Origin of the sequence: Variovorax sp. V35, assembly GCF_041154465.1 — a bacterium.
GTDB classification, from domain to species: Bacteria; Pseudomonadota; Gammaproteobacteria; order Burkholderiales; family Burkholderiaceae_C; genus Variovorax; species Variovorax boronicumulans.
In genome coordinates, this window is sequence record NZ_AP028666.1 from 2,048,126 (window position 1) to 2,104,042 (window position 55,917).

Sequence of the window (55,917 nt, forward strand, 5' to 3'; positions counted from 1 at the left end):
ACTTGCGAACTCGTCGACGCTTGAACCTCAAAAATATGCCAACAGCGAGGACGATCAAGACGGCCCCTAGGACGACCTGCCCAATGATCGCCGCCAAGGCAGCTCCTGAAAGGAGGCCAAGCCCAAGAATGCCGTCGATGAAGCCGAGTGCGAGATCGAGCTTCGTGCTGGGGGAATACTTTCCCTTCATATATCCGGCCGCGTTTTCGAATTTTGAGTCGAGTTGCGAGCGACTGGACGTGGCCAGGAGCAAGCTATGACTGCTGACCAGCTCCAACGCGGTCAACGACGATCGAAGGTCGGTAAGCACGCACCAGTATCGCGACAGCGATGCCAGAAGCCCAAGCTACCGAGAACCAAATGGCGTCAGACGAAGTGTCGAGCGACAAACGTCCGGTCGCCGCCAATGCGATGACGCTGATTACGTCATAGGCCAACAGAACAGCACCGATGATCACTGCCACCTTCAATCGCTGGTCAAAGAGCCGGGCTGAGCCTGCAAGAACTCCACTGCAAGAAGAAATTCCATTTGTTCCCAGGCAAAGGAGGAGCAGCTTTATCGTCGGATCGTCCGGATAGAGGTTGCGAATTGACGCAAGCCCGACAACGAAAAGCATCAACAGGTAAACGACAAAAGCGACAAAAAAGGCAAGCAAGATTCGCTTCAGCAATGACCAGCCAGGAATCGCGCTCATCTTCCCCTCCTCTTCATAGTTCGAAATCATGCGGTCTCACTTTCACCCACTACATCTCAGATTGAAGAGCCGTAGTGAACGACTGGTTGTGGCCGCGATGGGACCTTCAAGGAACCAACTCACTGACTACGCCGATTCCGACAATCCTTGCACCTTCTAAGATCTGAAATTGTGATCCAACGACCAGATCCCCGTAGTCGACATTGGGTGCATAGATGAACGCGACCTCAGCATCTGTACAAATTCCGGGCTGAATCGGCTCGCTGGATTCATCGCCCGAAAAGACCATCCCCAAGTACTCTCCACTACCGACGCGAAAATGAGGTCTGTACTTTCGGGTCAAGTACGCGGGCATCGTTCGACCGCTAACTTCCGCGGCAACGAACTGAACTATCACCTTCGCACCGGGCATATATTGGGCTTGATCGTATGACTGCTGGGGAACGAACTGGAGCCGGATTGTGAGCGTCGGGTTCTGGCCGCGACGCGTCATGCTTCGCGGCACTCTGAAATCTAGTCCATATGGATGGCGATGGTCTTCGAATCGAGCGCAATTTTTTGCAGCGTGCGATAGAAATTGCCGTCCTGCCAACGGCGCAGGACGTCGGTGTTCACAAAGCGGAGCACGCACTCCCCAGGCCAACCTGGTCCCCCCGCGCTCAGTGCATCCCAGAGCGCGTCGAAATTGCGGCCAAAGAGTTGTGCACCCTCCGGTTGTGTCGTCGACAGGTAGGCTGCCCAAAAATCTGCTTCGTCGTTGAACTCACTGCAGTCGATGATGAATTCACGCATTACTCATGACGTTCGAAATTGAGGGGACGAGGTGGAAGTCTGCTATTGGCCGACTGGAGCCAGCAGCATGCTACCTTCCGAACCGATACGGCTCGTTGGAATCACAGATGGACGTACATCAGCCTCGCCGCCCGCACCGACCCGGTTGGCTGCCCGTTGTCGACGCCGCGCGTTGCACGGGCTGCGGCTGGTGCGTCGCCGCGTGCGACCTTCACCTTCTCAGTCTCGAAGTCGAGCAATGGAAGAAGTTGTCGACGCTTCAGGACGCGGATCGGTGCACGGGCTGCAGCGATTGCGCAGTGACTTGCCCTTTTCATGCGATCACCATGCGAAAGGGCTGAAACGCCCCCGGCGTCCGGCTCGCCGCCCAGGCAATCCGCAGACCCGGGCGCGTGAGCCGGACGGTCGCGGGTGCCACGCCCCGTTCGACCATCCCGAAGAAGTATCTTCCCGAGGCCTCTACCCCGGCTCAGCTTTGGGGCTTTGCGAATTCCTCTGCGCTCATCATCTCCAGGCCGACGAACGGAGCGTTGCCTTCGACCCATGCGTCGTGGCCCGGCGGAATGGTGTACGACATGCCTTCCTCGATGACGGTCTGCGAGCCGTCATTCATTTGCACGGTGATCCGGCCGGACACCGCATACCCGACGTGAGCCACCTGGCAACTGTCCGTGCCCACGACCGGCTTGATGCACTTCGACCAGCGCCACCCGGGCTCGAACTTGAAGCGTCCGAGCGTGTAGCCCTCGAGGCGGACCACTTCGACCCGGGTCTTCTCGGGCTCCCGAACCTCATCCGGTTCGTCATGGGATTTCGTCTGAAGCTTGTTGACGTTCATCGGGCTTGCCATCGCGACTCTCCTTGCGACACGAGTGAGCAAACAGTCCGCGGCAGTCTCGTGCCGAACCGCACGTGAACGATGGAATGGTAGTCCTGGGCCACGCGTGCAGTGATCTATTTCTTGCACGGAAGTGCCGGTCTTTCGAAGAGCGTCATGTGGCAGTTTGCGTAAGCCGGGTTACAGAAAATCTTCGTCCACCACCAGCGACAGCACGGACCAGCGCAGTCGCTGGGCCCAGTTCGATTCGGGCTCCCGGTTAAGCACCCAGCGACGTCCGTCGCGCAGGAAGCTCCATTGCAAGCCGCCTCGCAGAGGTACCTCGCTCACGGTGAAGCTCGCGGGCATGCGCACGCGCTGGATCAGGTCGGCCAGCTCGCCGGCCAGCGCGGGGCTGTCGACGATCAGGCCCAGTTCGGTGTTGCAGTGCGCCGAGCGCCGGTCCATGTTCATCGAGCCCACGTAGAACCATCGCCGGTCGACCACCGCGAGCTTGGCGTGCAGGCGCCCAAGCGAGCCGCGGCTGCTTTCGGTGTCGCTCCAGGCGGGATGCGCTTCGCTGGCCGGCATCAGCTCATACAGCATGGCGCCCATCTGCAAGAGCGCGCTGCGGTAGCGCGCGTAGCCATAGTGCACCAGCGGTTCGTCGGTGGTGGCGAGCGAATTGGTCATCAGCGACACGCGCGCGCCCTCGCGGCTCGCATGGCTCAGGGCCTCGATCATGCGGGGCATGGGCACGAAGTAGGGCGAAACGACAAGCACCTCCGAGCGCGCGGTCCGGAAGAGGTCAAGGTTCGCGGCCATGACCGCGCCCTCGCGGCCTTGGGGCGCTGCGGCTTCTTCGACGTTGCCGCCGGCATCATCAGCGAAACGGCCTGGCACCGCCGCGTCCGCAACCACGCGCACCTGCGCAGGCACCAGCGCGACGCGCCCCTGCGCCAGCTGCACACCGACCGGGCCGCGTCCCAGCGCATCGGGTTCGTCGGCAGCAGGCATGAAGCGCGCGAGGTCGCGCACCAGCGCGGCGAAGCGTTCGCGCGCAGGAGCCGCTGCCGGGGCGCTTTCGGCCGCGATGGCTTCGAAGGGATAGGACAACGGTCCGTTCCAGAAGGCGTCGAAGCTCGCCGACAGCGCGCGCACCGCCGGCCCAGCCACCAGCGCGTCCATGTCGATGAAGTTCGCCGGCTTGCTGCGTCCGAAGTACTCGTCGGCGATGTTGCGTCCGCCGGTGATGGCGAAGCTGTTGTCGGCAATGAAGAGCTTGTTGTGCATGCGCCGGTTCACGCGGCCGATCTCGTGCAGCGACAGCAGCACGCGCGTGCGCAGGCCACCGCTGCGCACCGGCAGCGGGTTGAAGACGCGCACTTCCACGTTGGCGTGCGCGGCCAGCCCGGCCAGCATCTCGTCGTCTCCGCCCGTGTACAGGTCGTCGACCAGCAGGCGCACGCGCACGCCGCGCTGCGCCGCGTCGCGCAGCTCGCGCAGGAACTGCCGCCCCGCGCTGTCTGGGGCCACCACGTAGTACTGCGCGTCGACGGTGTGCCGTGCGGCCTGCGCGAGTGCGATGCGTGCGTCGAAGGCCTGATCGCCGCCGGGCAGCAGGCGCACGCCGGATACATCGGGCATCGCGGACATCGCGCTGTCCGCAGCCGGCAGCGACGCGGCGGCGATGCGCGCCAGGGGGCTGTCCCCGAGGTCGGTGCGCGCGTGCGACGCGACACGGGGTACCTCGCCGGGCAATGCGGCGCAGCCCGCCAGCAGCGAGACGGCGAGCATGGCCGTGGCGCAGAGCCAGCGGGCGAGCGCCGCATGCTGCAGCGCCAGGATGCACAAGCGGCACGCAAGGGGCTCCCATGCGGCACGCAGCGCGGCAAGAGATTGGGGGGTGTTCATGGCGGACCTCGGTGCATCGGATGCGAAGTGGCGATCGATGCAGCCAGTTTTCCGCGCGGCGCCCGCCGCAACCATTGCGCGCAGCGCCTAGTCCCCGGCGTGGCCATTCGACTAGGCCTTTGGTGTAGGTGCGCACGCTCGCTTCTTGGGGGGCTTTGCGCTAATCTGCATTCAGGACGGGGAGGGTCACCGTAGACGAGAGGCCTGTATGAAGGTTCTGCTGGTCGATGACCACGAGATCGTCTGGAACGGCACGCGCCTGCTGCTGGAGCGCATGGCCGCCGAGATCGAACCCGGCCGCCCCTTCCATTTCGACGCCGTGCGCGACGCCGAACAGGCCTGCCAGCGCGACCCCGCCGGCATCGACCTGCTGCTGCTCGACTACCACCTGCCCCAGCTCTCCGGGCTGGCGGCGCTCAAGGCCGTGAAGGCGCATTTCGAGGCCACGCCCGTGTGCATGCAGTCGGCGGAAAGCTCGCCGCAGCGCGTGCGCGAGGTCATCGAGGCCGGCGCGGCCGGCTTCATTCCCAAGTCGTACCGGCTCGAGGACATGGAGGCCGCCCTGCGCGTGGTGCTGCGCCACAAGATCTACCTGCCGGCCGAGTTCGTGCTGGCCGACGACGTGACCCGCGCGCGCGACCCCGACGAGCTGCCGCGCGAAGACCTCGCCGGCTTCCTGCGCGTCGAGCTGTCGCCGCGCCAGCGCGAGGTGCTGGCGCTGGCGATGCGGGGCATGCCGGTCAAGCTGATCGCGCGTCAGCTGCTTATTGCCGAGGGCACCGTGAAGGTGCACCTGTCGATGGTCTACCGGGCGCTGGGCGCGCGCAACCGCACCGATGCCATGTGCCGCGTCTTCGACGCGCAGGCGGCATGGGCGCTCGAGGCTGCGTGAGCATGCCGGCCGCGCTGGACGATCTGGACGAGCGGCGCCTGCAGGTGGTCGCCGAGCAGGCCGTGGGGTTGCGCTGGCAGATCCTGCTCACCGCCGTCGTCGTCGCGGCCATCGTCTGGCGCGACGTGCCGACGCCCTGGGTGCTCGGCTGGTTCGCGGCGGTGATCGCCAGCCGCGAGTGGCGCGCCGCCGCGCTCGCGCGCATGGCCGCAGACCGTGCCCGCCCCATCGCCGCGCGGCTGCGCGCCACCGTGCGTTGGAACGTGCTGATCGGCGCCTGCAACGGCTCCGCGGCGCTGTTCATGGCCCGGCTCGACCCGACGCTGGACGCGGTCCTCACGATGATCCTGGTGTCCTGGGGCGCGGGCGCCGTGTCCACCAGCGCGACCGTGATGCCCGCCTTCCTGGCTTACGCAGGGCTGCTCTTCGTGCCCACGGCCGCCATGTGGCTGGTGGCCGGCGGCTGGCTCGGCGGGGGCGTGGCCGCGCTGGTGCTGATGTTCTTCGGCGTGCAGACGCGCTTTGCCCGGCGCAACCTGCAGACCTTCGAGGAGTCGTTCGGCATCCGCGCCGAGAACCAGGCGCTGGCCACCTCGCTGGAGTTCGAGCGCGCGCAGCTGGCCATCGCGCGCGACCAGGCGGTGCGCGCCAACAACGACAAGAGCCGCTTTCTGGCCGGCGCCAGCCACGACCTGCGCCAACCCTTGCAGGCGATGGCGCTCAACGTGGGGGCGCTGCGCCACGTGGCGATGGCGCCCGATGCGCGCGCGATCGTCGAGGTGGTCGACAGCAGCCTGGAGCAACTGCGCGCCATGCTCGACGCGCTGCTCGACGTCTCGAAACTCGACGCCGGCGTGGTGGTGGCCCAGCCGCAGCGCGTGCAGATCGACCGGCTGTTGACCGCCGTGATGGCCAGCTTCGGCGCCGCGGCGGCGGCGCGCCGGGTCGCGCTGCACACCGACTGTCCGCCCGGCCTGGCGGTGCGCACCGACCCCGACCTGCTGCGCCGCATGCTGGCCAACCTCGTGGACAACGCGATCAAGTTCTCGCCCGCGGGCGGGCAGGTCGAGGTGCGGGTCCGTACGCAGGACCCATTGGACGCATCGGACGCCGGGGTCGAGCTGACCGTGCAGGACAGCGGCCCCGGCATCGCACCCGAGAACCACCGGCTCGTGTTCGAGGACCTGGTCCAGCTCCACTCGGCGGGCTCCGGCGCCACGCCTGCCGCGGGGCATGGCCTGGGCCTGGGCATCGTGCGGCGGATGGCCGAGCTGCTGGGCGTGCCGGTCGAGCTCGAGTCCCGCCTCGGCGCGGGCGCCTGCTTTCGCCTGCGGCTGCCGCGCGCCGCGCCTGTCGGTGCCGATGGCTCAGAGGGTGACGGCGCCGGCGCGACGTGGAGCCTGGCCGGGCGCTGCGTGCTGGTGCTGGAGGACGACCCGATGGTGCGCGGCGCCTACCTCAACGCGCTGGGCGCGATGGGCTGCCGCGTGCTGTCCGCCGCCACGCTCGATGAGGCCCTGGCGCAGGTCGACGAGCCCGATGCGGTGGTGCTCGACTGCCGGCTCGGCGGCGGCGTCTCGGGCTTCGATGCCGTCGGGCGCCTGCGCGCGCAGCGCTCCGCACAGCCGGCGCTGCCCATCGTCATGGTCACGGCCGACACCGACCCGGCGGTGGTCGAAGCGGCGCGGCGTCAGGCGCTGCCGCTGCTGCGCAAACCTGTCGACGACCAGACGCTCGGCCGCGCGCTGGCCGCAGCCATCGAGCATTCCTGAAACCGCGACCATCCTGCGAGGAGCCGAATATGAACGACGGTGGCCGCGACGATGACGATGTCCCCGGCGACCGCCTGCTCTCGCAGGGCGCCGAGGTGCTGGTGCGCGAGATCGCCGCGGCGCCGCCCGACGCGCTGCACTGCGATGTGCTGGTCATCGGCAGCGGCTACGGCGGCGCGGTGGCGGCGGCACGGCTGGCGGGCGCGTTGTCGCTGGATGCAGCGCCCGGCATCGCACCGGGCACCGTGCCGATCAAGGTCTACGTGCTGGAGCGCGGCAGCGAATACCTGCCGGGCGAATTTCCGGCCACCTTCGCCGAGCTGCCGGGGCATGTGCGCTTCAGCATGCAGGACGGCCGGCCCGCGCGCGGCAACGCCTCGGGGCTGTTCGATCTGCGCCTGGGCGGCGAAGTGAACGCGCTGCTCGGCAGCGGGCTGGGCGGTGGGTCGCTCATCAATGCGGCGGTGATGGAGCGCGCCACGCCCGATGCCTTCGAGGGCGGTGCCTGGCCCGGGGGCCTCGACCTTGCCGCGCTCGCGCAGGGCTACGGCAAGGCCGAGGCCATGCTGGCGCTGGAGCAGATCCCCGAGAGCGTGTCGAAGCTCGACTCCCTGCTGAAGGCCGGCGCGCGGCTGCATGCGGCGGGCGGCAAGGCCCATGTGGCCATCGCCTTCGCCGACGGCACGCGCACGCCGGCCCAGGTGGCGATGCACCGCTGCCTGCGCTGCGGTGATTGCGTGAGCGGCTGCAACCACCGCGCCAAGAAATCGCTGGACACCAACTACCTCGCGCTGGCCCATGCACGGGGCGCGCGCCTGTTCACCGGCGGCACCGCGCACCGCATCGCGGCCCTGCCGGGAGGGGACGGCTATGCGGTCGAGTTCTTCTTCACGGACCGGCGCAAGGCACGCACCGACAACGCCCGGCCCTACGTGGTGCGCGCGCGGCGGGTGGTGGTGGCCGCCGGCACGCTGGGCTCCACCGAGCTGCTGCTGCGCTCCAGAGGCCCGGGCCTGCCCGTCTCGCAGGCTGTGGGCCGCGGCTTCTCGGCCAACGGCGACATGATCGCGGTGGCGGCCGCGCAGAACGACGAAGCGCTGTCCAGCGCGCCCGAAGGCGAGGCGCCGGCACAGCGCGGCATCGGGCCGACCATCACCGGGTTGCTGCGCACCTGCGCGACGCAGGGCGAGCGCCCGCTGGTGATCGAGGAGTTCGCCATTCCCGCGCCGCTGCGCCGCCTGCTGGCCGAGGTGGTGACCACCACCGACGCGCTGCAGGCGCTCGCGCACATGGACCTCGACCTGCACACGCCGGATGAAGGGCGCGATCCGCTGGCCGTGGACGACGACATGCTGCGCCGCACGCCGGTCTACGGAATGATGGGCGACGACGGGGCGGTCGGCCAGATCGGCTTCGTCGGTCATGGCGGCGAGGGCGCCGTGCTGGCCGACGCGCAGGTGCGCGTGGCGTGGCCGAAGGTGGCCGCGCTGCCCGTGTTCGAGGCGCAGATGCGCGCCCTGCATGCGGCCCACGATGGCGCGGGCGGGCTCGGCGGGCGCGTGCTGCCCAACCCGCTGTGGAAGCCGATTCCGCCGTTCGGCAGCCTTGCCGACCTGGTCGGCCAGCTGGAGGGCGTGGGCTCGGTGCTGACCGTGCACCCGCTGGGCGGTTGCCGCATGGCCGACCGGTGCGAGCGCGGCGTGGTCGACAGCTGGGGCCGCGTCTACGACGGCGCTGCGGGTGCTTCTGCTGTGCCGTCGCTGCTGCCGGGCCTGGCGGTGCTTGATGGCTCGATCGTACCGGTGTCGCTCGGCATCAACCCCTCGCTCACCATCGCCGCGCTGGCCGAGCGCGCGGTGCCCGTGCTGGCCGAGGATTGGGGCCTGGCGCTGGCGGGTTCGCCGCAGCCACCGCCGTCGCAGCGCCCGTTGCGCCGCGACCTGACCCGTCCCCGCGCGCCCGCGCCCACGCGCGTCTCGCTGCGCGAGCGCATGACGGGCCGCGTGCACATCGACGGCCAGGCCTTCGCGCTGAGCGCCGAAGTCGAATTCGAGCCGTTCGACGTGCCGACCCTGCGCGCGACGCCGCGCGTGCTGTCCCAGCCGGTGGTGGTCCTGCGCTTCGGCAAGGGCGACGACGCGCCCGTCGCGCATTGCACCGGCACCGCATCGATGCTCGTGCGCGAGAAGAGCGACAGCATCGAACGCATCCTGCGCAGCCACGGACTGGCCCGCAAGAAGCTGCTGGCGCTGGTGCAAAGCCTGCTGGACGCGCGCGCCGCATCGGCCGGCGGAGCGATCGATGAGGACGATGCCGTCTTCGAGGGCCTCGCCATGGCCGACCTGCTGGCGCTGTGCTCGCACCTGGGGCAGGTGCGCCTCATCGAATACGACTGGACGGTGGCGCGCATCGCGCACGGCGCGCCGCTCAAGGAAGGCGACCGGCTGCGGCTCACCAAGCGCATCGCGTTCGTCGAAGGCGGCAACCCGTGGCGGCAGCTGAGCGAGGGCGACCTGCATCAGCTCGGCCCCGATGCGCCGAAGTCGCTGGGCCGGCTGGTGCTGGACCCTTCTTACTTCGTCGAGACGTTGCAACCCCTGCTGCGCGTCGAGCACCAGCAGGACATGCCCAACCAGCTGGCGGACCTGGCCGAGTTGGCGCTGTGGGTGCTGCGCATCGTGCTGCACATTCACCTGTTGCACTTCGTGCCGCCACCCGACTCGCCGCAACGCGACTGGGAACGCCTGCCGGGCGAGGTGTACGGCGTGCGGCCCGAGCCGGTCGAGCTCGTCACCGCGGCGGGCCCGGGCAGCGCGCCGCCGCGGCTGCTGTCGCGCTACCACCCGCCGGTGCGCCGCGCGGGCACGCGGCCCGTGATGCTGATCCACGGCTACGGCGCGAGCGGTTCCACCTTCGCGCACAGGAGCATCCCCGGCAACCTGGTGCACAGCCTGCTCGCGGCCGGGCGCGAGGTCTGGGTGCTCGACCTGCGCACCAGCATCGGCTTCCCGAACCGGCCTCGGCGCTACTGGTCGTTCGACGAGGTGGCCGAGACCGACATTCCGGACGCCCTGCGCACCGTGCAGGCGGCATATGCGACACCCGACGAAGCGGCGCCCGTCCAGGTCGACGTGGTGGCGCATTGCATCGGCGCCGCCATGTTCAGCGTGGCGGTGCTGCGGCTGCCGGGGCTGCATGCGTCCATCGGCGCGGTGGTGCTGTCGCAGGTGGGACCGCTGCTGCGCGCCACGGCCTTCAACCGCTTCCGGGGCTATGTGGCGGGCTACCTGCAGCAGTTCATCGGCATCGACGAGTTCGACACGCGACCCCCGCTCACGCGCATGAAGCGCCTGCTCGTCGACGGCTTGCTGGCGACCTTTCCCTACCCCGACGACGACGGGGAGGCGCAGCGCCTGCGCGAGGCGCCGGGCTTCGCGGCCGTGCGGCACCGGGCCGACGCCATCTTCGGCCAGACCATGCGGCTGCACAACATCGGCAAGGACACGCTCGATGCGCTCGATTCGATCTACGGCTTCGTGAAGGTGCGCGGCCTCGCCCAGGTCGGCAACTACGCCCGCGAAGAGGTGCTGACCGACGCCGGCGGACAGGGCCACGCGGTGGGCTTCGAGCAGGTCGGCCAGCGCTTCGGCTTTCCGGTGTTCATGCTGCACGGGCAGCGCAACGCAGTGTTCGACTGGCGCGGCTCCTACGAGAGCTTCTGGCTGCTCAAGCGCGTGTTCGGCAAGGACGAAGGCCTGCCGCGGGAACCTCCGCAGCTGCCGGAGCCGTCGGACGCTTCGAAGCCTTCCGGGGGCGACCTGTTCCTCGGCGAAGGTACCCCGCACCAGCTGCTGGTGCTCGGCGACTACGGCCATCAGGACACGCTGATCGGCGAGAAGGCCTGCACCGACGTGTTCCCGCACATCGTGCGGTTTCTCGAGGCCTTCGACCACAAGCCCGGCCGCGGCCATCCGGTGCCGCCCGACTGGCGGGCCAGCCTGCCGTGGACCGGCCCGTGGCTCGGCCTTGCGAGCCGGTCGGCGGACAACGCGGGCCGGCTGCATTGCCGGTTGGCGCTGCGTCCGCCGCCCGCGCATGTGTCGGCGCGCGCCGTGGTCTTCGTGCCTGCGTGGCGCCGCGACGGGCGCTGGTGCTTCGACTTCGAATGGATGGTGGGCCTGGAGACCACGCGCGAAAAGCTCCTGCAGGAGGCGGTGGAGATCGACCTGTTCGACGACCGGCTCGCCGACTACCAGGGCTTCGCGGTGCTGACGGCGCACGACGACCTGCCCATGGCGCGCGGCCCCCTCGAGGTGCTGGGCCGGAGGCTGTCGGCCGGGCTGTTCGCGCAGCCGCAGGACGAACCCATCGAGCCCATCCGCAACCAGGTGATGAAGACGCTGGACGCCGCCACCGACGCGCAGCGCGAGCGCGCCGTGGTGCGCCTCGACCCCGCATGGACCGGCGCCGTGCAGCGCGAGGGCGAGCCCGCGCAGGCCTCGCTGTGCTTCGTGCTCGCCAGTTGCCAGTACGTGCCGGGCCTGGTCGACCGGGTGCCCGCACAGGCGTCGTACCGGCGGCTCGCGCAGCGGCTCGAGGTGCTCGCGCCGCCGCACAAGCCGCAACTGCTGGTGCTGGCCGGCGACCAGGTGTATGTCGACCAGACCGCGGGGCTCTTCGTGCCGGCCGGCGGCGACGACGTCGGCCAGGCCTATGCGCTCACCTTCAGGCTGGAGGCGCTGCGCCAGGTGATGGCCTCGCTGCCGACCTGTCCGCTGCTCGACGACCACGAGGTGATGGACGACTGGGAGCCGGGCCCCGACCCCTGTGGAACGCCGGCCGTGCGCGCCGCGCTCGACGGCTACGTCGCGCAGCAGCACAAGCTGGTGCGGGGCATCGGCCCGCAGCGCGACCCGCGTCCCTTCGACTACCGCATGGCGCCGGCCGGCTTTCCGTTCTACATGCTCGACACGCGCAGCACGCGGCAGCGGCGGGCGCTGCGCACGGACGCGCAAGCCACGCCGCTGGACCAGGCGGCGATCCGGGCCGGGGCCGGCATGGGCGACCTGAAGAAGTGGCTCGAGGCTGCGCCCGCCGAACTGCCCAAGTTCATCGTGTCGCCGGTGGCGCTGTTCCCGATGCCGCGCGCGGCCGTCTTCGGCGACCCGGCACAACGCCTGGGGATGGACGACTGGAGCGGCTACCCGGCCTCGCAGCGCGCGCTGCTCGAACTGCTGCGCGACACCACCGCGCGCCACGTGGTGGTGCTGTCGGGCGACCGCCACATGTCGAGCGTGTCGAGCCTCTGGCTGCAGGCGGCGGGCGGACCGGTGGAGGTGATCTCGGTCGTGTCCTCGGGCCTGTATGCACCCTGGACCTTCGTCAATGCGCGGCCCGACGCGTTCTGGCTCGACGGCCAGGTCGAGCTCGGCGCCGTGCCGGGTGCCTTCGGCGCCACCATGGTCACGGCGGCCGTGGGCACCGGCAACGGCTTCGCCGTGCTGCAGGTGGAGCGCGGTGCCACCGGGCATTGGCGGCTCGGCGTCACCCTCGACCTGGACGACGGGCTCACGCAGTGCCTTCGCGACCTCGATCAGGCCGGCGGTGGCTGGACGGTGCAGGGGCCGGCGCGCTTCGCACGCAAGTAGGGCCTGTGATCCGCGACAGCCGGCAGGCGAAACGGGCGCGCGAAATCGACAGGCCGTTTACAGGCACCGTACGCACGACACAGTGCCATACAAGCCATTGCACAGTTGCCTTCACAGTGCTCTTCCGCCGTCGCCGGCGCCGTTGCCACGGAGTTTGCGTAGGCCACCCACAACGCCCTTCGGCCACCTTGCCGAGGGGCCCTCGGAGCACAAGCCGTGTTGTCGCAGAAAAAGAACGCCGCCTTCCTCGTCTCGACCTCGGGCCACCGCCTCCCGGCGTGGCCGTGGCGCGCAGGAAGAAGCAGGCCTCGTTCGCGTACGCCGGCTGGATCTGGCGCGCAGAAAAGTAGCGCTTTTTAGTTAATGCCATGTAACGCCCTCGGGCGTTACCGACAGGCCAACCAGGCGCTTGGACGCACGCGCTCGGCTGAACGCATGCCGACTGCGCGACGTCAGAGGGGCATGTCATGTTCACCCGTTACGCCATCCGCGCGCTGCTGTGCATCGCCGTCGTGCCGGCCATCTCCGAGGAGCCCGCACCCATCCATGGCCGCGTGTTCCTGAGCAAAGCCGAGGTCGAGAGCACCTTGATCGGCAAACCCATCGTCTCGAGCAATCTGTCGACCGGCATGGTCTCGCGCTGGCAGTTCTACTCGGATGGCCGCGTCGACTTTGTCAACCAGAGCGGACCGGGCAAGGCGTCGGGCAAATGGGTTCTCAACGCCGACGGCTCGATGTGCGTGACGATGATTTCTCGAACCGGGTGCCGCTACTGGTTCAGGAACGAAAAAGACGGTGCCATTGCGAATGCCAGGACCAGGGAGCCGAATGCGCCGACCGTGGCCGAGATACGGTTCGAGTGATGGTGCGGGACAGCGCCCTCAACGCCCTCAACGCGCCGGTGATGAAAGCGCACGCATCCAGCGTTCGCGCTCTTCGTCTTCCAGCGCCAGCAGGCTCTCTGGCGAACCGCCGCCGCCGACCACGCGAAGGTCCTGCAGCTGCTTGCGCACCTCGGGCGTGGCAAGCACCTGGGCCACGGCTTCCTGCAGGGTGCGATTGGACGCGGCCTCCGAATTCGCGGGCGCCCAGAGGCTGAAGTGATCGTAGGTCGTGTAGCCGGCCAAGGGCGCGCTCGAGCCCAGCGTCGGCCACGGCACGCCCTCGAAGCTTTGCGGGTGCGCCGGGTCGGCGGTGGTGCCCAGCACACGCAACTGGCCGCGCCGCACGGCGACCGCCACGCCGTTCACGGGCGCGAACAGCAGGTCCACCGCATGTTCCTTGGTGATGACGTCCGAGTCGGGGTACATGCCCTTGAAGACCACGCGCTGCACGTCGACGCCGCTCGCTGCGCGGAACTGGCCGAAGGCGAGGTGGCCCGTCCAGCCGTCGTCGCCCGTGCCGATGCGCAGGCTGCCCGGGTGGGCCCGTGCGTAGGCCAGCAGGTCGTCCGTGCTGCGGATGCCCAGCGTGTCGGCCTTCGTGCTGTCGATGGCCAGCACCAGAGGCTCCGATGCCAGCAGCGTGACGGGGCGAAGGGAATGCATCAGCGCATCGATCGGCGCGGCCTGGTGCACGCCCTCGATGCCTCCGCGCGGCAGCCGCAGTGCCGCGAGCAGGACCTTCTCGTTGCCGCCCTCCGTCATCAGCCGGCGATAGTCGGCCTCGGTGGCTGTCGGCACGTGATCGACCTGCACGCTGCGTCCCAGCAGGGTGGGCAAGTGGCTGGCCAGCATCTCGGCATAGTGGCCGCTGCGGCCACCGGGCGGAACCAGCACGGTGACGTGCAGCGCGGGCTGCGGCACGGCGGCAAGCCATTGCCCTGCATCGTTCATCAGGCCATAGCGTAATTCCCACGCGCCGCCCGTGGACGCGTTGCGCACCAGGGCGTCGACCACCCAATGGCGGCCCACGCGGTGGAACTGCCGGATGATCGGCCGTTCGTCCTGCCACCCGGGCGGCCGCCAGTCCTGGGGGAACGCGCCCGAGACGACGGCGTAGCCATGACGGAACCGGCGCGCGGATTCGAACTGCGGCGCGATCGCCCATTGGCCCCGCGCGTTCTGGTAGCCCCATCGGCCGGTGGCCGCGTCCTTGACCGGCCGCAGCGCGGCGCCGGCATTGCTGCTGCCATGCAGTCGTTGCCAGCGACACACCTGCGGCGTGCCGGCGTTGCGCTGCAGATCCAGCCCGGTGGCGGTGCACAGCTGGATGCGCCGCTGGGCTGTGGCGTCGGGCCGCTCGCCGAAGATGAACGGAATCACCATGCGTCCGCGCGCGTCGATCAGGCCCGAGCCGGTGGAGCCAGGCGTCACCATCTGCCGCTTGTAGTCCATCCACCGTGCAGTGGTGATGTCCCGCGGCGGGGCAGGGGGGCGCCACTGTCCCCGTGCATCGCGCAAGCCAGGCTGTGCGAACACCGTGTCCACCTGCAGCTCGGAAGGCACGGGCCTGGATCCTTCGGGCATCAGGTAAGAGAGGGCCGCGGGGGAGTCGGCGGAGATCGTGTCCTTGCCATCGCAGCTCACGGGCGGAACGGCCCACTGGCCTTGCGCATCGATGCGCCCGTTGGCCGTGGTGGTCCGCAGCCCGCCGCCGGGCTTTCGCTCCACCAGCCACACCCGGTGCAGCGGCTGCAGTGCGGGATTGACGGAGATGTATTCCTGCCGCACGACCTGCCAGCGGCCATCGCAGAAGCTGCGCGCCGCCGGCGAAAGGAAAAGCACGCGCCCGTCGAGGGCGTCGAACAATGCGGGGGCGCGCTCGCTGTGCTTGCCCGGATTCAGGCTCAACCAACGCGCCCGTTCGATCAGGTTGGGGGCGATGCCGATGGTGAAGGTGAAGATGTCTTCCCATGGTGGCGCTTGTGCATCCACTGGCTGCAGTTGCCAGGTCGGCTGCATCGGCAACGCGCGTTCCGGGTTGGCGTACAGCTCTTGGTAGGTCGGTGGCGCTGCGCGGGCCGGACCGAGGGCGATGCCGAGCCACAGCAGGGCGGCAAAGAGACGCAGCCGCTTCATCGGGCGAGCAAGAAACAAGGGTTCAGCCTCGGGTCGTGGCCGCAGATGGAGGCCATTCCATCGCAGGCATCGCGGTTCGCCGAGGCGCTCGCGGTTGAACGCGCGGCGGCTGTCTGCCTGCTTGAACGATTTGTGGGCCCTCGCTCAAACTTCGTATGCATAGATGCAAGTGAGCTCAGCCCCTTTCAGCGCGGATTGAAAGGGCTCAGGCGCATTCTTGAGGATGGCGCCAAAGCTGGCGTTGAGTTTGCCGGCACCCATGCTGCCTTTGTACTTGATGCTCTTGGGCTTGGCTTGAAGCTGGAGCTTGTTCGAACCGGACAGCGCAGCTTCCAACCTGAAGACGCCATGGCGGAAATCGGTGGACTCGGAGGTTTCCGCCTGGGGCGAAACCAGGCGCATGGTTTTCCCGCCATAGGAGAGCTTCAGATCGACCTCCACGATGGAGGCGGGCACATCACCCACCAAGGTGAGTGCCTGCCCCGCGTGACTTCCGGTGCAGTTCAGTCGCGCCGTGTTGGCACCGGCGAGGGCCTGACCCGAGAGGGCGGACAGCAACACGAGGGTGCAGAGAGGAAAGATTTTTCTCATAGGTTTTCCAAGGCACTGACGCGATGTGTCCCGCACGACCTGCGAGACAGGCTGGGCAGCGCGAACATGCCGGTCACGGGCTCCTCCACAAAAACGTTTCTGATCATAGGCGGAGCCATTCGCCGCGGATGCTCCGCTTCTCATCGCTTTCCGCGCCCCCACTGGTCCGCCCAGGCTGACAACGGCTTCAGCGCCTTCGAAAGCCGCCGCCCTTCGTCCGTCAGTCGATAGCCACCCTCGGCATGTTCGACCAGGTCGACTTCCCTCAGTTCGGTGAGCCGCGTGTTGAGCAACCGGGTGTTCGTCTCGCACGCGTCCTGCAGGGCCCTGAAGGTCAGCGAGCCCTCCCGAAGTTCCCAGAGCACGCGCAGCGCCGTGCGCCGGCCCAGCAGGTCCAGCGCGACCATGAGGGGGCGGCCGGTGGTGGAGCCGCGAACTGGGTGGCCGATGCGAGGTGTCGTCATGCTTTACTTTATACAGCAGCGGACCTACGATGGCGTGGCCCTTGAATCAGGAGTCTGCATGCCCGCACGCATCGAGCCAGCAACGCCACCATTCGGTGAAGACATTTCCAGGTCACTCGACAGGGTGATGAAGGGACAGCCCCCCTTGCGACTGTTCACGACCTTGGCACGCGACCCGCGTCTGTTTCAGAAGTTCTTTGCCGGCGGGTTGCTGGACAAAGGCCACTTGAGCGTCCGACAGCGCGAGATCGTGATTCACCGCACCACGGCATTGTGCAAGTCCGAATACGAATGGGGCATCCACGTCACGGTCTTCTCGAGGCTCGCCGGCCTGACGCCAGAGCAGGTTCAGGCGAGTGTCACGGCTTCGGCGAACGACGCCTGCTGGTCGGCCGAGGACCAGGTGCTTCTGCGCCTGTGCGACGCCTTGCACGCGCACGCCGACATCGACGATGGCCTGTGGGACGCGTTGCGAAGGTACTTCAGCGAAGAAGCCATCATCGAGCTGCTGATGCTGGCCGGCTTCTATCGCACCGTCAGCTACCTCACGAACGGGCTGCGCCTGCCCTTGGAAGCGTCGGGCGCGCGATTCCCCGCTTGAGGCGATCAACCAGCGTGCAACCCCAGGAGAAATCTCGATGATCAAGGTCAGTGTCATGTACCCCTACGCCGCAGGCGCGCGGTTCGATCACGCGTACTACCGCGAGAGGCACATGCCCATGATGAAACGACTGCTCGGCGCTGCGTGCCTGTACTACATGGTGGACAAGGGCATCTCGGGGCGTGGTGCGGGCACCGACCCTGCGTACATCGCCAAGTGCGACTTCGTCTGCACTTCCGTCGACGCTTACCGGGCGGCCTCTGCCCAGCACCAGGAGGAGATCCGGGGCGACATCGCCAACTACACGGACATTCAACCCGTGGTGCAGATCAGCGAGGTGGTCGTGGAGCGTTCGGAGGGTTGAGTTCCCTCCGAGCGCAGGGCGTCGGCATGGAGGACAAGCCAATGAGTACGGACAGCCGCATCATCGTGTCGCTCGACTTCCCTGCCGCCGCATTGGCGGCGGACCTCGTGAAGCAACTGGGCGCAGCGACCACGCACTACAAGGTCGGCCTGCAGCTGCTGACAGCGGCAGGACCTTCTGTCGTCCGCGAGCTCGTTGATGCCGGGAAGAGCGTTTTCCTGGATCTCAAGCTGCTGGAAATTCCCAGCTCGGTGGCGGGTGCGGTCACCGCAGCCGGACACCTGGGTGCGTCGATGGTGACGGTGCACGCCTCAGGCGGTTCCGCCGTGCTTCGCTCGGCCGTCGAGGCCGCGAGCCAATTCCCTCAATTGAAGGTGCTTGCGCTCACGGTCATCACCAGCATGAGCGACCAGGACCTGGAAGAGGTGGGCGTCGCCTCGACGGTTCCAGAGCAGGTCGCGCGGCTGGGCCGTCTGGCCGCCGCGGCCGGTTGCCATGGCGTTGTTGCGTCGCCATTGGAGGTGAGGCTGCTTCGCGAGATCCTGCCGCCCGATGCCCTGATCGTGACGCCAGGCACGCAGCTCCCAGGCGATGAAAAGAATGACCACGCGCGGGCTGCGACGCCCTCGCAGGCCATCGGGGCTGGCGCGACGCACGTGGTCATCGGCCGCCCCATATCGCGTGCCCCAGATCCTGCGGCCGTGTTCGCCGCCGTGCGCGCAGAACTGGCTACCGCCATCCAACAACACTGAAGCGGTCGGGCGGGTTGGGACTGGCACTTCGCCGCAGCGCCCGAACGGCCAGCACCACAGCCACGCTCATCGTGCGCAGGACACTGGGTGCTTCCCGCAGCGAAATCAAGGAGGAGGGCGAAGCCCGGGGGACATTCGCGCAGGGAAGTACCCGGTGGCCTGCGCACGCGCCCTGAAGAATGTCAGCGCAGCGCTTCGACCAGATCCAGGACCATGCGATCCGGCCCGAAGACCTCGACCCCGTGGGCCAGCAAAGCATCCACAGCCTGCGCAATGCCATGGCTCGAAGACGATTGCTCTGCCATGTCGTTGTAATACCCCAGGTCCTTCTTCGCATTCGCCATCGAGAACTTCAGCGAATCGGTGCTGCCTGTCAGCAGCTTGGGCTTGAGGCGTTCCAGCGCCACGCCGTTGCCGCCGCCCTTGGCGAGCACGTCCACGAACACCTCGGGCTTCACGCCGGCGCGCTGCGCGCAGGCCGCGGCCTCGCACAGCAGCGCCACGGTGCCCAGCGACACGAAGTTGTGCAGCAGCTTCATCGCATGGCCCGCGCCCACATCGCCGACGTGCGTGACGTTCTCGGCAAAACAACGCAGCAGCGGCAGGCACGAGGCCAGCACGTCGGCGTCGCCGCCCACCAGCAGGTTCAGGCGGCCTTCGGCGGCTTCCTTGGCGGTGCGGGTCATCGGCGTGTCGAGGAAGCGGCCACCCTTGGCGAGCACGGCCTGCGCCACCTTGGCGGTGGAGGCGGGCACGGCGGTGGAGCAGTCGATCACCACGGTGCCGGGGCGCAGCGTGGTCAGCGCGCCGTTGTCGCCCAGCATCACGGCTTCGACCTGCGGCGTGCCGGTGACGCACAGGATCAGCACATCGACCTGCGCGGCCAGCGTGGCCACGTCTTTGACCGACGTGGCGCCGGCCTTCAGCAGGTCGTCGATCGGCTGGTTGCCCGCATGCTCCAGCACGGTGAGCTGGTGGCCGTGCTTGACGATGTTGCTGGCGATGCCGTGGCCCATCAGGCCGACGCCGACGAGGCCGACCTTGCGCGAGGTTTGTGGTTGCTGTTCAGTGGTGGTCATGAATTCATCCGTGCTTGATGGCGATGGTCTTGAGGGTCGTGAAGCCGAGCAGGGCCTCGAAGCCCTTCTCGCGGCCGAAGCCGCTCGATTTCACGCCGCCGAAAGGCAGTTCTACACCACCCGCCGCCCCGTAATTGTTCACGAACACCTGGCCGCAATGCAGCTTGTGCGCCATGCGCAGCTGGCGCCCGCCATCGCGCGTCCACACGCCGGCCACCAGGCCGAAGTCGGTGCCGTTGGCCAGGCGCACCGCCTCGGCCTCGTCGGCGAAGGGCATCACGGCCAGCACCGGGCCGAAGACCTCGCGCTGGGCCAGGTCGCTGTCATGCGGCACGTCGCGGAACAGCACGGCCTCCTGGTAGTAGCCGGTGGACGGGGCCTGCGGCGACACCGTGCCACGCGCCGCCACCTTCATGCCGCTCGCCTCGGCGGTCGCGACCATGTCGCGCACCTGGCGGAACTGCTTCTCGTTGATGAGCGGGCCCATGTCCAGGTCTTCGGCGGGCGTGCCCGCGCGCACGGCCGTGAAGCGCTTCGCCAGGCGCTGCACGACTTCTTCATAGATCGACTGTTCCACCAGCACGCGGCTGCCCGCCGAGCAGGTCTGGCCGGCGTTCTGGATGATGGCGTTGAGCAGCACGGGCTCGGCCGCGTCGAGGTCGGCGTCGGCGAACACGATCTGCGGCGACTTGCCGCCCAGCTCCAGCGTCACCGGGCAGTGGCGCTCGGCCGCGGCCAGGCCCACGCTGCGGCCGGTCATGGTCGAGCCGGTGAACGAGATGTGGTCGATGCCCGGGTGCGCGCACAGCGCGGCGCCGGCTTCCTTGCCGTAGCCCGTGACCACGTTGAGCGCGCCGGCCGGCAAGCCCACCTCGGTCGCGATCTCGGCCAGGCGCAGCAGCGACAGGCTCGCGTCTTCCGCCGGCTTCACCACGCAGGCGTTGCCCGCGGCGAGCGAGGCGCCCACGCTGCGGCCCGCGATCTGCATCGGGTAGTTCCAGGGAATGATGTGACCCGTCACGCCGTGCGGGATGCGCACCGTGAGCACGGTGTAGCCGCGCTCGTAGGGCAGGGTGTCGCCGTGCAGCTTGTCGCAGGCGCCGGCGTAGTACTCGAAGTAGCGCGCCAGCGCGGTCGCGTCGTTGCGCGCCACGCGCAGCGCCTTGCCGGTGTCGCGCGCCTCGAGCTGGGCCAGCTCTTCGTGGTGCTGCATCACGGCGGCGCCGAGCTTGGCGAGCAGCCGACCGCGTTCGAGCGCGGTGGTGGCGCCCCAGGGGCCGTCGAAATGCTCGCCCATGGCCTGGCGCGCGGCGCGCACGGCGGCGTCGATGTCGGCGGCGGTGCCGCGTGCGATCTCGCCGAATTTCTGGCCGTCGCTCGGGTCGATCACGTCGATGGTGGCATTGCCTTCGGACGCCACGCGGCGGCCGTCGATGTAGTGGGTGGCGTTCATGGGAAGGTGTGTCTCCGTGTGGCGGGTCAGGTCGGGTCAGAAGGTGTGAATGAATCCGGCGTGGCCGAGCAGCCCGTCCAGGCGCGCCCCATCAAGGCGCAAAGCGCAGCCATAGCTTGGGCTATGGCGAGCATTTGCAACGCAGAGGGGGTGTGTCTGGGCGGGATGAGCGGGCATGGCGGGTTCGTTCACACCTTCTCTGGCCAGGGCTTCTGGGCGTCGCGAATCTGTTCGAAGGCGCGGCTGAACTGCAGCACGCCCAGGTCGTCGAAGCGGCGGCCGGCCACCTGCAGGCCGATGGGCAGGCCTTCGGCCGAGTAGCCGCAGTTGACCGACGCCGCAGGCTGCTCCGACATGTTGTAGGGCACCGTGAAGCCGATGTGTTCCAGCGGCCGCATCGGGTCGTTGGTGGGCGAGGCATGGTCCGCGGGCGCGGGCATGTTGGGCGACACCGGCGAGATCACGAAGTCGTAGGCCTTGGTGGCGGCGACCGTGGCCGCGCGCGTGGCGACGAACTGGCTGTAGCCGTCGAAGACGTGCGCACCCGAGAAGCCGGCCGCGCTCTCGGCCCATTCGCGGATGTACGGCAGGATCTTCGCGCGCTGCTCGGCGCTCATGGCCTGCATGTCCAGGCACGAGCGCATGCGCCAGAAGTGGTCCATGCCCTGCAGCATCTGCGGCGTCATGAAGGCCGGGATTTCCTCGACGTGCGCGCCGGCCGCCTCGATGCGCTTTGCGGCATCGCGCACGGCCTGTGCGATCTGCGTATCGAGCGGCAGGCCGCAGCCCGCGTCCATGTGCAGCGCCACGCGCTTGCCCTTGAGGAACGACGGATCGACCTCGAATGCGTTCCAGTCGATCACGGGCGGAGGCAGTTCCGAGTAGTCGCGGTCGTCGGGCTGCGCGACCGAGGCCATCATCAGCGCCGCATCGGCCACGGTGCGCGTCATCGGGCCGGCGCAGCGGCCCATGTAGGGCGAGCTCAGCGGAATGCGGCCGAAGCTGGGCTTGAGCGTGAAGATGCCGCACCAGCTCGCCGGCAGGCGCAGCGAGCCGCCGATGTCGGTGCCCACGTGCAGCGGGCCGTAGCCGGCAGCGGCGGCGGCGCCGGCGCCCGCGCTGGAACCGCCCGGCGTGCGCGAGGTGTCCCACGGGTTGCGCGAGAGGTCGTGAAAGCTCGACAGGCCCGACGACAGCATGCCCAGGTCGGGCATCGTGGTCTTGGCGACCATCACCGTGCCGTCGGCCTTCAGGCGCGCGGCGGGCGGCGAGTCGTACGTCACCGGCACGAGCTCGTAGGCGGCGGTGCCCAGCGGCATCGGGTCGCCCTCGGTCGCGAGGTTTTCCTTGATGGTCACGGGCACGCCGTCGAGCGCGCCGCGTGGGGTGCCGGCGCGCCAGCGGGCTTCGGAGGCGCGCGCCTGTTCGAGCGCGGCTTCGGGGCGGAACAGCCAGGTGGCGCGCAGCTGCGGCTCGCAGGCCGCGATGCGTTCGTTGACCGCGCGCGTCACCTCGACCGGCGAGAGTTCCTTGCTCGCGTAGGCCGCGTGCAGTTCCTGCACGCCCAGGGCGTAAAGAGGTTTCGTCATGGCCGCATCAACCCCACGAGATCGCAGCCAGGTCGTTCGCCACGATCGGCATGTTCGGCCACAGGCCCTTCACTTCCTTGCGCGCGACCGTGGGGAACACGGCCTGGAACAGGAAGCCGTTGACGGCATCGTTGGCGAGCATCTTCTGCGCCTCGCCGAGCAGCGCGTTGCGCTTCTTCTCGTCGGGCTCGCTCTGCACCGAGGCGTAGAGGTCGCGGAACTTCTTCGAGTCGTAGCCCCAGTAGTAGTCGGGCTCGGTGTACTTCACGAGGTCGAAGGGTTCGACGTGGGCGACGATGCTCAGGTCGAAATCGTGCCCGCCGCCGAAGGTGCCGCTGAGCCACTGGGCCCACTCGACGTTCTGGATCTTCACGTTGATGCCGATGGCCGCGAGCTGGGCCGCGATCACCTCGCCGCCCTGGCGCGCGTACGAAGGCGGCGGCAGCGTCATGCGCAGCTCCAGCGGCGTCTTCACGCCCGCGTCGGCCAGCAGCTTCTTCGCCTTGGCGATGTCGAAGGGGTTGATGCCGGTGGTGTCGACATAGCCCGGCGCGCCGATCGGGTAGTGGCTGCCGATGGCCTTGCCGAAACCGTCGGCCGCGCCCTGGATCACCACGTTGCGGTCCACCGCGGCCAGGATGGCGCGGCGCACGCGCACGTCGTCCAGCGGCTTGCGCTTGTTGTTGATGGCCAGGATCACCTTGCTGCGCGTGCCCACTTCGAGCACACGGAAGCGCGGGTTGGCGCGGAACTGGCCCACGCTGCGCGTGCCGGCGCGCGGGAAGATGTCGATGTCGCCGGCCATCAGCGCCGCGGTCTGCGCCGCCGAGTCGGACATGAACTTGAAGACGAACTTGTTGACCTTGGCCAGCGCCGGGTTGCGGTACGTCGGCGACTTCACCAGCGAACAGGCCGAGCCGCGCTGCCAGCTGTCGAGCTTGTAGGGACCGGTGCCCACGGGCTTGGTTGCGTTGGTGTCGGCGCTCTTGGGCTCGACGATGCAGGCGGTGGCCTGGCCGAGCATGAAGAGCAGGTCGGGGTTGGGCTGCGCGGTGGTGATGACCACCGTGTCGGCGTCGGGCGTCTTCAGGCTGATCTCGCTGAAGAAGCGCTTGTCCTTGTTGGTGCTCTTCTCGCCGGCCGCGCGCTCGAAGCTGAACTTGACGGCGGCGGCGTCGAAGGCCTCGCCGTTCTCGAACTTCACGCCCTTGCGCAGCTTGAAGGTGTGGGTCTTCAGGTCGGGCGACACGGTCCAGCTCTCGGCCAGCAGCGGCGTCACGCTGCCGTCGGCGTTGATCTTGGTCAGCGTCTCGAAGATGTTGTAGTGCGCGATCTCGGCGATGGCCGAGGCGGCGGCGGTGGTCGGGTCCAGGCCCGGCGGTTCCAGCGGCATGCCGATGGTCAGCATGTTCTTGCCGGTCTGGGCCTGCGCGAACAGCGGAAAGGCGCCGGGGATCGCGGCGGCGATGGCGGTGCCCATGAGGGTGCGTCGCTTCAACATTCGGGGGTTCTCCTGGAAGAAAAAAGAGGCTGCCGGTTCGACCCGTTCGGGCCTACCGCGACGGCGTGTGCAGCACGGCCGACAGCAAGGTGCGTGTGTATGGGTGTTGCGCGTGGGCAAAAAGTTCGGCGGGCTGGCCGCGTTCCACGATCTGGCCCTTGAACACCACGCACACTTCGTCGCACAGGTGGTTGACCACCGCGAGGTCGTGGCTGATGAGCAGGTAGCTGATGCCGAACTGCTGCTGCAGGTCCTGCATGAGGTTGAGCACCTGGGCCTGCACCGAGACATCGAGCGCGCTCACGGGCTCGTCGGCCACGATGAGCTTGGGGCGCGTGATGAGCGCGCGTGCAATCGCGATGCGCTGGCGCTGGCCGCCGGAGAACTCGTGCGGGTACTTGTCGAGGTCGGTGGTGCGCAGGCCGACGGCCGCGAGCGCTTCGGCGGCGCGCTCGCGTTGCTCGGCGCGGCGCGTTTCGGCCAGGGCTTCGAGCGGCTCGGCGACGATGCGTGCGACGGTCTGGCGCGGGTCGAGCGAACCGTACGGGTCTTGAAAGACCATCTGGAAGGCGCGCCGCGCGGTGCGCAGCTCGGCCTTCGAGAGCGCGTGCAGGTTGCGGCCTTCGAGGGCGACGCTGCCCGAGGTGGGCGTGTCCAGCGCCATCACGAGGCGCGCGATGGTCGACTTGCCTGAACCCGACTCACCGACGATGCCCACGCTCTTGCCGGCCTGCACCTCGAAGCTCACGCCGTTGAGGGCCTTCACGGTGGGCGGCGGGCCGAAGAGTTTTTCGCGCGGCAATGCGTAGTGCCGCACGAGGTCGGTCACCTGCAGCAGCGGGGTCGAAGAGGAAGACGTCGAAGTCATCGGGGTGCTCATGCGGCGGCCAGCGTGGCGTGCGCGGCGACGGCGTCGAGGTGCAGGCAGCTCACCGCATGGCCGTTGGGTTGGCGCGCCACCGGCGGTTTCGTGGTGTGGCAGGCGTCGGTCGTGAAGTCGCAGCGGCCCGCGAAGCCGCAGCCGCGCGGAATGTCGACCAGCTCGGGCACGCTGCCGCGGATGGTGGGCAGCCGGCCCGCGCGCACGGCGCCGAGCGCGGGGCGTGCGGCGAACAGGCCGCGCGTGTAGGGGTGGGCGCGGTCGGCAAAGACCGTCTCGGTCGGGCCGCTTTCCACGGCGCTGCCGCCGTACATCACGAGCATGCGCTGCACGCTGCTGGCGATCACGCCGAGGTCGTGCGAGATGAGGATCAGCGCCATGCCCATCTCCTTGACCAGGCCCTGGATCAGGTCGAGCACCTGCTTCTGGATCGTCACGTCGAGCGCGGTGGTGGGCTCGTCGGCGATCAGCAGGTCGGGCCCGCAGGCCAGCGCCATCGCGATGCCGATGCGCTGGCGTTGCCCGCCCGAGAACTGGTGCGGGTAGGCGTCGAGGCGCGAGGCGGCATCGGGAATGCCGACGCGGTCGAGCAGGTCGAGCGCTTCCTTGCGCGCCTGCGCCTTGGTGAGGCCGCGGTGCAGCATCAGCGGCTCGCCGACCTGGCGCGCGATGGTGTGCACGGGGTTCAGGGCCGTCATCGGCTCCTGGAAGATCATGCCGATGCGGTTGCCGCGCAGCTGGCACAGCTGCTTTTCGGGCAGGCCGACGAGTTCCTGGCCGTCGAGCTTGATGCTGCCCGTGACCTTGGCGGTGGAGGGCAGCAGGCCCATGAGGGACATCACGGTGATCGACTTGCCGCAGCCCGATTCGCCGACGATGCCCAGCGTTTCGCCGCGCTCCAGCGAGAAGGAAATGCCGCGCACGGCTTCGGCCGGGCCGCGTTGCGTCTGCAGGCCGATGTGGAGGTCGTTGACTTCGAGGAGGGGCATGGCGGTCTACCTTGCGCGCGCCAGGCGCGGATCGAGCAGGTCGCGCAGGCCGTCGCCCAGCAGGTTGAGGCCGAGCACCGCGAAGGCGATGGCCATGCCGGGGAAGACGGCCAGCAGGGGTTGCTGGAACATGAGGGTCTGGGCTTCGCTGAGCATGCGGCCCCATGAAGGCTGTGGCGGTTGCGTGCCGAGGCCGAGGTACGACAGCGCAGCTTCGGCCAGGATCGCGATGGCGAAGCGGATGGTGATCTGCACGATGAGCACGGCCGAGATGTTCGGCAGCACGTGCTGCATCGTGATCGCGAAGCTGCCCTTGCCGCAGGCGCGTGCGGCGGCGACGTACTCGCGTGACCAGATCGCGTTGGCCGAAGCGCGCGTGATGCGCGCGAAGGTCGGGATGTTGTAGATGCCGATCGCGATGATGGCGTTGACGATGCCGGCGCCGAACACGGCGGTCATCATGATGGCCGAGAGGATGGCGGGGAAGGCGAGTGTGAAGTCCGACAGGCGCATCACCGCTTCTTCGACCCAGCCGCGTCTTGCTGCAGCGAGCAGGCCCAGCGCGGTGCCGACGACGAGGCCGATGCCCACGGCGATCACGCCCACGAGGATGGAGGCGCGTGCACCCACCAGCAGCAGCGAGGCCACGTCGCGCCCGAAGGCATCGGTGCCGAGCCAGTGCGTGGCCGAGGGGCCCTGCATCTTGTTCGCCATGTCCATCGCGTAGGGCGACCAGGGCGTCCAGACGAAGGAGATCAGAGCCGCCAGCAACAGCAGCAGCGCGAACACGCCGCCGATGACGAAGCTGCGGTGCTTGACCGCGCGGCGCCAGAAGCCGGGTGCGAGGGGCGCAGCGGATGCGGGCACGGAAGGGGAGAGGATGGCGCTCATATGTCGCTCGCCTTGATGCGCGGGTCGATGACGGCATACAGCACATCGACCACGAAGTTCACGATGACGACCATGGCCGCGAGCAGCATCACGCAGTTGCGCACCACGATCAGGTCGCGGTTGCTGATGGCCTGGAAGATCAGGCGGCCCAGGCCGGGCAGGTAGAACACGTTCTCCACCACGATGGTGCCGGCCAGCAGCTCGGAGAACTGCATGCCCATGACGGTGATGACGGGGATCATCGCGTTGCGCAGCACGTGGGTCCACAGCACCATGCGCTGCGACACGCCCTTGGCGCGCGCGGTGCGAACGAAGTCTTCGCGCATCACCTCGAGCACCGCCGAGCGCGTGATGCGAGCGAGGATCGCGGCCTGCACCACCGCGAGCGATAGCGCGGGCAGCAGCAGGGACTTGAGCCCCGCGAAGATGCCTTCACCCCAGCCCTCGAAGCCGCCCGCGGAGAACCACTGCAGTTGCACCGAGAACACGAGGATCAGCAGGATCGCGAACCAGAAGTTGGGAATGGCGATGCCGACCTGGGCCATGCCCATGAGGCCGACGTCGCCGAGCTTGTTGTGGCGCGCCGCGGCCGTCACGCCCACGAGCAGGGCGATGACGACGGTCAGGGCCATGGCCATCACGGCCAGCGGCACGGTGAGCGCCAGGCGCTCCAGGATCAGGTCGATGACGGGCGAGCTGTAGGCATAGCTGTCACCGAGGTTGCCGGTGAGCATGCCGCCGATCCAGTGCCAGTAGCGGGTCCACGCGGGCTGATCGAGGCCGAGCTTGGTGGCCAGGGCGGCGACGGCGTCGGGCGAGGCGTCGGGGCCCATGAGCATCTGCGCGGCATTGCCGGGGAGAATTTCGAGCACCAGGAACACGATGACGGACGCGCCGATCAGCGTGCCGATGAGCGTCAAGGTGCGCTTGAGCAGGAACAGGCCCATGGTTCAGTGGCTCCGTTGTTTGTCGCTGTTCAGGGCGTGTGCCCAGGCCACCGGGTACTTCCCTCCGCGAATGTCCCCCGGCCTGCGGCCTCCTCCTTGATTTCGCTGCGGGAAGCACCCAGTGCCCTGAGCACGGGGGCACGCTGCGGGTGTGCGCAGCGCGTTTCGCTTCCTGCGAAAAAGAGGGTCGGGAGGTGTCATGCCGAAGCGATGCACTCGGCAATCGCGCGGCCCACGTCCACCGTGGTGGCGGTGCCGCCCATGTCGCGCGTGCGCGGGCCTTCGCTGAGCACGGTCTCGATCGCCGAGAGCACGGCCGCCGAGGCCTGTGCGTACACGGGGTCGTTGTCGCCCAGGTGGTCGAGCATGAGCGCGGCCGACCAGATCTGGCCGATGGGGTTGGCGATGCCCTTGCCTGCGATGTCAGGGGCCGAGCCGTGCACGGGTTCGAACAGCGAGGGGAACTTGCGCTCCGGGTTCAGGTTGGCGCTGGGCGCGATGCCGATGGTGCCGGTGCAGGCCGGGCCCAGGTCGGAGAGGATGTCGCCGAACAGGTTGGAGGCCACGACCACGTCGAACCAGTCGGGGTGCTGCACGAAGTGCGCGCACAGGATGTCGATGTGGTACTTGCTGGTGGCCACGTCGGGGTAGCGCGTGGCGATCTCGGCCAGGCGCTCGTCCCAGTAGGGCATGGTGATCGAGATGCCGTTCGACTTGGTGGCGGCCACCAGGTTCTTGCGCTTGCGGCGGTTGGCGAGCTGGAAGGCGTAGTCGATGATGCGGTCGACACCCACGCGGGTGAACACGGCTTCCTGGATCGCCATCTCGCGCGGCGTGCCTTCGAACAGGCGACCGCCGACCGAGGTGTATTCACCTTCGGTGTTCTCGCGCACGACGAGAAAGTCGATGTCGCCGGGCTTGCGGTGCGCCAGCGGGCCCGGCACGCCAGGCATCAGACGCACGGGGCGCAGGTTGACGTACTGGTCGAAGTCGCGGCGGATCTTGATGAGCAGGCCCCACACGGCGATGTGGTCGGGCACCTTGGCGGGATCGCCCACGGCGCCGAAGTAGATGGCGTCGTGGCCCTGGATCTTGTCGGCCCAGTCGGCCGGCATCATCAGGCCGGTGCGCACGTAGTGGTCGGAACCCCAGTCGAAATGGTCGTACGCGAAATCGATGCCGAAGCGCCGACTGACCGCGTCGAGCACGCGAAGGCCCTCGGGCATGACTTCGACGCCGATGCCGTCTCCGGGAATGACGGCAATCCTGTGCTTTTGCTTCTGCTGCATTGACTCAACCTGTTCCTGAACCGTTTCGATAAGAGCGCCGACGCTTGTGACACCGGGCCGTCAAAAAATTCTAGGAGCGGGTGGGGCGCGCGCGATGGGGGTTGGCACCCACCAGGCATTGACAAAAAGCGAAGGCCAAAACGCCAGAACACGGCGGAAGATAAGCAATTGATGGTCATCGAACTGACTTGAGCTTCGAAAAATTAGAAGGCACCGGGGGCGGAAAACCCGCACCCGGGCACCCGCCCAAAGGGCCTGCGTACCATCGTGCCCATGCGAACACTTCCACTCCCCACCGGCGGCGAGATGCCGGTTCTCGGTCTCGGCACCTGGCGCATGGGCGAGGACGCCACCCGTCGCGCGGCCGAGGTGGCCGCGGTGCGCGAGGCCATCGGCCTGGGCTACCGCCTGATCGACACGGCCGAGATGTACGGCGAGGGCGGCGCCGAGACCGTGGTCGGCCAGGCCGTGGCCGAGGCGCTGCGCGCGGGCGATGTGCAGCGCGAAGACCTCTTCATCGTCAGCAAGGTCTACCCGCACAACGCCAGCCGCCGCGGCACGGGCCAGGCCTGCGAGCGCAGCCTGGCGCGGCTGGGGCTGGAGCGCATCGACCTGTACCTGCTGCACTGGCGCGGCAACCACCCGCTGGCGCACACGGTCGAGGCGATGCACGAACTGGTGGCGGCCGGCCGCATCGGTCATTGGGGCGTGAGCAACTTCGACACCGACGACATGCAGGAGCTGGCGCAGGTCATCGGCCAGGGCCCGGCCTGCGCGGCCAACCAGGTGTACCTGTCGCTCGGCGAGCGCGGCCCCGAGTTCGACCTGCTGCCCTGGCAGCGCGAACGTGGCATGCCGCTGATGGCCTACAGCCCGATCGACCAGGGCGCGCTGGCGGGCGACGAGGCACTGGGCCGGCTGGCGGCCGAGCTCGGCGTGAGCGCCGCGCAACTGGCGCTGGCCGCGGTCATCGCGCGCCCGGGCGTGGCGGCGATTCCGAAGGCGGTGCGCAGCGCGCACCTGAAAGAAAACAGGGCCGCCGCCGAGCTGCAGCTCGATGCGACGACCCTGGCGGCGCTGGACCGGATCTATCCGGTGCCGAAGCGCAAGACGCCGTTGGCGATGATCTAGTCAGCGCACGGTTCGGCTCAGTGCGCGTCGGCGTGCTTGGCCGCCGCGATCACCGCCTCTTCGTCGTGCTTTGCACCGTTGAGGAACAGGTTCAGCAGCACGGCCGTGATCGACGCCAGCAGGATGCCCGACTCGATCAGCGAGTGGATCGAGTGCGGCATCCACTGCTTGAAGTTGGGGGCGATGAGCGGAATCATGCCGACGCCGATCGACACGGCGACGATCATGGCGTTGTGGCGGTTGGTCTTGAAGTCCACGCCCGACAGGATGCGGATGCCGGTGGCGGCCACCATGCCGAACATCACGAGGCCCGCGCCGCCGAGCACCACGGTGGGCAGCGACTCGACCAGCGCGGCCATCTTCGGCAGCAAGCCCAGCACGATCAGGATCACGCCGCCGGCCACGCAGACATAGCGGCTCTTGATGCCGGTGACGGCCACCAGGCCCACGTTCTGCGAGAAGCTGGTGTACGGGAAGGTGTTGAAGATGCCGCCGATGAGCGTGCCCAGGCCGTCGGTGCGCAGGCCCTTGGCCAGGTCCTGCTGGCTGATCTTGCGGTCCGTCATTTCGCCCAGCGCGAGGAACATGCCGGTCGATTCGATCATCACGACGATCATGATGAGCGTCATCGTGAGGATCAGGATCGGGTCGAACAGCGGCATGCCGAAGTGGAAGGGCAGCACGACGTCGACCCAGGCGGCCTTGCCGACTTTTTCGTAGGTCATGAGGCCGGTGAGCGAGGCCACCACCGCGCCGATCACGATGCCCAGCAGCACCGAGATGTTGGCGATGAAGCCCTTGGCGTACTTCACGATCAGGAGGATCGACACCAGCACCAGCGCGGCCACGCCGAAGCCCGACAGGTCGGCGTACTTGGGGTTGGGCACGGTGGGCATGATCGCGAAGCCCTTGGGCACCGCGGGGATCGAGCTGCCCGGCGAGGTGACCTCGGCCAGCCACTTGGCGTACACCGGGTCGACCAGCGCGGGCGCCGTCGGGCCCACGGGGTTGCCGAAGATCCAGTTGATGCCCACGCGCATCAGGCTGATGCCGATGACCGCGATGATCGTGCCCGTCACCACCGGCGGGAAGAACCGCAGCATGCGGCTCACCAGCGGCGCGATCAGTATCGATATGACCCCCGCGCCGATGATGGCGCCGAACAGCAGCTGCGCCCCGTTCTGCCCGGGGTTGGCGTTGGCGATGGCGACCATGGGCGCCACCGAGGCGAAGGTCACGCCCATCATCACGGGCAGCTTGATGCCGAACCACTGCGTGGCACCCAGCGCCTGGATCAGCGTGGCGATGCCGCAGCAGAACAGGTCGGCCGAGATCAGCAGCGCGACCTCGTCGGGCGAGAGTTTGAGCGCGCGGCCCACGATGAGCGGCACCGCGACGGCGCCCGCATACATCACGAGCACGTGCTGCAGGCCGAGGGCCGCGAGCTTGCCCGAAGGCAGGCGCTGGTCCACGGGATGGACATTGCTGGAAAGGGAATCTGCCGTCATCGTTGTCTCCTGGCGCGGCGAGGGGAACGGAGCAGTGATGCGCGTCGCAGAGCCGTCGCGCACACCAGTTGTGTACGCGAAACTGTATACAATTTATGCGGCAATCCGGATTCAGGTAAACCCGAATCCGGCGAAGAAGCGCTGTGGGAGGCGCGCGCCAAGGCATCCGGCCTTCTGGCCGGCTCTCAGGTATTGGGAGTGGGGCGCGCGTCAGCGACGCGGGCTCAGGCCAGCAGCGCCTTGACCAGGTCGAGCTGGCGATCAGGCTTCTCGGTGCCCAGTTCGAGGCTGGCCTCGATGCGTTCGAGGTGCTCGATCATGCAGGTCACGGCCGCTTCCACGTCGCCCTTGCGGCACAGGCGCAGGAAGTCGGAATGCTCGTCGGACGAGCAGTGCGGGTCGTTCGAGGAGTGGTAGAGCATCGCGATCAGCGAGCTGCGCGCCACGAGTTCGCGCACCATCTCGGCCAGCGTGTGGTTGCCGGTGGCTTCGGCCAGCGCCACATGGAAGTCGCCCAGCAATTTCTCGCGCACCGTGCCCATGGTGGTGCTCTGGCGCAGCGCGGTGCGTTCGAACTTGATGTGCTGCTCGAGCGTCTGGTAGTCGCGTGGTCGGGCGTTGGCGATGAACAGGCGCACCACCTCGCGCTCGAGGATGCGGCGCACCGCGAACACCTCGCGCGCCTCGTCCACCGTGGGCTGGCAGACGAAGGCGCCCTTGTCGGGAATCATCTCGATGAGCTTGTCCTTCGACAGCATCAGCAGCGCCGCGCGCACCTTGGTGCGGCTCACCGAGTAGACGCGGCCCAGCGCCTCTTCGCGCAGCCAGGTGCCGGGCGGCAGGCGCTTCTCGACGATCGCGGTGGCGATGTCGTTGGCGATGCTCTCGATGGAACTGTTCTTGTCGGCCGGCGCCGTGCCGTTCTCGGCCGGTGCGGCAACGGGGGCGGCGGAAGGGACGGAGGTTTTGGAACTGGCGCGGGGCATCCGTCGATTGTGGCTCAGCGCGTGAGCGTGAAGGCCTCGAGCGCGCCGATCATGGGCTTGGGCAAGGGCCTTGCCAGCTCGCCGCGCTTGCTGGTGCGCAGCTTCAGCGCTACCAGCGATTCGATGAGCTTGGTGCCCGCGGCCACGCCGTCGATCACCGGCACGCCGAGCACCTGCTCGATGTGCGCGCACAGGTCGGTCATGCCGGCGCAGCCGAGCACGATGCAGTCGGCGCCGTCTTCTTCCAGCGCGCGCCGGCATTCGTCGACGATGCGCTCGCGGGCGTTGGAGCCCGGCTCTTCCAGCTCGAGCACCGGCAGCTCGCAGGCGCGCACGTTGGCGCAGAAGCGCTCCATGCCGTAGATCTCGGCCAGGTGCCAGGCCTGGCCCATGGTGCGTCCCAGCGTGGTCACCACGCTGAAGCGGCTGCCGATCATGCTGGCCAGGTGCATCGCCGCTTCGGCGATCCCGACCACCGGGCCGCGCGCCAGCTCGCGCGCCGCCTTCAGGCCCGGGTCGCCGAAGCAGGCGATCACGTAGCCGTCGATGCCGTCGCGCTCGCCCGCCGCGATCTCCTGCAGCAACCCCGGCACGGCCAGCGCTTCGTCGTAGTGGCTCTCGATGGAGACCGGCCCCATGGCCGGGCTCACGGCCACGATCTCGGTGCCGGCGTGCGCCACCGCGCGGGCGCAGGCACCGATCTTCTCGGTCATGCTCCAGGTGGTGTTGGGGTTGATGATCTTGATGCGCACGGCGCGGTCCCTTTCTTTCTCTCTACAGTTTCAAGTCTTGTTGTTGCGGTTCAGCAGCACGTACAGGATGAAGCCCAGGCCCATGCCGATGAACCACGCATAGTTGGCGGCGCCGCGCAGCGTCGGCACCATCACGCACAGGATGGGCACGAGGGCCGACGGCACCAGCGCCTGGATCGCCTTCGGGTTGTAGCCGCCGCTGTACCAGTACTTGCCCTGCTTGCTCATGGTGTAGAGCGAGTCGACGTCGATGCGCTGCTTGCGCACGATGTAGTAATCGGCAATCAGAATGCCGAACAGCGGGCCGATGAACGAGCCCAGCACGTCCAGCGTGTAGTGAATGACCTCGGGGCTGTTGTAAAGGTTCCAGGGCGTGAGAAACACCGAGCCCACCGCGGCGATCATGCCGCCCGTGCGCCAGCTGATGTGCTGCGGCGCCACGTTCGAGAAGTCGAAGGCCGGCGACACGAAGTTGGCCACGATGTTGATGCCGATGGTCGCGATCATGAAGGTCAGCGCGCCCAGCACCACGGCCGTGGTGCTGTCGATCTTGCCCACGGTGTGCACCGGGTCGGTGATCAGTTCACCAAAAACGGGCAGCGTGGCCGCCGTGGTGATCACGGTGAGCAGCGAGAAGAACACGAAGTTGACCGGCAGGCCCCAGAAGTTGCCCTTCTTCACCGCGTCGAAGCTCTTGCCGTAGCGCGAGAAGTCGCCGAAGTTGAGCATCGGCCCGCTGAAGTAGCTCACCACCAGCGCGATGGCCGAGAGCATCACCGGCAGCGCGTCCCAGCCCTGGAACTTGATGCCGCCCAGGTTCAGGTCGATGTTGCTCCAGCCGGCCTTCCACACCAGCCAGCCGCACAGCACGGCCATCACCACGTACACCGCCGGGCCGGCCCAGTCGATGAACTTGCGGATCGCTTCCATGCCGTGCCAGAACACGAAGGCCTGCAGCACCCACATGACCATGAACGCCACCCAGCCCAGGGCCGAGAGGCCGACGAAGCCGTACTGCGCCACGTCGGCATACGGCACCAGGCCCGGCGCCATGTGCAGCGCCAGCACCATGAAGGCCGCCGAGGCGAGGTAGGTCTGCACGCCGTACCAGGCCACCGCGATCAGCCCGCGGATGATGGCCGGGATGTTGGCGCCCAGCACCCCGAAAGAGGCGCGGCACACCACGGGGTAGGGCACGCCCGTCACCTGGCTGGGCTTGGCCACCAGGTTGCAGAAGATCTGCACGATCACGATGCCCACCAGCAGCGCCACCAGCACCTGCCAGCTCGACAGGCCCAGTGCGAACAGGCTGCCGGCCGTGATGTAGCCGCCCACGCTGTGCACGTCGGACATCCAGAACGCAAAGATGTTGTATTGCCCCCAGGTCTGCTTCTTCAGCGGGGCGAGGTCCTCGTTGGTCAGGCGCGGGTCGTAGCCCGGCTTGATGAGGGCATTCGATTCCGCGTGCGGCGCGATGCCGGCTTCGCTGGCCCCCGCGGGGGCATGGCTGGCGACTGTGCTCATGGTCTTTCCTCGTACTTGGTTGGGATGAGGGACTTTTTGACGCAAATTTCGCGCCGTCTTTATGGGTTCGTTATTTGTATACAAAAATTGAACTCAATCAAGACCATGCGGGGAATCATATATCCGTAGATTCCCTGATGCGAGGCGGGCCCGGGCAAAGAAAAAGCGCCATGCCCAGCGAGGGACATGGCGCCTTGGAGGGGCCGGGGCGGGGTGGGGCTTACTGCGCCGCCACCTTCACGAACACCGGATTCGAGTAGAACCATAGGTCGTTGTAGTTGCGCGCATTGATCGCGTTGAAGCGCGTGACCGGGTCGTCGCCGGCTGGCGTGGGCGTGCGTGCATCGAACAGCGGCTCGCCGCCCGCGGTTTCGTTCGGCACGTCGGTGCCCAGGTTGGTGCCGCGCAGGCGGAAGTACTGGTTGTTGCCGGCCTTCACGGTGTAGCTCACCGCGAAGTAGCCTTCGGTGTCGAGCGTCCAGTCGGCGCGGGTGAAGCGCTTGACCACGCGGGTCGTCGGGTTGGTGTCGCGCGCGTAGCCGGGCGTGCCCGGGAGTTCGCGGCCGGTCACGTCGCCGGCGATGAGGTCGATGTGGTCGACCACCGGCTTCACGTTGGCATACACGCCGCTGCCGAGCTGGTACTCGAAGTTGTTGCGCTCGGGGCTCTTGAAGCGGATGGTGATCTTCAGGTCTTCGCCGGGCCTGGCGCTCACTTCGGCGCCCATCTCGCCGGCACCCTTGGCGCTTTGCACCTTGAAGTCGAGCGCGTCGATCAGGCTGCCGTTGACCGCGAAGAGCTTGCCCGAGCGCATCGCGGTGAGCAGCGACTTCGGGTCCTTGATGTCGCCCCAGAGGTGGTTCCTGGCGTACTCGCCGGGCGCGTAGCCGCTGCTGTACAGGCCCTTGGAGGTCGTGAAGTGGTAGTCGGAATCGGCCACGTTCCAGATGCGGCGTCCTTCGGACAGCAGGGCGTCCCAGGTGCCGCCGAGCCTGGCGACGAGGTAGTCGACGCCGCCGTAGGTGCGCGAGGGCAGGTTGGCCGGCGTGTAGGCGCTCTCGTAGCCGCCGCGGTCGGGCTCCATCTGGTTGCCGACCATGCCCTCGAGAGAGAACACGATGTCGGGCGCGGCGTCGTTCATCTCGCGCAGCTGGGTGGCGGTGTATTTGCCGGGGCTGCGCGAGGGGTGGTTGATCTGCAGGTAGCTGGAGTCGGGGTAGTTCTTCTTCAGCCAGGCGATGGCCTTGAGCACGTCTTCGTGCGTGGTGAAGGCGCGTGCGTCCTTGGCGCTCCACGCGGCCACGTCGGCGGCCGGGAACAGCGCGGGGTCGCGGTTGGTGAACAGGTATTCGAACTGGCTCACGGCCTTGAGCGCCGCGTCGGACATCGGGCTGTCGGTCAGGATGCCGACGTTGCCGTGGTCGTGCGTGGCCATGTCCCACTCGAAGGACGCGAAGATCGTCTTGTCGGTGTACTTGCCGCCGGCCTGCAGCGCCTTGATGCGCGGCACCTGATAGAGGGCCATGCCTCGCGAGAACGGAATCGCCGGGTCCAGCTTGCGGCCGTCGTTGTCATAGGAAGACATGCGCAGGTGGTCCGACAGCGCGACCCAGTCGAGGCCGAAGGTGTCGAAGGCCTTGGCGAGCACCTGGTCGAGCGTGGAAATCTGCTGCGTGTCCTCCGACTGGATGGTGTGGACGTGCAGGTCGCCCACGGTCCAGCGGCCGGCGGGCTCGGCCGGTGGCGGCGGCGTGGCGGGCGAGGGCGCCGGTGCAGGGGCCGGCGGTGCGATGGGCAGGCCGGCGAACGGCGCACCGCCGCCGGAGCCGCCGCCGCACGCGGTCAGCAGGGCCGCGCCGAGCGCGAGGGAAGAGAAAAGCGTGGTGCGAAAGCGGGGTGCGGGAGACAGGGTTTTCATGGCGACACAAGCAGCAACGGCCAGCGCATGGCTGGCCGTCGCATCGGGATTTCAACGAGGCGGATGGCGTGAAAGCGCATCCGCCGGAGAACCCCGGAGTCTGAAATCCTGTCGTGACGCTTCGATGAAACCGAGATGAAAGTTCACGCCCGAAGGCATGCGCTTTCAGTCGCAGTTCAGGGCGTTCAGGCCAGCAGGTCGCTGAGCGTGCGCGCCACCACCTTGGTCGCGCGGCGCAGGTCTTCGAGCACCACGCGCTCGTCGCTGCGCTTGGCGTGCGACTCGAGCACGGTGCGCGGGCCGGCGCCGTAGATCACGCCGGGAATGCCGGCCTCGACGTACAGGCGCACATCGGTGTACAGCGGCGTGCCCATGGCCTTGATGGGTTCGCCGAACAGCTCGCCGCCGTGCTTCTGGATCGCGTCGACCAGCGGCTTGTTGCCGGCCAGCGGCTTCATCGAGTTGGCGAGCAGCATGCGCTTGATCTCGACCGTGATGCCCGCGCTTTCGGCGGCGGCATCGGCGATCACCTGGCGGATGTTGGCTTCGACTTCGACCGGGTTCTCTTCGGGGATCATGCGGCGGTCGAGCTTGAACACGACCTTGCCAGGCACGACGTTGGTGTTGGTGCCGCCCTCGATGCGGCCCACGTTCAGGTACGGGTGCGTGATGCCCTCGACCTTCGACGTGACCTTCTGGTAGAGCGTGTTCTGTGCATACAGCGCGTTCAGGATCTTGGTGGCGCCCTGCAGCGCGTCGATGCCGGTGGTGGGCACGGCGGCGTGGGCCATCTTGCCGTGCACGGTCACTTCCATCTGCAGGCAGCCGTTGTGCGCGGTGACCACTTCGTAGCTGAAGCCGGCCGCGATCATGAGGTCGGGCTTGGTCAGGCCCTTCTCGAGCAGCCAGCCCGGGCCGAGGATGCCGCCGAACTCTTCGTCGTAGGTGAAGTGCAGCTCGATGCTGCCCTGGGTGGGCTTGGCCACGGCCTCGAGCGCGCGCAGCGCGAAGGTGAAGCTGGCGAAGTCGCTCTTGCTGACGGCGGCGGCGCGGCCGTACAGGCTGCCATCGACGATCTCGCCGCCGTACGGGTCGTGCGTCCAGCCTTCGCCGGGCGGCACCACGTCACCGTGGGCGTTGAGCGCGACGGTTCGGCCACCGCTGCCGTAGGTGCGGCGCACGATCAGGTTGGTGATCGACTCGAGGCCGTAGTCCTTCACCTCTTGCGCGGGCACGGCGTGCTTCTCGGCGTCGAGGCCGAAGTCTTTCAGCAGCTCGGCGGTGCGCTCGGCGTGCGGCGCGTTGTTGCCGGGCGGCGTGTCGGTGGGCACCTGCACCAGTTGCTGCAGGAATTGCACTTCCTCGTCGAAGTGGGCGTCGATCCAGGCGTCGAGTTTGGCGTAGTCGGTCATGGTGGTTGTTCTTGTGGGGTCGGTCAGTGGGCTTGTTCGGCGGCGAGGTTGTCCAGCAGCAACTGAAAGGCCTGCACGGCCAATTGAATGTCGTCGTTGGTGCTCGACTCGAGCGGGTTGTGGCTGATGCCCGAGTTGATGCCGCGCACGAAGAGCATGGCCTGCGGCATCACCTCGTGCAGCTTCATCGCGTCGTGGCCGGCGCCGCTGGGCATGCGGAAAAGCGGAATGCCCAGCGCGTCGACGGCCTGTTCCCAGCGCTGCTGCCAGGCGGGTTCGCTCGGCGCGGCGGCGGCGCGCATGGTTTCCTCGAGCTCGTAGCGCACGCCGCGGCGTTCGCAGATGTCCTTCAGTGCGGCGACCACGTCGTTGGCCAGTGCGTCGCGTTGCGCGTTGTTGGGCGCGCGCAGGTCGAGGCTGAACTTGCAGCGGCCGGGCACGACGTTGATGGAGCCACTCGGCACTTCGAGCATGCCCACGGTGCCGACCGAGTCGCCGTCTTTGGCGGCGCGCTGCTCGGTGTAGAGGATGAGTTCGGCCACGGCTGCGGCGGCGTCGCGGCGGCGGTCCATGGGCGTGGTGCCGGCGTGGCTGGCCATGCCGATGACTTCGCCCACGTAGCGCACGCTGCCGTTGATGGAGGTGACGATGCCCAGCGGCAGGTCGAGCTCGGTGAGCACGGGGCCCTGCTCGATGTGCACCTCGACGAAGCCGAGGTAGCGCGCGGGGTCGCGCTGGATCTTCGGAATGTCTTCTTCCTTCAGGCCGGCGTGCTGCATGGCCTCGCGCATGGTGATGCCGTCGGCATCCTTCTGGTCGAGCCAGCGCGGGTCGAAGTGGCCGATGAGCGCGCCCGAGCCGAGGAAGGTGGCCTTGTAGCGCTGGCCTTCTTCTTCGGCGAAGCCGACGACTTCGAAGGCGAAGGGCAGGCGGCGGTTCTGGCGCTTGAGTTCGCGCACGCAGGCCATGGGCACGAAGATGCCCAGGCGGCCGTCGTACTTGCCGCCGTTGCGCACGGTGTCGTAGTGCGAGCCGGTGAGCAGGGTCTTGGCATCAGGCTTGGCGCCTTCATAGCGGCCGACCACGTTGCCGACCGCATCGATGTGCACGGAGTCGAAGCCGCAGTCGCGCATCCAGCCCGAGATGTTCGCGGCGCAGGCGCGGTGCGCGTCGGTCAGGTACGTAACGGTGAGCTGGCCCTTCTCGGCATAGCCGGGGTCGGTGTGCACCGACAGCTGTTCCTGCCAGTCCCACACGTCGTTGCCGAGCGTGATGTCGGCGCCGAATTTGTCGTTCAGGCGGATCTCGGCGATGCGGTGGATGTTGCGCAGCGCCTCGCCGAGCTCGAAGCTCGGGTGGTTGTGCAGCCGGCGCGCGAAGGTCTCGATGATCTCGCGCTTGGCCAGGCCCGTGCCGCGCGGGCCGCGCACCGCCAGGATGAAGGGGAAGCCGAACTTCGCGTTGTAGTCGGCGTTGAGCTTCTGGATCTGCGCGAACTCTTCGGGCGTGCAGTCGGTCAGGCCGGCCTTGTTCTGCTCGTTGGTCGACTCGGCGGTGAGCGTCTTGCTGACCATGGCCTTGCCGGCGAGCTCGGGGTGGGCGCGGATCAGGCCGATCTGCTCGTCGGCCGACGACGCGGCCAACGCCTGCACCAGCGCGTGCTTGAGGTGCGCGAGCGAGCGGAAGGGGCGCTGCACCAGCGCGCGCTGCGCGATCCAGGGCGAGTGTTCGTACACGCCGTCGAGCATGGCGACGGCAGCGGCCGGCCCGGCGGCGTTGAGTTGGGCAAGGGTGAGGAGGGGGGTGCTCATGATGCGGCTCCGGCTTCGAAGGGGTGTGCCTGCTTCCAGTGGCGTGCGATGTCGACGCGGCGGCAGACCCAGACCTTGTCGTGCGTGGCGATGTGATCGAGGAAGCGCTGCAGCGCCGTGATGCGGCCGGGGCGGCCGAGCAGGCGGCAGTGCATGCCGATGCTCATCATCTTGGGGCTGTCGTCGCCGTTGGGGTCGCCTTCGGCGTACAGCGCGTCGAAGGTGTCCTTCATGTACTGGAAGAACGGGTCGGCGTGCGAGTAGCCCTGCGGCAGCGCAAAGCGCATGTCGTTCACGTCGAGCGTGTAGGGCACGATGAGCTGCGGCACCACGTTGCCGTCGGTCTTTTGCACCTTCATCCAGAAGGGCAGGTCGTCGCCGTAGTAGTCGCTGTCGTATTCGAAGCCGCCGTAGTCGGCCACGAGGCGGCGCGTGCGCGGGCTGTCGCGGCCGGTGTACCAGCCGAGCGCGCGCTCACCGGTGAGCTTTTCGATCGCTTCCATGCCCAGGCGCATGTGCTCGCGCTCGGTGGCTTCATCGAGGTTCTGGTAGTGGATCCAGCGCCAGCCGTGGCAGGCGATCTCGTGGCCCAGTTCCTTGAAGGCGGCCGTGAGCTCGGGGTAGCGCTGCAGCGCCATGCCCACGCCGAAGACGGTGAGCGGCAGGCCGCGCTTTTCGAACTCGCGCAGGATGCGCCACACGCCGGCGCGCGAGCCGTACTCGTAGATGCCTTCCATGCTGATGTGCCGGTCGGGGAAGCTCGCCGGGTTGAACATCTCGGAAAGGAACTGCTCCGAGCCCGCGTCGCCGTGCAGCGTGGCGTTCTCGCCGCCTTCTTCGTAGTTGAGGACGAACTGCACCGCCACGCGCGCGCCGCCGGGCCAGCGGGCGTGGGGCGGGTTGCGGCCGTAGCCGATCAGGTCGCGCGGGTAGGGCAGGGTGGTGTCGTAGACGGTCATATCAAGAACGATCGTGGCAGTGGTCGTTGCCCATTCGCGAAACACCGTGGAACCGGCTTTGCCGGGCCACTGGTGTTGCCCCCTTGAGGGGGGAGGCGGCTACACGAAGTGAGCAAGCAACGGGGGTGGTCATGAGAGCGCGAGGGAGATGTCGTTGGTCGGGACCTTGCGGTCGAAGGTGAGGTTGGCCTCGACGTGTTCCAGGTGCTCGGTCATGAGGCGCACGGCGAGTTCCTCGTCGCGCGCGGCCAGCGCCTTCACGATGTCGGCGTGCTCGTCGTTGGAGTGCTCGGCGGCGCTGGTGCTCTGGTACATGAGCGTGATGAGGGCGCAGCGCGAGATCAGCTCGCCCAATATTTGCGCCAGCACCTGGTTGCCCATGAGCTCGGCCATGCGCACGTGGAAGTCGCCCAAGAGCTCGGTGCGGCCCGACACGTCTTCGCCGCCGACGGCCGATTTCTCGAGCGCCACGTGCTCCTTGAGCGCCTTGATCTTGGCGGGCGTGACGCTGCGCACGAAGGCGCGCGTCATTTCGGCCTCGAGCATGCGGCGCACCGCGAACACCTGCTTGGCCTCGTCGACGGCGGGCGCGGCCACGAAGGCGCCGCGCGCCGGCTCGAGCCGGATCAGCTTGTTCTGCGAGAGCTGGAACAGCGCCTGGCGCACCAAGGTGCGCGACACGCCGAAGTGATCGGCCAGCTTCTGCTCGGCGAGCTTGGTGCCGGGCTGAAGGCGGTGCTCGACGATGGCCTTCGTGAGGGCATCGACGATCGAACGGGTGGTGGAGGACTCCATGTTTTTCATGATAGACCCAAAGCCGGTAACTGTATACACTTTTGTCCACCGGAATTTCCCGCACCCCGATCTCACCGATCCGACACCCTTTGAAGGAGGCCCCATGGGCTTGAGCACTCACGTACTGGACACGATGCACGGCGGCCCCGCGGCCGGCATGGAGGTGGCGCTGTACACCACCGACGGCGACGCCGCGACGCTGGTGAAGCGCTTCACGTTGAATTCGGACGGCCGCAGCGACGGTCCGCTGTACGACAACAACTCGCTGAAGGTCGGCACCTACCGCCTCGTGTTCGACGTGGCGGGTTACTTCAAGGCCCGCGGCGTGACGCTGCCGGAGCCGAACTTCCTGAACAAGGTGGCGCTGGACTTCGGCGTGGCGCACACCGACCAGCACTACCACGTGCCCTTGCTCGTGAGCCCGTGGAGCTACTCCACCTATCGGGGCTCCTGAGGTCAGTCCCCTTGTTGCTGTCCCTCTGTCAGGGTGTCGAGCTGGAAGCGCCCGCTCTTGTCCCACAGCCAGGTGTCGGTCCACGTGACCGCGCCCAGGCGCTGGGCGGGCGGGAAGGGCGCGGCCTGCAGCACGGCGCGCTCGATCTCGGCGATCACTTCGGGCGCGTGCTTGGGCGCGCGCAGCCAGTGCATCGAGACCACCTTGCCGCCGGCGTCCAGGTTCACCTGCAGGGTGCCGACCGCGTACAGCAGCGGCGGCATCTGGCCCTTGTAGATGCGCGAGGGGTTGGCGTTGTAGATGTGGCGTGCGGCGTCGCGGCGGTACTCGCGCGCGGTGGCTGCGCTCGAGGCGCGCGGCGCGGGGCCGCTGCCCTGTGCGTTGCTGGCGCCGCTCAGCTGGCCGGGCACCGAGCCCGTCGAGCCGCAGCCGGCGAGCCACAGGGCGGAAAGAACAGTGGCGGCCCAGGCGAGGCGGCGCGGCGTAAGCTGGCGGTTCGTCATCATCGCCGGGGTTATACCGTGAGTTGTTGCCGCCTCGGCAACCGAAGGTTTCGGGCATGAACGGTGCGGTCGATCAATTGCTGGCGCGTCTTCGCCATGAAGACGCCGTGCTGGTGCGCGTCGAATCGACGCAGGGCTCGGCCCCGCGCGAGGCCGGCACCTGGATGGCCGTCTGGGCCGACGGGCTCACGGCCACCATCGGCGGCGGGCAACTGGAGTTCCAGGCCACGCAGGAAGCGCGCGAGATCCTGGCCGGCACCCGCAGCCTCGACGGCGTGCAGCGCTACCCGCTGGGCCCGAGCCTGGGCCAGTGCTGCGGCGGCGTGATGTTCCTGACCTACCGTCGCATCGGCGCGGCCGACGCGCCCGCGCTGCAGAAAGAACTGGTCGCGCAGCTCGAACCCGTGGCCCTGTTCGGCGGCGGCCATGTGGGCGCCGCGCTGGCGCGCCTGCTGGCCGTGCTGCCGTTCTCGGTGCGCTGGATCGACAGCCGCGACGGCGTGTTCCCCGACGCACTGCCCGCGCAGATCGACACGGAGCACTCCGAGCCCGTGCAGGACGCCGTGGCCGCGCTCGCGCCCGGCAGCCGCGTGCTGATCATGAGCTTCAGCCACGCCGAAGACCTGGACATCGTCATCGCCTGCCTGAAGCGCCTGCGCACGCGCAACGACCTGCCCTACATCGGCCTCATCGGCAGCAAGACCAAGTGGGCCACCTTCCGCCACCGGCTGGAGGCGCGCGGCTTCACGGCCGACGAGCTGGCGCGCGTCACCTGCCCGATCGGCGTGCCCGGCATCACGGGCAAGGAACCCGAGGTGATCGCGGTCGCCGTGGCGGCACAGTTGTTGCAATCGCTGGGCTGAACAGGGTTTTCCCTTGGCGACGACGCCGCAAATAGCATCCCGCCTCGTGCCAAAACTGTATACACTTTCGGTCCACAACAAGCCGCAGCGGAGCGAGGTCCATTTCAACGGACCTGCGTTCGCGGCACTTTCTCTGCTTACAGCGCCCGCGGTGGTGAGCAGGCTGAAACCCCTCCTTGGCGTCCCCACGCGCCAACAGGGTTGAGAGAGAGCACATGGAAAGCTACTACCTCGACTGGGCCAACCTGCTGCTGCGCTGGGTCCACGTCATCACCGCCATCGCCTGGATCGGCGCCTCCTTCTACTTCGTGATGCTGGACAACAGCCTCGAGAAGCCGCAGGACCAGGAGTCGCTCGACAAGGGCGTGGGCGGCGAGCAATGGGCCGTGCACGGCGGCGGCTTCTACAACAGCCAGAAGTACGCGCTGGCGCCCAAGAAGCTGCCCGACCACCTGCACTGGTCGTACTGGGAGAGCTATTCGACCTGGCTCACGGGCTTTGCGCTTTTCACGATGTCGTACCTGTGGAACGCAAGCACGTACCTCATCGACAAGAGCAAGATGGACTGGCAGCCCGGCGCCGCCATTGCGGTGGCGCTGGCCTTCTTCGTCGTGTTCTGGATGGTCTACGACGGCATCTGCCAGATCTTCGGGCGCCGCAAGAATGGCGACACCATCGTCGGCGTGCTGATCGCGATCTTCATCGTCTTCGCGACCTGGCTGGCCTGCCAGTGGTTCGCGGGCCGCGCGGCCTTCCTGCTGGTGGGCGCCATGATGGCCACCACCATGAGCGGCAACGTGTTCTTCTGGATCATCCCGGGCCAGCGCAAGAACGTGAAGGCGCTGCGCGAAGGCCGCCCGGTCGACCCCGTGCACGGCCAGCGCGGCAAGCAGCGCAGCGTGCACAACACCTACTTCACGCTGCCGGTGCTGTTCGCGATGCTGAGCAACCACTACAGCTTCACCTACACGCACAAGTACAACTGGATCGTGCTGCTGCTGATCATGCTCGGCGGCGCGGCCATCCGGCAGTTCTTCGTGGTGCGCCACCGCTTCAAGCTGGGCAACGCGGGCAACCCGCTGCCCTACGCCATGGTCGGCATCGCGGTGCTGGGCCTGACCATCGTGTGGATGAAGCCCGAGCCGGCCGCACCCGTGGCGGCCACCGCCGCCCAGGCCGTGCCCGCCGTGGCCTACCAGGACGTGCAGAAGGTGCTGGAGCAGCGCTGCTTCATGTGCCACGGCGCGGCCGTGCAGATGAAGAACGTGCGCGTCGACACGCCCGACCAGGTGACGGCGCACGCCCAGGCGATCTACCAGCAGGTCGTGGTGACCAAGATCATGCCGATGAACAACGCGACCAACATCACCGACGAAGAGCGGGCGCTGATCAGCCGCTGGTTCCAGGCCGGCGCCAAGACGAACTAGAAGACCGTGGCCTGCGAGGGCGGGCCACCGGTCGTCGCACAATCGCCGAATGGAGACAACACGCAAGCCATGACCGCATCGACCTCGCCCTCAGCAACTGCCGTTCCCGATCCGCGCGAAGCCCCGCGCGCCTTCCTCGAACACCTGTACCGCGTGGCGGTGGACCGCGCACTGCCGCTGTCCACGCTGGGCGCCCATCTGCCGAAACCGCCCAAGGGCCGTACCGTGGTGCTCGGCGCCGGCAAGGCCGGCGGTTCGATGGTGCAGGCGCTCGAGGCGCTGTGGCCGGCCGACGCCCCGCTGTCGGGCCTGGTCGTCACGCGCTATGACCACATTCCGCCGCGCCCCGAAGGCGTGCCGCAGCGCATCGAGCTCGTCGAGGCCGCGCACCCCGTGCCCGACGCGGCCGGCCAGCAGGCGGCCGAGCGCATCCTGGCGCTCACGCAGGGCCTCACGGCCGACGACCTCGTGCTGTGCCTCATCTCCGGCGGCGGCTCGTCGCTGCTGGTGCTGCCGGCCGAAGGCCTCACGTTGGCCGACAAGCAGCGCATCAACAAGCAACTGCTCGACAGCGGCGCCCACATCGGCGAGATGAACTGCGTGCGCAAGCACCTGTCGCGCATCAAGGGCGGCCGGCTCGCGGCGGCCTGCGCGCCGGCGCGCGTGGTCACGCTCACCATCAGCGACGTGCCGGGCGACGACCCGGCCGTGATCGCCAGCGGCCCCACCGTGCCCGACGCCACCACCTGCGCCGACGCGCTGGCCATCCTTGACCGCTACGGCATCGAGGTGCCGGCGCCCGTGCGCGCGCAGCTCGACAGCGGCGCGCTCGAAACCCCCAAGCCCGACGACGCCGTGTTCGCCGGCCACAGTACCCACCTCATCGCCACGCCGCAGCAGTCGCTCGAAGCTGCCGCCGCGGCCGCGCGCGCCGCCGGCATCGGCGTGCACGTGCTGAGCGACGAAATGGAAGGCGAATCGCGCGAAGTGGGCAAGGTGCATGCGGCGCTCGCCCGCGCCGTGGCCCTGCGCGGCGAACCCTTCGCCCGACCCTGCGTCATCCTGTCGGGCGGCGAAACCACGGTCACCATCCGCCCGCGCCAGCCCGGCCAGGCCAAGGGCCGCGGCGGGCGGGCCGGCGAGTTCTGCCTGGGCCTGGCCGGCGCGCTCATGGGCCAGCCGCAGGTGTGGGCACTGGCGGCCGACACCGACGGCATCGACGGCGTGGAAGACAACGCCGGCGCCTTCGTCACGCCCGACACCCTGGCGCGCGCCACGGCGCAGGGCAAGAAGCTGTCCGACCACCTCGACCGCAACGACGCCTACGGCTATTTCGATGCCATCGGCGACCTGTTCGTGACCGGTCCGACGAACACCAACGTCAACGACTTCCGCGCGATCCTCGTGCTGTAGGCGCGCCCCGGCCCCTGGCGGGGGCCGCCGGCAAGCTTTGTGAACTCAGGTTAATCTACGGCCCCGGCGGCGCTTGGCCGCCGTTGTCGCATGCGCACCCCCACGGGGTGCCGCGCCGCGCGCCCGATTTCCCGTTTCGTTTTCACCATCCAGTCCTCGAAGGAAAGAGTTCGCCATGACCGCCACCTACACCGACACCCGCCTGCTGATCGACGGCCAATGGGTCGACGCCGCCGACGGCAAGACGCTCGACGTGCTGAACCCCGCCACCGGCAAGGCCATCGGCAAGGTGGCGCACGCCAGCATCGTCGACCTCGACCGTGCCCTGGCCGCCGCCCAGCGCGGCTTCGAAGCCTGGCGCGACACGCCCGCCAACGAGCGCGCCGCCGTGATGCGCCGCGCCGCCGGCCTGATCCGCGAACGCGCCCTGGACATCGCCAAGCTGCTGACGCAGGAACAAGGCAAGCCGCTGGGCGAGGCCAAGGTCGAAATGATGGCCGCCGCCGACATCATCGAGTGGTTCGCCGACGAAGGCCGCCGCGTGTACGGCCGCATCGTGCCCTCGCGCAACCTGGCCGCGCAGCAGCTGGTCATCAAGGAGCCGGTCGGCCCCGTCGCGGCCTTCACGCCGTGGAACTTCCCCGTCAACCAGATCGTGCGCAAGCTCGGCGCCGCGCTGGCCACGGGCTGCTCCTTCCTGGTGAAGGCGCCCGAGGAAACCCCGGCCTCGCCGGCCGCACTGCTGAAGGCCTTTGTCGATGCCGGCATTCCGGGCGGCGTCGTGGGCCTCGTGTTCGGCAACCCGGGCGAGATCTCTAGCTACCTGATTGCGCACCCGATCATCCGCAAGGTCACGTTCACCGGCTCGACCCCGGTCGGCAAGCAGCTGGCCGCACTGGCCGGCTCGCACATGAAGCGCGTCACGATGGAACTGGGCGGCCACGCCCCGGTGATCGTGGCCGAAGACGCCGACGTGGCGCTGGCCGTCAAGGCCGCCGGTGCTGCCAAGTTCCGCAACGCGGGCCAGGTCTGCATCTCGCCGACCCGCTTCCTGGTGCACAACAGCCTGCGCCATGAGTTCGCGAGCCTGCTGGTCAAGCACGCCGAAGGCCTCAAGCTTGGCGACGGCCTGGTCGAAGGCACCAACCTCGGCCCGCTGGCCAACGCCCGCCGCCTCACGGCCATGGCCCACGTGCTGGAAGACGCGCGCAAGAAGGGCGCCACCATCGCCACCGGCGGCGAACGCGTCGGCGACACCGGCAACTTCTTCGCGCCCACCGTCATCACCGACGTGCCGCTGGACGCCGACGTGTTCAACAACGAGCCCTTCGGCCCCATCGCCGCCATCCGCGGCTTCGACACGCTCGAGGAAGCCATCACCGAAGCCAACCGCCTGCCGTTCGGCCTGGCCGGTTATGCCTTCACCAAGTCGATCAAGAGCGCGCACCTGCTGAGCCAGAAGCTCGAGCTGGGCATGCTGTGGATCAACCAGCCCGCCACGCCCTCGCCGGAAATGCCGTTCGGCGGCGTGAAGGATTCGGGCTACGGTTCGGAAGGTGGCCCGGAGGCAATCGAGGCCTACCTGAACACCAAGGCGGTGTCGATCCTCGGCGTCTAATCTTCGGCGGAGGCGTTCCAGAACGCCTGCTGGACGCCTTCCAGCGTTTCCAGCTCCGCGATCACCTGGTCGAGCTCCTCGGGCTCGACCGCGGTGGCATACAGCGTTGCCGCAATCTCCGTGTCGGCCTGCCCGAAGGCGTGCTGGTCGATGTCGCGCACCGGGTAGTTCGCGGCTTCCAGCTGCACCAGCAGCTGGTCCATCACCTCGGGCCGCGCCGCGCGTGAGCAGATCACGCGCACCGTGTAGGTGGCCTCGCTCGATTCCTCGTGCACCGGGCGGCGGTTGATGCGGTTCACCACCGGCCGCAGCAGCGTGTTGCTCGCCAGCACGAAGAGCGCAGCAATCAACGCTTCGCCCAGCAGGTCGGCGCCCGCGCAGGCGCCCACCGCGGCCGATCCCCACAGCGTGGCGGCCGTGTTCAGGCCGGTGATGTTGGCGCCTTCCTTCATGATCGCGCCGGCGCCGAGAAAGCCGATGCCCGAGACCACGTAGGCGACCACGCGCACCGCGCCGTCGGGGCCGCCCAGGCGGGCCGCCATGTCGACGAACACGGCCGCGCCCACGGCCACCAGCGTGTTGGTGCGCAGCCCCGCGGTGCGCTGGCGCACCTGGCGCTCGAAGCCGATCAGCGAGCCCAGCAGAAAGGCCGCGCCCACGCTGACCAGCGTGTCCAGCAGCGAAGGCAGGTTGATGTGGCGAATGGCTTCCATGCGTGATCCTCCTGATCCTCTGTGTGCGAAGCAGGGTAGCGGCCTTGTGTGACAGCCGCGACCCTGCGTTCGCCGGGTGGTTCTTGTCTTACTGCCAGCCGTACTTGCGCGCGTACCAGCCCTTCACGGCCTGCGTCAGCGTCGCGTAGCCGACGAGCATCAGCACCAGCCACGGGAAGTACGCGAGCGGCAGCGCCTGCAGCTTGAAGTAGTGCGCCAGCGGCCCCATCGGCAGCCAGATGCCCACGGCCGCAATCGCCGCGCCCATGGCCAGCAGCGGCCAGGCCGCGCGGCTTTGCAGGAACGGAATCTTGCGGGTGCGGATCAGGTGCACGATCAGCGTCTGCGACAGCAGGCCCTCGATGAACCAGCCCGACTGGAACAGCGTCTGGTGCTCCACCGAGTTGGCTGCGAACACGAACCACATCACGGTGTAGGTCAGGATGTCGAACACCGAGCTCAGCGGCCCGAAGAACACCATGAAGCGGCCCAGGTCGGCCGAGTTCCAGCGCTGCGGCGTCTTCAAAAATTCCTCGTCCACGTTGTCGAACGGGATCGCGATCTGCGACACGTCGTACAGCAGGTTCTGCACCAGCAGGTGCAGCGGCAGCATCGGCAAGAAGGGCAGGAAGGCACTGGCCACCAGCACCGAGAACACGTTGCCGAAGTTCGAGCTGGCCGTGATCTTGATGTACTTGAGCATGTTGGCGAAGGTGCGGCGGCCTTCGACCACGCCTTGCTCCAGCACCATGAGGCTCTTTTCGAGCAGGATGATGTCGGCCGACTCCTTGGCCACGTCCACCGCGCCGTCCACCGAGATGCCGATGTCGGCGGCGCGCAGCGCGGGCGCGTCGTTGATGCCGTCGCCCATGAAACCGACCACGTGGCCGTTGGCATGCAGCGCTTGCACGATGCGCTCCTTGTGAGCGGGCGTGAGCTTGGCGAACACCTGGCGCATTTCCACCACCTGCCGCAGCTCGGCCTCGTTCATGCGCTCGACTTCGTGGCCCAGCACCATGCGTCCGGCGTCGATGCCGACATCGGCGCAGACCTTGCGCGTGACCAGCTCGTTGTCGCCGGTCAGCACCTTCACCGCCACGCCGTGTGCGGCCAGCGCCTGCAGCGCGGGCGCGGTCGATTCCTTCGGCGGATCGAGAAAGGCCACGTAGCCCAGCAGCGTGAGCCCGGCTTCGTCGGCCACGCCGTAGGCCGGCTTGCGCGCGTCGGCGTGCAGCGTGCGGCTGGCCACGGCCACCACGCGCAGGCCCTGGGCATTGAGCTCCGAGGCCACGCGGTGGATGCGCGCCATCACGTCGGTGTCGAGCGCGAGCACCTCGGCGCCGCGTTCGACCGAGGTGCACACCGACAGGATCTCTTCGAGCGCACCCTTGCAGATCAGCAGGTGCTCGTCCTCGCCGTGCGCCACCACCACCGACATGCGGCGGCGCGAGAAGTCGAAGGGCACTTCGTCGACCTTGCGCCAGCTTGTCTGCAGCTGCGCATCGAGCTGCACCTCGGCGTGGCTGAGCACGGCCTTGTCGAGCAGGTTCTTCAGCCCCGTCTGGTGAAAGCTGTTGAGGTAGGCCTGCTGCAGCACGTGGTCGGAGTCTTCGCCCCAGGCGTTGGTGTGGCGTTCGAGCACGATGCGGTCCTGCGTGAGCGTGCCGGTCTTGTCGGTGCACAGCACGTCCATCGCGCCGAAGTTGTGGATGGCTTCGAGCCGCTTCACGATCACCTTGCGGCGCGACATCACGACGGCGCCCTTGGCCAGCGTGGCCGTCACGATCATCGGCAGCATCTCGGGCGTGAGGCCGACCGCGATCGAGAGCGCGAACAGCGCCGCCTCCCACCAGTCGCCCTTGGTCACGCCGTTGATCACCAGCACCAGCGGCGCCATCACCAGCATGAAGCGGATCAGCAGCCAGCTCACGCGGTTGATGCCGGCCTGGAAGGCGGTGGTGCCGCGGTCGGTGGCGCTCACGCGCTGGGCCAGCGCGCCGAAGAAGGTGCGCTCGCCCGTGTGCACGATCACCGCGGTGGCGGTGCCGCTGATCACGTTCGTGCCCATGAACAGCAGGTTGTCGCGTTCGAGCACGCCGGCCTGGTGGTCGGCGGCGGTGGCGGCGAACTTCTCCACCGGCATCGATTCGCCGGTGAGCGCCGACTGGCTGATGAACAGGTCTTTGGCCGAGAGCAGGCGCGCGTCGGCCGGGATCATGTCGCCGGCCGACAGCGCGATCACGTCGCCGGGCACGAGGTCGCGCATCGGCACTTCGATGCGTTGCGTGCCGGCGTGCGCGAGGTCGAAGCCGTCGTCACCCGCGCGGCCAGCCTTCTCGCCGGGCGCGGGGCGCAGCACCGTCGAGGTGTTGCTGACCATCGCCTTGAGCCGGTCGGCCGCCTTGTTGGAACGCGACTCCTGCAGGAAGCGCAGCACGGTCGACAGCAGCACCATGCTGCCGATCACCACCGTGGCCTTCGTGTCCTCGGTGATGTAGGAGACCAGCGCGAGCACCGTCAGCAGCAGGTTGAAGGGGTTGCGGTAGCACTGCCACAGGTGGTTCCACCACGGCAGCGGCTGCTCGTGGCGCACCTCGTTGCTGCCCAGCCGCTTGCGCAGCGCGAGCGCGTGCGCTTCGGTGAGGCCTTGCGACGAGCTGTTCATGCGCACCAGCACCTCGCCCGCGTCGGTGTGCGAGGCGGCGGCCAGCGCCTTGGCGATCTCGGGTGGCATCGCGGCCGAGCCGAGGCTGCTGGGCTTGGCGCTCAGCAGCGTCTGCCAGCGCTCGAAGTGATGCAGCATGTGGCGGCTGCGCAGGAAGCTTTCGAAAAAGGACTTCAGGACGTTCTTCATTGTTCTTCTCCTGTGTGAGGGCGCTCAGCGAGCGAACGCCCAGGTGAGGCCCAGCGTCCAGCCGCGCGGGCCGTCGTGGCGCAGGTCGCGGGCGTGGCTGAGGTCGACGTTCAGGGACGGCGTGGCCGTCCAGCGCAGGCCGGCGCGCCAGGCGTTGCGCCCGCCTTCGCGGAAGCGCTCGGCCACGAGCGACAGCGCGGGCAGGGCGGCCCATTCGAGCGCCGCGCCCGCGTGGCTGGTGCTCGGCTGCGCGCGATGGAAGTCGCGGCCCAGGTTCAGGTGGGCGCGCCAGGCGTCGTCGAACTGCCAGGTGACGGGGATCACGACGCTGCTGTCGGCCAGGCGCAGCGAGGCATGGCCGGCGTCGCTGCGTTGCCAGGTGGCCGAGGCCAGCACGCCGGTGCTCAGCGTGTCGGTGAGCGCGAAGGCCCACTTGATCTGCGGGCCGGCGCGCAGCGTGCGGCCGTCGGCACCGCGCTCGCGTTCGAGGTTCAGGCCCAGCTCGACGGGGCCGACACGGCAGGCCGGACCGAGGTGCACGAGGCGCTGGCCGCCCCAGGTCTCGATCTGGCACTGGCCCGGATCGAGGATGGCGGCGTCGTCCACCGAATGATGGCCGCCGGCGGCGTGGGTCTGCGTGGCGGCCAGGCCGCAGAGGGTGGCGAGCCAGGCGCGGCTTGGCGCGGGGCGGCGGGGGGCAAAGGGGCGGGCGGTGGAACGGGCGGTCGTGGCCGTCCGCACGACACGCCGCAGGCGTTCGCGGGTCATGGGTGTTTCTCCTTCGGGTGCGACGCGCCGCGAAGGAAGGAAACGCCCGTGACGACTTGCTTACTTACTCAGCAGTCAGCCGGCGGGGCTCCTCCGCAGCGCGGCAGGCTGCGAGGTGAATGGGGGATCGATCGGGCAGTGAAGGCGGCGCACAGCGGCGCAAGCAAGGGTCCGGGTCCATGAGGGCCTCCTGTTCTGTGGGGTGGCAGGGGCGGGCTTCAGCGGCGCGTGGTGCCGTGGCCGGGTGGGTCGAGCAGCAGGAAGAAGCTGCGGATGCGGCGCGTGGTCCACAGCGCGGCGGCGCGGTCCAGGGCCTGCTCGTCGTCGACGTGCGGGGCCGGGTTCACACGCACAGGCGCACCGGCGTGCGCCGACGGGCGACCGTGCGACGGTTGCACCTGCGGATGCAACGGACGAATTTGAAACTGGCGCATGACAAGGCTCCTTCACGCTGAAGGGCCTCGCGCACGGACGCACGCAAGCTGACTGACAAAGTCAGCGACGAAGAACAACGGGAATCGGTAGGGGGAGCCGCTTGCCCGTGGGGCAAGGGGTTCGCGCTGCGGACACGGCGGCCGCAAGCGCGGGAGCTGCCTGCGCTAGAGGGCCGGGGGTGTCACGCCTGCCGAGGCACGCGTCTTGTCACTGATCCAACTGGCACTGTCCACGCACGGGGCTCCGAAATGATGATTTTCGGATTGTTGCACCGCATCATTGGCAGCGTCAACCCTTGGCATGCAGCAACAGGCTGCGTCGGGGCTGCGTGGCGCGGAGCCGGGCCTCGTTCGCGCTGCGTTCGATAGGGGCCGGAAACCAGCGGAAGATGTTCGAGTCGCTGCGCCAGCCGTTGCTGAAGCGCACGAACAGGAAGCCCGAGATGGCATTGCCCAGGTCGTCCACCGGAATGCCCGCGGCGCGCAGGGCCTCGACCTCTTGCGCGGCGCTCATGTCGAAGGGGAGTTTCAGCGTGATGCTCGCGCTGTGAAGACTGGGTCGGGGCATCGTGACCTCCTTTGCACTGACCATGGGCCGTAGTGAAGCGCAAGGAGTTGTGTCAGGCGATACCGAAGATATGGGAGCTGTCCATTGGAGAGGGAGGGTGCGATTCGCCCTCGCTCCCTCGTGGCATCCCCAGACCGGGGGATGCCAGGGGGAGGGTGGCCTATGCCGAATGCCTGCCCTCTGTGCCTATAGTCGGCGCGCATGAAACCAAGCACCCCCGCCATCCTGTTCGTTTGCACAGGGAACATCTGCCGTTCGCCGACCGCGCACGCATTGCTGCTTCACAAGGCGCAGCGCGCGGGCTTCGCGGTGGAGGTCGACAGCGCCGCCATCTCCGACGAGGAGCGCGGCAATCCGCCCGACCCGCGCTCGGTGGCCGAGGCGCTGCGGCGCGGCATCGCGATGCCCGCGCACCGCGCACGCCAGGTGCGCGCGGCCGACTTCGAACGCTTCGACTGGCTCATCGGCATGACCCAGCAGCACTGCGCCGCATTGCGCCGGCGCGCGCCCGCCGATGCGGCGCGCAAGGTGCGCCTGCTCTCGGAGTTTGCGCAGGCCATCGGCGGCGACGTGCCCGACCCGTGGTACGGCGGCCACCAGGCCTTCATCGAGGCCTTCGACCTGATCGACCTCGGCGTGGAAGGCCTGCTCGCGCAGCTGCGTCGCGACGCGGCCTGAGTGGGCAGAGCTCGTGGCTCAGCCCGTGCAGAGCGCGCGGATCGTCGGCGGAATCGGCACCGCGCGGATGCCGCCGCCTTCGCGCTTCGCCGCAAAGATTCGCACCTCTTCGCATTCGAGGATCAGGTCGTCGCCGCGCGTCACGCGGTAGGTCTGCACGAAGCTCTTGTCGCGCCATTCGGTGATGCGCACCGCGATCTGCAGCGTGTCGCCGTAGCTGGCCGCCTTGACGAAGCGCGTGTGCGTGTCGACCAGCGGCGTGCCGATCACGCCGAGCGTCTGGGCCGTTTCCTCCCAGCGCGGCACGCCGCACTCGGCGAAGAAGTGGCGCGAGGCCGCGTCGATCCAGCGGAAGAAGTTGGGAAACCAGACGATGCCGGCCGGGTCGCAATCGCCGAACTCGACGCGTGCGGTGTAGACGACTTCCTTGCCGGAAGCGTCGTGGAGAGAGGGAGTGCTGCTCATCCGTCGATTGTCCCGGCTGCTCAGTCCGCCTTGATGCCGCGCTCGCGGATCAGCGCGCCGAAGCGTTGCGAATCGGCCGCCGCGCGGCGCTGGAAGTCGGCCGGCGTGCCCGGTGCCGGCTCGCCGCCGATGGCCGCGATGCGCTCCTTCACTGCCGGCAGCGCGAGCGCGCGGTTGACCTGTGTGTTGAGCTGCGCCACCACCTCGGGCGGCGTGCCGGCCGGTGCGTAGAAGCCGAACACCGTGTCGGCGTCGAAGCCGCGCAGGCCGGCCTCGTCGAGCGTGGGCACGTCGGGGAACTGCGAGGAGCGGTGCGGGCTGCCCACGGCCAGCAGCTTGAGCTTGCCGGCGCGCACCTGGTTCAGGGCAATGCCGGGGTCGAAGGCGTAGTCGATCTGGCCGGCCAGCAGGTCCTGCAAGGCGGGTGCCGCGCCGCGGTACGGCACGTGCAGCGCGAACAGGCCGGCCTGGCTCTTGAACATCTCGCCCGCCAGGTGCGGCGAGCTGCCGTTGCCCGGCGAGCCGTACGACAGCTTGCCGGGGTTGGCCTTGAGGTAGGCCATGAACGACTTCACGTCGGTCGGCGGCAGGGAAGGGCGCGTGACCAGGAACACCAGCACGCGCGCGGCCGCGGCCACGGGCACCAGGTCCTTGGCGGGGTCGAAGCTCATGCGCGCGTACAGGTGCGGGTTCACTGACACCATGCCGCCCGAGCTCATGAGCAGCGTGTAGCCGTCGGCCGCCGCGCGCGCCACGGCCTCGCCGCCGACGTTGCCGTTGGCACCGCCGCGGTTCTCGATCACCACGGGCTGCTTCAGCGCCTCCTGCAGCGGCTGCGAAACGGCGCGCGCGAGCTGGTCGGCCGCGCCGCCGGCCGGGAAGTTGACGATCACCTTGATGGGCTTGGAGGGCCAGGTGTCGGCGTGCACGGCGGGCGCGCACAGGGCGGTGCTGGCCAGGGCGAGCGCCAGCAGCAGGCGGCGCGATGAAGCGGGGGTGGATGGGTTCATGGTTCTTTGTCTCCTCAGATCGTGGTCGTTGTCTTGGGCCGCTTCATCCAGCGGATGGGTTGCGCCTGCACCGGGCGCGGCGCGGCGCCGTGGCGCGTGAGCGCGGCGTCCAGCGCCTTGCCGCCTTCGTCCGCGAGCGCGGCCTCGCGGGCCGCGGCGATCGCCTCGGCGCGCGCCGCGGGCTGCAGCGTGGCGCGGCCCGCGAGCTCGTCGATCACGTGCAACAGGTTGTGCTTGCCGCGCTCGTTGGTGCTGCCGTAGCCCTTGATGAGCCGGCCGCACAGCGCCAGCTCGCGGCCCAGCGCCCAGTGCGCGCGCGTGCCGGTCTCGACGGCGGCCAGCCAGCGCTCGATCAGCGCCTGCTCTTCGGCAAAGCGGCTGCCGCGCCGGCGCAGCCAGGTGAGCGAGGCCAG

General features: G+C 68.3%; 50 protein-coding genes (2 of these 50 only partly in view). 15 read left to right on the plus strand and 35 right to left on the minus strand.

All coding sequences use genetic code 11. From position 1 onward, the window contains the following. The 3 genes from ACAM42_RS09470 to ACAM42_RS09480 all read right to left on the minus strand — a co-directional run. Window positions 1-253 carry the 5' portion of a hypothetical protein gene (locus tag ACAM42_RS09470; RefSeq protein ID WP_369631839.1) on the minus strand. The gene continues 5 nt to the left of window position 1, outside the view, so the window shows 253 of its 258 coding nt (coding positions 1-253); the start codon lies at window positions 251-253; the stop codon falls past the left edge of the window. A gap of 1 nt (window position 254) precedes the next feature. Beyond that, window positions 255-725, minus strand: a complete 471-nt coding sequence (locus ACAM42_RS09475; protein WP_369631840.1) for a hypothetical protein — start codon at window positions 723-725, stop codon at window positions 255-257. A gap of 483 nt (window positions 726-1,208) precedes the next feature. Further along, a complete protein-coding gene (locus ACAM42_RS09480) occupies window positions 1,209-1,487 on the minus strand; it encodes a barstar family protein (RefSeq protein WP_153284738.1) in 279 nt (92 codons plus the stop codon). 107 nt (window positions 1,488-1,594) lie between these two features. On the opposite strand from ACAM42_RS09480, the gene ACAM42_RS09485 reads away from it, so the two are divergent. Further along, window positions 1,595-1,828: an ATP-binding protein gene (locus ACAM42_RS09485; protein WP_082818010.1), complete on the plus strand. Its 234-nt coding sequence runs from the start codon at window positions 1,595-1,597 to the stop codon at window positions 1,826-1,828. A 128-nt stretch (window positions 1,829-1,956) separates the two neighbouring features. Here ACAM42_RS09485 and ACAM42_RS09490 read toward each other — a convergent pair whose 3' ends face one another. Together ACAM42_RS09490 and ACAM42_RS09495 are read right to left on the minus strand one after the other, a co-directional pair. Next, window positions 1,957-2,337, minus strand: a complete 381-nt coding sequence (locus tag ACAM42_RS09490) for a cupin domain-containing protein (RefSeq protein WP_095946719.1) — start codon at window positions 2,335-2,337, stop codon at window positions 1,957-1,959. Between the two features lie 168 nt (window positions 2,338-2,505). After that, the gene (locus ACAM42_RS09495; RefSeq protein WP_369631841.1) at window positions 2,506-4,218 is read right to left on the minus strand and encodes a phosphatidylserine/phosphatidylglycerophosphate/cardiolipin synthase family protein; all 1,713 of its coding nucleotides are present in this window, start codon (window positions 4,216-4,218) and stop codon (window positions 2,506-2,508) included. 208 nt (window positions 4,219-4,426) lie between these two features. On the opposite strand from ACAM42_RS09495, the gene ACAM42_RS09500 reads away from it, so the two are divergent. From ACAM42_RS09500 to ACAM42_RS09515, 4 genes are all read left to right on the plus strand, one after another. Then, on the plus strand, window positions 4,427-5,110 hold the full coding sequence (locus ACAM42_RS09500) for a response regulator transcription factor (protein ID WP_070061668.1): 684 nt from the start codon (window positions 4,427-4,429) through the stop codon (window positions 5,108-5,110). Between the two features lie 2 nt (window positions 5,111-5,112). Beyond that, window positions 5,113-6,882: an ATP-binding protein gene (locus ACAM42_RS09505; protein WP_369632750.1), complete on the plus strand. Its 1,770-nt coding sequence runs from the start codon at window positions 5,113-5,115 to the stop codon at window positions 6,880-6,882. A gap of 29 nt (window positions 6,883-6,911) precedes the next feature. Further along, window positions 6,912-12,530: an alkaline phosphatase D family protein gene (locus tag ACAM42_RS09510; protein ID WP_369631842.1), complete on the plus strand. Its 5,619-nt coding sequence runs from the start codon at window positions 6,912-6,914 to the stop codon at window positions 12,528-12,530. Window positions 12,531-12,997: 467 nt separating this feature from the next. Then, the gene (locus ACAM42_RS09515; RefSeq protein ID WP_369631843.1) at window positions 12,998-13,393 is read left to right on the plus strand and encodes a hypothetical protein; all 396 of its coding nucleotides are present in this window, start codon (window positions 12,998-13,000) and stop codon (window positions 13,391-13,393) included. Between the two features lie 27 nt (window positions 13,394-13,420). Here the strand turns inward: ACAM42_RS09515 and ACAM42_RS09520 are convergent, their stop codons facing one another. From ACAM42_RS09520 to ACAM42_RS09530, 3 genes are all read right to left on the minus strand, one after another. Continuing rightward, window positions 13,421-15,550 (minus strand): tripartite tricarboxylate transporter substrate-binding protein, encoded by a 2,130-nt coding sequence (locus ACAM42_RS09520; RefSeq protein WP_369631844.1) that lies wholly within the window; start codon window positions 15,548-15,550, stop codon window positions 13,421-13,423. Window positions 15,551-15,694: 144 nt separating this feature from the next. After that, window positions 15,695-16,141 carry a hypothetical protein gene (locus ACAM42_RS09525; RefSeq protein WP_369631845.1) on the minus strand — a complete coding sequence of 149 codons (447 nt, stop codon included), beginning with the start codon at window positions 16,139-16,141 and terminating at the stop codon, window positions 15,695-15,697. Between the two features lie 140 nt (window positions 16,142-16,281). After that, window positions 16,282-16,548, minus strand: a complete 267-nt coding sequence (locus tag ACAM42_RS09530) for a helix-turn-helix domain-containing protein (protein ID WP_206167852.1) — start codon at window positions 16,546-16,548, stop codon at window positions 16,282-16,284. 115 nt (window positions 16,549-16,663) lie between these two features. Here ACAM42_RS09530 and ACAM42_RS09535 point away from each other — a divergent pair, with 115 nt between their 5' ends. From ACAM42_RS09535 to pyrF, 3 genes are read left to right on the plus strand one after another with little or no spacing between them, the layout of a single operon-like run. Then, a complete protein-coding gene (locus ACAM42_RS09535; RefSeq protein WP_369631846.1) occupies window positions 16,664-17,206 on the plus strand; it encodes a carboxymuconolactone decarboxylase family protein in 543 nt (180 codons plus the stop codon). A gap of 37 nt (window positions 17,207-17,243) precedes the next feature. Continuing rightward, window positions 17,244-17,570: an EthD family reductase gene (locus ACAM42_RS09540; protein ID WP_369631847.1), complete on the plus strand. Its 327-nt coding sequence runs from the start codon at window positions 17,244-17,246 to the stop codon at window positions 17,568-17,570. Window positions 17,571-17,611: 41 nt separating this feature from the next. Beyond that, entirely contained in the window at window positions 17,612-18,322 is a 711-nt protein-coding gene (gene pyrF / locus ACAM42_RS09545; protein ID WP_369631848.1) for an orotidine-5'-phosphate decarboxylase, read from the plus strand. A 182-nt stretch (window positions 18,323-18,504) separates the two neighbouring features. Here the strand turns inward: pyrF and ACAM42_RS09550 are convergent, their stop codons facing one another. From ACAM42_RS09550 to ACAM42_RS09590, 9 genes are all read right to left on the minus strand, one after another. Beyond that, window positions 18,505-19,401 carry an NAD(P)-dependent oxidoreductase gene (locus ACAM42_RS09550; protein ID WP_369631849.1) on the minus strand — a complete coding sequence of 299 codons (897 nt, stop codon included), beginning with the start codon at window positions 19,399-19,401 and terminating at the stop codon, window positions 18,505-18,507. A 4-nt stretch (window positions 19,402-19,405) separates the two neighbouring features. After that, window positions 19,406-20,854, minus strand: a complete 1,449-nt coding sequence (locus ACAM42_RS09555) for an aldehyde dehydrogenase family protein (RefSeq protein ID WP_369631850.1) — start codon at window positions 20,852-20,854, stop codon at window positions 19,406-19,408. 188 nt (window positions 20,855-21,042) lie between these two features. Further along, window positions 21,043-22,443 carry an amidase gene (locus ACAM42_RS09560; protein ID WP_369631851.1) on the minus strand — a complete coding sequence of 467 codons (1,401 nt, stop codon included), beginning with the start codon at window positions 22,441-22,443 and terminating at the stop codon, window positions 21,043-21,045. 7 nt (window positions 22,444-22,450) lie between these two features. Next, entirely contained in the window at window positions 22,451-23,944 is a 1,494-nt protein-coding gene (locus ACAM42_RS09565) for an ABC transporter substrate-binding protein (RefSeq protein ID WP_062479362.1), read from the minus strand. A gap of 52 nt (window positions 23,945-23,996) precedes the next feature. Beyond that, the gene (locus tag ACAM42_RS09570) at window positions 23,997-24,812 is read right to left on the minus strand and encodes an ATP-binding cassette domain-containing protein (protein WP_369631852.1); all 816 of its coding nucleotides are present in this window, start codon (window positions 24,810-24,812) and stop codon (window positions 23,997-23,999) included. An 8-nt stretch (window positions 24,813-24,820) separates the two neighbouring features. Further along, complete coding sequence (locus ACAM42_RS09575) at window positions 24,821-25,813, minus strand: ABC transporter ATP-binding protein (RefSeq protein ID WP_369631853.1); 993 nt, start codon at window positions 25,811-25,813, stop codon at window positions 24,821-24,823. A gap of 6 nt (window positions 25,814-25,819) precedes the next feature. Continuing rightward, window positions 25,820-26,704 (minus strand): ABC transporter permease, encoded by an 885-nt coding sequence (locus tag ACAM42_RS09580; RefSeq protein ID WP_159274476.1) that lies wholly within the window; start codon window positions 26,702-26,704, stop codon window positions 25,820-25,822. Then, complete coding sequence (locus ACAM42_RS09585) at window positions 26,701-27,651, minus strand: ABC transporter permease (RefSeq protein WP_095946736.1); 951 nt, start codon at window positions 27,649-27,651, stop codon at window positions 26,701-26,703. The genes ACAM42_RS09580 and ACAM42_RS09585 overlap by 4 nt, the downstream gene beginning before the upstream one ends. Window positions 27,652-27,848: 197 nt before the next feature. Further along, window positions 27,849-28,940, minus strand: coding sequence for a tartrate dehydrogenase (locus ACAM42_RS09590; protein ID WP_369631854.1), 1,092 nt, complete (start codon window positions 28,938-28,940; stop codon window positions 27,849-27,851). Between the two features lie 273 nt (window positions 28,941-29,213). On the opposite strand from ACAM42_RS09590, the gene ACAM42_RS09595 reads away from it, so the two are divergent. After that, window positions 29,214-30,071 (plus strand): aldo/keto reductase, encoded by an 858-nt coding sequence (locus ACAM42_RS09595; protein ID WP_369631855.1) that lies wholly within the window; start codon window positions 29,214-29,216, stop codon window positions 30,069-30,071. A gap of 17 nt (window positions 30,072-30,088) precedes the next feature. Here the strand turns inward: ACAM42_RS09595 and ACAM42_RS09600 are convergent, their stop codons facing one another. The 9 genes from ACAM42_RS09600 to ACAM42_RS09640 form a co-directional block, all read right to left on the minus strand. Continuing rightward, window positions 30,089-31,579: a nucleobase:cation symporter-2 family protein gene (locus ACAM42_RS09600; RefSeq protein ID WP_095946737.1), complete on the minus strand. Its 1,491-nt coding sequence runs from the start codon at window positions 31,577-31,579 to the stop codon at window positions 30,089-30,091. A gap of 224 nt (window positions 31,580-31,803) precedes the next feature. Then, window positions 31,804-32,565, minus strand: a complete 762-nt coding sequence (locus ACAM42_RS09605) for a GntR family transcriptional regulator (RefSeq protein WP_062479384.1) — start codon at window positions 32,563-32,565, stop codon at window positions 31,804-31,806. A 14-nt stretch (window positions 32,566-32,579) separates the two neighbouring features. Further along, window positions 32,580-33,317: an aspartate/glutamate racemase family protein gene (locus tag ACAM42_RS09610; RefSeq protein WP_070061684.1), complete on the minus strand. Its 738-nt coding sequence runs from the start codon at window positions 33,315-33,317 to the stop codon at window positions 32,580-32,582. Window positions 33,318-33,347: 30 nt separating this feature from the next. Continuing rightward, a complete protein-coding gene (locus ACAM42_RS09615; protein WP_369631856.1) occupies window positions 33,348-34,841 on the minus strand; it encodes an NCS1 family nucleobase:cation symporter-1 in 1,494 nt (497 codons plus the stop codon). 220 nt (window positions 34,842-35,061) lie between these two features. Continuing rightward, complete coding sequence (locus ACAM42_RS09620) at window positions 35,062-36,759, minus strand: S-layer protein (protein ID WP_369631857.1); 1,698 nt, start codon at window positions 36,757-36,759, stop codon at window positions 35,062-35,064. A 185-nt stretch (window positions 36,760-36,944) separates the two neighbouring features. After that, window positions 36,945-38,171: an ArgE/DapE family deacylase gene (locus ACAM42_RS09625; RefSeq protein ID WP_369631858.1), complete on the minus strand. Its 1,227-nt coding sequence runs from the start codon at window positions 38,169-38,171 to the stop codon at window positions 36,945-36,947. A gap of 23 nt (window positions 38,172-38,194) precedes the next feature. After that, window positions 38,195-39,982, minus strand: a complete 1,788-nt coding sequence (gene uraD / locus ACAM42_RS09630) for a 2-oxo-4-hydroxy-4-carboxy-5-ureidoimidazoline decarboxylase (protein WP_369631859.1) — start codon at window positions 39,980-39,982, stop codon at window positions 38,195-38,197. After that, window positions 39,979-40,941 carry an allantoinase PuuE gene (gene puuE, locus ACAM42_RS09635; protein ID WP_369631860.1) on the minus strand — a complete coding sequence of 321 codons (963 nt, stop codon included), beginning with the start codon at window positions 40,939-40,941 and terminating at the stop codon, window positions 39,979-39,981. Before puuE ends, uraD begins: the two co-directional genes overlap by 4 nt. A 129-nt stretch (window positions 40,942-41,070) precedes the next feature. Continuing rightward, window positions 41,071-41,745 carry a GntR family transcriptional regulator gene (locus tag ACAM42_RS09640; protein ID WP_056574067.1) on the minus strand — a complete coding sequence of 225 codons (675 nt, stop codon included), beginning with the start codon at window positions 41,743-41,745 and terminating at the stop codon, window positions 41,071-41,073. Window positions 41,746-41,839: 94 nt separating this feature from the next. On the opposite strand from ACAM42_RS09640, the gene uraH reads away from it, so the two are divergent. Next, entirely contained in the window at window positions 41,840-42,190 is a 351-nt protein-coding gene (uraH, locus tag ACAM42_RS09645) for a hydroxyisourate hydrolase (RefSeq protein WP_139702710.1), read from the plus strand. Between the two features lie 2 nt (window positions 42,191-42,192). Here the strand turns inward: uraH and ACAM42_RS09650 are convergent, their stop codons facing one another. Next, a complete protein-coding gene (locus ACAM42_RS09650) occupies window positions 42,193-42,696 on the minus strand; it encodes a hypothetical protein (RefSeq protein ID WP_095946742.1) in 504 nt (167 codons plus the stop codon). Window positions 42,697-42,749: 53 nt separating this feature from the next. On the opposite strand from ACAM42_RS09650, the gene xdhC reads away from it, so the two are divergent. The 4 genes from xdhC (at window position 42,750) to ACAM42_RS09670 (ending at window position 48,014) form a co-directional block, all read left to right on the plus strand. After that, entirely contained in the window at window positions 42,750-43,556 is an 807-nt protein-coding gene (gene xdhC / locus ACAM42_RS09655) for a xanthine dehydrogenase accessory protein XdhC (protein WP_153285503.1), read from the plus strand. A gap of 215 nt (window positions 43,557-43,771) precedes the next feature. Then, window positions 43,772-44,983, plus strand: coding sequence for a urate hydroxylase PuuD (locus tag ACAM42_RS09660; protein WP_307637286.1), 1,212 nt, complete (start codon window positions 43,772-43,774; stop codon window positions 44,981-44,983). Window positions 44,984-45,052: 69 nt separating this feature from the next. Continuing rightward, on the plus strand, window positions 45,053-46,396 hold the full coding sequence (locus ACAM42_RS09665; protein ID WP_369631861.1) for a glycerate kinase: 1,344 nt from the start codon (window positions 45,053-45,055) through the stop codon (window positions 46,394-46,396). Window positions 46,397-46,571: 175 nt separating this feature from the next. Further along, on the plus strand, window positions 46,572-48,014 hold the full coding sequence (locus ACAM42_RS09670; protein ID WP_307584601.1) for an NAD-dependent succinate-semialdehyde dehydrogenase: 1,443 nt from the start codon (window positions 46,572-46,574) through the stop codon (window positions 48,012-48,014). Here ACAM42_RS09670 and ACAM42_RS09675 read toward each other — a convergent pair. From ACAM42_RS09675 to ACAM42_RS09695, 5 genes are all read right to left on the minus strand, one after another. Continuing rightward, entirely contained in the window at window positions 48,011-48,727 is a 717-nt protein-coding gene (locus ACAM42_RS09675; RefSeq protein ID WP_062480849.1) for an MgtC/SapB family protein, read from the minus strand. The genes ACAM42_RS09670 and ACAM42_RS09675 overlap by 4 nt on opposite strands. Before the next feature lie 88 nt (window positions 48,728-48,815). Next, window positions 48,816-51,581, minus strand: a complete 2,766-nt coding sequence (mgtA, locus tag ACAM42_RS09680; RefSeq protein ID WP_369631862.1) for a magnesium-translocating P-type ATPase — start codon at window positions 51,579-51,581, stop codon at window positions 48,816-48,818. A 24-nt stretch (window positions 51,582-51,605) separates the two neighbouring features. Then, on the minus strand, window positions 51,606-52,349 hold the full coding sequence (locus tag ACAM42_RS09685; protein WP_369631863.1) for a hypothetical protein: 744 nt from the start codon (window positions 52,347-52,349) through the stop codon (window positions 51,606-51,608). Window positions 52,350-52,567: 218 nt separating this feature from the next. Then, complete coding sequence (locus ACAM42_RS09690) at window positions 52,568-52,783, minus strand: hypothetical protein (RefSeq protein WP_095946751.1); 216 nt, start codon at window positions 52,781-52,783, stop codon at window positions 52,568-52,570. 289 nt (window positions 52,784-53,072) lie between these two features. Beyond that, window positions 53,073-53,351: a hypothetical protein gene (locus ACAM42_RS09695; protein WP_369631864.1), complete on the minus strand. Its 279-nt coding sequence runs from the start codon at window positions 53,349-53,351 to the stop codon at window positions 53,073-53,075. 201 nt (window positions 53,352-53,552) lie between these two features. On the opposite strand from ACAM42_RS09695, the gene ACAM42_RS09700 reads away from it, so the two are divergent. Beyond that, window positions 53,553-54,029, plus strand: a complete 477-nt coding sequence (locus tag ACAM42_RS09700; protein ID WP_369631865.1) for a low molecular weight protein-tyrosine-phosphatase — start codon at window positions 53,553-53,555, stop codon at window positions 54,027-54,029. A gap of 18 nt (window positions 54,030-54,047) precedes the next feature. On the opposite strand, the gene ACAM42_RS09705 is transcribed toward ACAM42_RS09700, so the two are convergent. The 3 genes in view from ACAM42_RS09705 to ACAM42_RS09715 are tightly spaced (at most 20 nt apart) and all read right to left on the minus strand, a layout consistent with a single transcriptional unit that may run on beyond the window. Beyond that, complete coding sequence (locus ACAM42_RS09705; RefSeq protein ID WP_369631866.1) at window positions 54,048-54,494, minus strand: acyl-CoA thioesterase; 447 nt, start codon at window positions 54,492-54,494, stop codon at window positions 54,048-54,050. 20 nt (window positions 54,495-54,514) lie between these two features. Then, a complete protein-coding gene (locus tag ACAM42_RS09710) occupies window positions 54,515-55,504 on the minus strand; it encodes a Bug family tripartite tricarboxylate transporter substrate binding protein (protein ID WP_369631867.1) in 990 nt (329 codons plus the stop codon). 14 nt (window positions 55,505-55,518) lie between these two features. Further along, window positions 55,519-55,917 carry the final stretch of an indolepyruvate oxidoreductase subunit beta family protein gene (locus tag ACAM42_RS09715; protein WP_369631868.1) on the minus strand. The gene runs 1,224 nt beyond the window's last position, so only the last 399 of its 1,623 coding nucleotides appear in the window; the start codon falls outside the window, past its right edge; its stop codon occupies window positions 55,519-55,521.

What these genes read in the sequence shown, in the direction of transcription:
- ACAM42_RS09475 (WP_369631840.1), bottom strand. Translation starts at nt 725, where the DNA reads ATGATTTCGAACTATGAAGAGGAGGGGAAGATGAGCGCGATTCCTGGC.
- ACAM42_RS09480 (WP_153284738.1), bottom strand. Translation starts at nt 1,487, where the DNA reads ATGCGTGAATTCATCATCGACTGCAGTGAGTTCAACGACGAAGCAGAT.
- ACAM42_RS09485 (WP_082818010.1), top strand. Translation starts at nt 1,595, where the DNA reads ATGGACGTACATCAGCCTCGCCGCCCGCACCGACCCGGTTGGCTGCCC.
- ACAM42_RS09490 (WP_095946719.1), bottom strand. Translation starts at nt 2,337, where the DNA reads ATGGCAAGCCCGATGAACGTCAACAAGCTTCAGACGAAATCCCATGAC.
- ACAM42_RS09495 (WP_369631841.1), bottom strand. Translation starts at nt 4,218, where the DNA reads ATGAACACCCCCCAATCTCTTGCCGCGCTGCGTGCCGCATGGGAGCCC.
- ACAM42_RS09500 (WP_070061668.1), top strand. Translation starts at nt 4,427, where the DNA reads ATGAAGGTTCTGCTGGTCGATGACCACGAGATCGTCTGGAACGGCACG.
- ACAM42_RS09505 (WP_369632750.1), top strand. Translation starts at nt 5,113, where the DNA reads ATGCCGGCCGCGCTGGACGATCTGGACGAGCGGCGCCTGCAGGTGGTC.
- ACAM42_RS09510 (WP_369631842.1), top strand. Translation starts at nt 6,912, where the DNA reads ATGAACGACGGTGGCCGCGACGATGACGATGTCCCCGGCGACCGCCTG.
- ACAM42_RS09515 (WP_369631843.1), top strand. Translation starts at nt 12,998, where the DNA reads ATGTTCACCCGTTACGCCATCCGCGCGCTGCTGTGCATCGCCGTCGTG.
- ACAM42_RS09520 (WP_369631844.1), bottom strand. Translation starts at nt 15,550, where the DNA reads ATGAAGCGGCTGCGTCTCTTTGCCGCCCTGCTGTGGCTCGGCATCGCC.
- ACAM42_RS09525 (WP_369631845.1), bottom strand. Translation starts at nt 16,141, where the DNA reads ATGAGAAAAATCTTTCCTCTCTGCACCCTCGTGTTGCTGTCCGCCCTC.
- ACAM42_RS09530 (WP_206167852.1), bottom strand. Translation starts at nt 16,548, where the DNA reads ATGGTCGCGCTGGACCTGCTGGGCCGGCGCACGGCGCTGCGCGTGCTC.
- ACAM42_RS09535 (WP_369631846.1), top strand. Translation starts at nt 16,664, where the DNA reads ATGCCCGCACGCATCGAGCCAGCAACGCCACCATTCGGTGAAGACATT.
- ACAM42_RS09540 (WP_369631847.1), top strand. Translation starts at nt 17,244, where the DNA reads ATGATCAAGGTCAGTGTCATGTACCCCTACGCCGCAGGCGCGCGGTTC.
- pyrF (WP_369631848.1), top strand. Translation starts at nt 17,612, where the DNA reads ATGAGTACGGACAGCCGCATCATCGTGTCGCTCGACTTCCCTGCCGCC.
- ACAM42_RS09550 (WP_369631849.1), bottom strand. Translation starts at nt 19,401, where the DNA reads ATGACCACCACTGAACAGCAACCACAAACCTCGCGCAAGGTCGGCCTC.
- ACAM42_RS09555 (WP_369631850.1), bottom strand. Translation starts at nt 20,854, where the DNA reads ATGAACGCCACCCACTACATCGACGGCCGCCGCGTGGCGTCCGAAGGC.
- ACAM42_RS09560 (WP_369631851.1), bottom strand. Translation starts at nt 22,443, where the DNA reads ATGACGAAACCTCTTTACGCCCTGGGCGTGCAGGAACTGCACGCGGCC.
- ACAM42_RS09565 (WP_062479362.1), bottom strand. Translation starts at nt 23,944, where the DNA reads ATGTTGAAGCGACGCACCCTCATGGGCACCGCCATCGCCGCCGCGATC.
- ACAM42_RS09570 (WP_369631852.1), bottom strand. Translation starts at nt 24,812, where the DNA reads ATGACTTCGACGTCTTCCTCTTCGACCCCGCTGCTGCAGGTGACCGAC.
- ACAM42_RS09575 (WP_369631853.1), bottom strand. Translation starts at nt 25,813, where the DNA reads ATGCCCCTCCTCGAAGTCAACGACCTCCACATCGGCCTGCAGACGCAA.
- ACAM42_RS09580 (WP_159274476.1), bottom strand. Translation starts at nt 26,704, where the DNA reads ATGAGCGCCATCCTCTCCCCTTCCGTGCCCGCATCCGCTGCGCCCCTC.
- ACAM42_RS09585 (WP_095946736.1), bottom strand. Translation starts at nt 27,651, where the DNA reads ATGGGCCTGTTCCTGCTCAAGCGCACCTTGACGCTCATCGGCACGCTG.
- ACAM42_RS09590 (WP_369631854.1), bottom strand. Translation starts at nt 28,940, where the DNA reads ATGCAGCAGAAGCAAAAGCACAGGATTGCCGTCATTCCCGGAGACGGC.
- ACAM42_RS09595 (WP_369631855.1), top strand. Translation starts at nt 29,214, where the DNA reads ATGCGAACACTTCCACTCCCCACCGGCGGCGAGATGCCGGTTCTCGGT.
- ACAM42_RS09600 (WP_095946737.1), bottom strand. Translation starts at nt 31,579, where the DNA reads ATGACGGCAGATTCCCTTTCCAGCAATGTCCATCCCGTGGACCAGCGC.
- ACAM42_RS09605 (WP_062479384.1), bottom strand. Translation starts at nt 32,565, where the DNA reads ATGCCCCGCGCCAGTTCCAAAACCTCCGTCCCTTCCGCCGCCCCCGTT.
- ACAM42_RS09615 (WP_369631856.1), bottom strand. Translation starts at nt 34,841, where the DNA reads ATGAGCACAGTCGCCAGCCATGCCCCCGCGGGGGCCAGCGAAGCCGGC.
- ACAM42_RS09620 (WP_369631857.1), bottom strand. Translation starts at nt 36,759, where the DNA reads ATGAAAACCCTGTCTCCCGCACCCCGCTTTCGCACCACGCTTTTCTCT.
- ACAM42_RS09625 (WP_369631858.1), bottom strand. Translation starts at nt 38,171, where the DNA reads ATGACCGACTACGCCAAACTCGACGCCTGGATCGACGCCCACTTCGAC.
- uraD (WP_369631859.1), bottom strand. Translation starts at nt 39,982, where the DNA reads ATGAGCACCCCCCTCCTCACCCTTGCCCAACTCAACGCCGCCGGGCCG.
- puuE (WP_369631860.1), bottom strand. Translation starts at nt 40,941, where the DNA reads ATGACCGTCTACGACACCACCCTGCCCTACCCGCGCGACCTGATCGGC.
- ACAM42_RS09640 (WP_056574067.1), bottom strand. Translation starts at nt 41,745, where the DNA reads ATGAAAAACATGGAGTCCTCCACCACCCGTTCGATCGTCGATGCCCTC.
- uraH (WP_139702710.1), top strand. Translation starts at nt 41,840, where the DNA reads ATGGGCTTGAGCACTCACGTACTGGACACGATGCACGGCGGCCCCGCG.
- ACAM42_RS09650 (WP_095946742.1), bottom strand. Translation starts at nt 42,696, where the DNA reads ATGATGACGAACCGCCAGCTTACGCCGCGCCGCCTCGCCTGGGCCGCC.
- xdhC (WP_153285503.1), top strand. Translation starts at nt 42,750, where the DNA reads ATGAACGGTGCGGTCGATCAATTGCTGGCGCGTCTTCGCCATGAAGAC.
- ACAM42_RS09660 (WP_307637286.1), top strand. Translation starts at nt 43,772, where the DNA reads ATGGAAAGCTACTACCTCGACTGGGCCAACCTGCTGCTGCGCTGGGTC.
- ACAM42_RS09665 (WP_369631861.1), top strand. Translation starts at nt 45,053, where the DNA reads ATGACCGCATCGACCTCGCCCTCAGCAACTGCCGTTCCCGATCCGCGC.
- ACAM42_RS09670 (WP_307584601.1), top strand. Translation starts at nt 46,572, where the DNA reads ATGACCGCCACCTACACCGACACCCGCCTGCTGATCGACGGCCAATGG.
- ACAM42_RS09675 (WP_062480849.1), bottom strand. Translation starts at nt 48,727, where the DNA reads ATGGAAGCCATTCGCCACATCAACCTGCCTTCGCTGCTGGACACGCTG.
- mgtA (WP_369631862.1), bottom strand. Translation starts at nt 51,581, where the DNA reads ATGAAGAACGTCCTGAAGTCCTTTTTCGAAAGCTTCCTGCGCAGCCGC.
- ACAM42_RS09685 (WP_369631863.1), bottom strand. Translation starts at nt 52,349, where the DNA reads ATGACCCGCGAACGCCTGCGGCGTGTCGTGCGGACGGCCACGACCGCC.
- ACAM42_RS09690 (WP_095946751.1), bottom strand. Translation starts at nt 52,783, where the DNA reads ATGCGCCAGTTTCAAATTCGTCCGTTGCATCCGCAGGTGCAACCGTCG.
- ACAM42_RS09695 (WP_369631864.1), bottom strand. Translation starts at nt 53,351, where the DNA reads ATGCCCCGACCCAGTCTTCACAGCGCGAGCATCACGCTGAAACTCCCC.
- ACAM42_RS09700 (WP_369631865.1), top strand. Translation starts at nt 53,553, where the DNA reads ATGAAACCAAGCACCCCCGCCATCCTGTTCGTTTGCACAGGGAACATC.
- ACAM42_RS09705 (WP_369631866.1), bottom strand. Translation starts at nt 54,494, where the DNA reads ATGAGCAGCACTCCCTCTCTCCACGACGCTTCCGGCAAGGAAGTCGTC.
- ACAM42_RS09710 (WP_369631867.1), bottom strand. Translation starts at nt 55,504, where the DNA reads ATGAACCCATCCACCCCCGCTTCATCGCGCCGCCTGCTGCTGGCGCTC.